Annotated in this window: 48 protein-coding genes, 2 tRNA genes, 2 pseudogenes and 1 other annotated feature (1 of these 53 only partly in view); of the genes and pseudogenes, 24 read left to right on the forward strand and 28 right to left on the reverse strand. The window is 37.9% G+C overall.

Going from position 1 to position 57,671, the window contains the following annotated elements; genetic code table 11:
• Nucleotides 1–70 precede the first annotated feature (70 nt).
• Entirely contained in the window at nt 71–463 is a 393-nt protein-coding gene (locus F960_RS03720; RefSeq protein WP_004858357.1) for a SirB2 family protein, read from the reverse strand.
• Nucleotides 464–475: 12 nt separating this feature from the next.
• The gene (locus F960_RS03725; protein WP_004858360.1) at nt 476–784 is read right to left on the reverse strand and encodes a BolA family protein; all 309 of its coding nucleotides are present in this window, start codon (nt 782–784) and stop codon (nt 476–478) included.
• A 232-nt stretch (nt 785–1,016) separates the two neighbouring features.
• Between F960_RS03725 and F960_RS03730 the strand changes: the two genes are divergently transcribed.
• Together F960_RS03730 and F960_RS03735 are read left to right on the forward strand one after the other, a co-directional pair.
• A tRNA-Gly gene (locus tag F960_RS03730) sits at nt 1,017–1,092 on the forward strand.
• A gap of 53 nt (nt 1,093–1,145) precedes the next feature.
• Nucleotides 1,146–1,221: transfer RNA gene (locus tag F960_RS03735), tRNA-Gly, on the forward strand.
• A gap of 327 nt (nt 1,222–1,548) precedes the next feature.
• Here the strand turns inward: F960_RS03735 and F960_RS03740 are convergent.
• Nucleotides 1,549–1,776, reverse strand: a complete 228-nt coding sequence (locus F960_RS03740; RefSeq protein WP_004858363.1) for a helix-turn-helix domain-containing protein — start codon at nt 1,774–1,776, stop codon at nt 1,549–1,551.
• A gap of 112 nt (nt 1,777–1,888) precedes the next feature.
• Here F960_RS03740 and F960_RS03745 point away from each other — a divergent pair, with 112 nt between their 5' ends.
• From F960_RS03745 to F960_RS03765, 5 genes are all read left to right on the forward strand, one after another.
• Nucleotides 1,889–2,098, forward strand: a complete 210-nt coding sequence (locus F960_RS03745; protein WP_004858367.1) for a hypothetical protein — start codon at nt 1,889–1,891, stop codon at nt 2,096–2,098.
• Between the two features lie 19 nt (nt 2,099–2,117).
• Complete coding sequence (locus F960_RS03750) at nt 2,118–3,299, forward strand: site-specific integrase (RefSeq protein WP_004858369.1); 1,182 nt, start codon at nt 2,118–2,120, stop codon at nt 3,297–3,299.
• Nucleotides 3,292–3,540 carry a hypothetical protein gene (locus F960_RS03755; protein WP_004858371.1) on the forward strand — a complete coding sequence of 83 codons (249 nt, stop codon included), beginning with the start codon at nt 3,292–3,294 and terminating at the stop codon, nt 3,538–3,540. Before F960_RS03750 ends, F960_RS03755 begins: the two co-directional genes overlap by 8 nt.
• 68 nt (nt 3,541–3,608) lie before the next feature.
• Nucleotides 3,609–4,139, forward strand: coding sequence for a DUF1376 domain-containing protein (locus tag F960_RS03760; RefSeq protein WP_004858374.1), 531 nt, complete (start codon nt 3,609–3,611; stop codon nt 4,137–4,139).
• 10 nt (nt 4,140–4,149) lie between these two features.
• Complete coding sequence (locus tag F960_RS03765; protein ID WP_004858377.1) at nt 4,150–4,896, forward strand: ATP-binding protein; 747 nt, start codon at nt 4,150–4,152, stop codon at nt 4,894–4,896.
• Nucleotides 4,897–5,423: 527 nt separating this feature from the next.
• Here F960_RS03765 and F960_RS23090 read toward each other — a convergent pair.
• The 11 genes and pseudogenes from F960_RS23090 to F960_RS03815 form a co-directional block, all read right to left on the reverse strand.
• On the reverse strand, nt 5,424–5,591 hold the full coding sequence (locus F960_RS23090; RefSeq protein ID WP_252149998.1) for a transposase: 168 nt from the start codon (nt 5,589–5,591) through the stop codon (nt 5,424–5,426).
• Between the two features lie 38 nt (nt 5,592–5,629).
• On the reverse strand, nt 5,630–5,911 hold the full coding sequence (locus F960_RS23095; RefSeq protein WP_004858381.1) for a transposase: 282 nt from the start codon (nt 5,909–5,911) through the stop codon (nt 5,630–5,632).
• Nucleotides 5,844–6,047: pseudogene (locus tag F960_RS22225) on the reverse strand (transposase family protein); the annotation flags it as partial. The pseudogene F960_RS22225 and the gene F960_RS23095, both read right to left, overlap by 68 nt.
• A 351-nt stretch (nt 6,048–6,398) precedes the next feature.
• Complete coding sequence (gene ppk1 / locus F960_RS03780; protein ID WP_004858386.1) at nt 6,399–8,477, reverse strand: polyphosphate kinase 1; 2,079 nt, start codon at nt 8,475–8,477, stop codon at nt 6,399–6,401.
• Nucleotides 8,478–8,589: 112 nt separating this feature from the next.
• Entirely contained in the window at nt 8,590–9,858 is a 1,269-nt protein-coding gene (locus F960_RS03785) for an MgtC/SapB family protein (protein WP_004858387.1), read from the reverse strand.
• Nucleotides 9,859–9,907: 49 nt separating this feature from the next.
• A complete protein-coding gene (locus F960_RS03790; RefSeq protein ID WP_004858390.1) occupies nt 9,908–11,500 on the reverse strand; it encodes a Na/Pi cotransporter family protein in 1,593 nt (530 codons plus the stop codon).
• A gap of 141 nt (nt 11,501–11,641) precedes the next feature.
• Entirely contained in the window at nt 11,642–12,766 is a 1,125-nt protein-coding gene (locus F960_RS03795) for an ABC transporter permease (protein WP_004858394.1), read from the reverse strand.
• A 1-nt stretch (nt 12,767) separates the two neighbouring features.
• Complete coding sequence (gene rbbA / locus F960_RS03800) at nt 12,768–15,524, reverse strand: ribosome-associated ATPase/putative transporter RbbA (protein WP_004858397.1); 2,757 nt, start codon at nt 15,522–15,524, stop codon at nt 12,768–12,770.
• Nucleotides 15,521–16,579 carry an HlyD family secretion protein gene (locus tag F960_RS03805; protein ID WP_004858400.1) on the reverse strand — a complete coding sequence of 353 codons (1,059 nt, stop codon included), beginning with the start codon at nt 16,577–16,579 and terminating at the stop codon, nt 15,521–15,523. Before F960_RS03805 ends, rbbA begins: the two co-directional genes overlap by 4 nt.
• A gap of 18 nt (nt 16,580–16,597) precedes the next feature.
• Entirely contained in the window at nt 16,598–17,995 is a 1,398-nt protein-coding gene (locus tag F960_RS03810) for an efflux transporter outer membrane subunit (protein ID WP_004858405.1), read from the reverse strand.
• Between the two features lie 4 nt (nt 17,996–17,999).
• Nucleotides 18,000–18,695: a TetR/AcrR family transcriptional regulator gene (locus F960_RS03815; protein ID WP_004858408.1), complete on the reverse strand. Its 696-nt coding sequence runs from the start codon at nt 18,693–18,695 to the stop codon at nt 18,000–18,002.
• Nucleotides 18,696–19,003: 308 nt separating this feature from the next.
• Between F960_RS03815 and F960_RS03820 the strand changes: the two genes are divergently transcribed.
• From F960_RS03820 to F960_RS03835, 4 genes are all read left to right on the forward strand, one after another.
• A complete protein-coding gene (locus F960_RS03820; protein ID WP_004858410.1) occupies nt 19,004–20,422 on the forward strand; it encodes a hypothetical protein in 1,419 nt (472 codons plus the stop codon).
• A 564-nt stretch (nt 20,423–20,986) separates the two neighbouring features.
• A complete protein-coding gene (locus F960_RS03825) occupies nt 20,987–21,655 on the forward strand; it encodes a hypothetical protein (RefSeq protein ID WP_004858414.1) in 669 nt (222 codons plus the stop codon).
• Nucleotides 21,655–23,982, forward strand: a complete 2,328-nt coding sequence (locus tag F960_RS03830; protein ID WP_004858417.1) for a hypothetical protein — start codon at nt 21,655–21,657, stop codon at nt 23,980–23,982. The genes F960_RS03825 and F960_RS03830 overlap by 1 nt, the downstream gene beginning before the upstream one ends.
• Nucleotides 23,966–27,181 (forward strand): tyrosine-type recombinase/integrase, encoded by a 3,216-nt coding sequence (locus F960_RS03835; protein WP_004858420.1) that lies wholly within the window; start codon nt 23,966–23,968, stop codon nt 27,179–27,181. Before F960_RS03830 ends, F960_RS03835 begins: the two co-directional genes overlap by 17 nt.
• Before the next feature lie 214 nt (nt 27,182–27,395).
• Here F960_RS03835 and F960_RS03840 read toward each other — a convergent pair.
• A protein-coding gene (locus tag F960_RS03840) for an IS3 family transposase (RefSeq protein ID WP_085945812.1) occupies nt 27,396–28,615 on the reverse strand; the annotation gives its coding sequence in 2 pieces (ribosomal slippage) (nt 27,396–28,339 and nt 28,339–28,615; 1,221 coding nt in all).
• Nucleotides 28,224–28,340: a sequence feature (AL1L pseudoknot), on the reverse strand. Its footprint overlaps the gene before it by 117 nt.
• A 328-nt stretch (nt 28,616–28,943) precedes the next feature.
• On the opposite strand from F960_RS03840, the gene F960_RS03850 reads away from it, so the two are divergent.
• From F960_RS03850 to F960_RS03865, 4 genes and pseudogenes are all read left to right on the forward strand, one after another.
• On the forward strand, nt 28,944–29,186 hold the full coding sequence (locus tag F960_RS03850; RefSeq protein WP_228134750.1) for a helix-turn-helix transcriptional regulator: 243 nt from the start codon (nt 28,944–28,946) through the stop codon (nt 29,184–29,186).
• Between the two features lie 177 nt (nt 29,187–29,363).
• Nucleotides 29,364–29,672, forward strand: coding sequence for a helix-turn-helix transcriptional regulator (locus tag F960_RS03855; RefSeq protein ID WP_004282130.1), 309 nt, complete (start codon nt 29,364–29,366; stop codon nt 29,670–29,672).
• Nucleotides 29,669–30,958, forward strand: coding sequence for a type II toxin-antitoxin system HipA family toxin (locus F960_RS03860; protein ID WP_004858425.1), 1,290 nt, complete (start codon nt 29,669–29,671; stop codon nt 30,956–30,958). Before F960_RS03855 ends, F960_RS03860 begins: the two co-directional genes overlap by 4 nt.
• 416 nt (nt 30,959–31,374) lie before the next feature.
• A pseudogene (locus tag F960_RS03865) lies at nt 31,375–31,605 on the forward strand (transposase domain-containing protein); the annotation flags it as partial.
• A 510-nt stretch (nt 31,606–32,115) separates the two neighbouring features.
• On the opposite strand, the gene F960_RS03870 reads toward F960_RS03865, so the two are convergent.
• From F960_RS03870 to F960_RS03900, 7 genes are all read right to left on the reverse strand, one after another.
• On the reverse strand, nt 32,116–33,447 hold the full coding sequence (locus F960_RS03870) for an MFS transporter (RefSeq protein WP_004858430.1): 1,332 nt from the start codon (nt 33,445–33,447) through the stop codon (nt 32,116–32,118).
• A 108-nt stretch (nt 33,448–33,555) separates the two neighbouring features.
• A complete protein-coding gene (locus tag F960_RS03875; RefSeq protein WP_004858432.1) occupies nt 33,556–34,581 on the reverse strand; it encodes an enoyl-CoA hydratase/isomerase family protein in 1,026 nt (341 codons plus the stop codon).
• A gap of 13 nt (nt 34,582–34,594) precedes the next feature.
• Complete coding sequence (locus tag F960_RS03880) at nt 34,595–35,368, reverse strand: enoyl-CoA hydratase (RefSeq protein ID WP_004858435.1); 774 nt, start codon at nt 35,366–35,368, stop codon at nt 34,595–34,597.
• 77 nt (nt 35,369–35,445) lie between these two features.
• Nucleotides 35,446–36,573 carry an acyl-CoA dehydrogenase family protein gene (locus F960_RS03885; RefSeq protein WP_004858439.1) on the reverse strand — a complete coding sequence of 376 codons (1,128 nt, stop codon included), beginning with the start codon at nt 36,571–36,573 and terminating at the stop codon, nt 35,446–35,448.
• A 20-nt stretch (nt 36,574–36,593) separates the two neighbouring features.
• Complete coding sequence (locus F960_RS03890; RefSeq protein WP_004858443.1) at nt 36,594–38,267, reverse strand: AMP-binding protein; 1,674 nt, start codon at nt 38,265–38,267, stop codon at nt 36,594–36,596.
• Nucleotides 38,268–38,358: 91 nt separating this feature from the next.
• On the reverse strand, nt 38,359–39,255 hold the full coding sequence (gene mmsB, locus F960_RS03895; RefSeq protein WP_004858447.1) for a 3-hydroxyisobutyrate dehydrogenase: 897 nt from the start codon (nt 39,253–39,255) through the stop codon (nt 38,359–38,361).
• Between the two features lie 14 nt (nt 39,256–39,269).
• Nucleotides 39,270–40,787 (reverse strand): CoA-acylating methylmalonate-semialdehyde dehydrogenase, encoded by a 1,518-nt coding sequence (locus F960_RS03900; RefSeq protein WP_004858448.1) that lies wholly within the window; start codon nt 40,785–40,787, stop codon nt 39,270–39,272.
• 128 nt (nt 40,788–40,915) lie between these two features.
• Here F960_RS03900 and F960_RS03905 point away from each other — a divergent pair, with 128 nt between their 5' ends.
• From F960_RS03905 to F960_RS03920, 4 genes are all read left to right on the forward strand, one after another.
• Entirely contained in the window at nt 40,916–41,797 is an 882-nt protein-coding gene (locus F960_RS03905) for a LysR family transcriptional regulator (RefSeq protein WP_004858451.1), read from the forward strand.
• Nucleotides 41,798–42,157: 360 nt separating this feature from the next.
• On the forward strand, nt 42,158–43,123 hold the full coding sequence (locus F960_RS03910) for an HlyD family secretion protein (protein ID WP_004858454.1): 966 nt from the start codon (nt 42,158–42,160) through the stop codon (nt 43,121–43,123).
• 9 nt (nt 43,124–43,132) lie between these two features.
• Nucleotides 43,133–44,059 carry an ABC transporter ATP-binding protein gene (locus tag F960_RS03915; RefSeq protein WP_004858457.1) on the forward strand — a complete coding sequence of 309 codons (927 nt, stop codon included), beginning with the start codon at nt 43,133–43,135 and terminating at the stop codon, nt 44,057–44,059.
• 9 nt (nt 44,060–44,068) lie between these two features.
• The gene (locus tag F960_RS03920) at nt 44,069–45,199 is read left to right on the forward strand and encodes an ABC transporter permease (RefSeq protein WP_004858459.1); all 1,131 of its coding nucleotides are present in this window, start codon (nt 44,069–44,071) and stop codon (nt 45,197–45,199) included.
• 42 nt (nt 45,200–45,241) lie between these two features.
• On the opposite strand, the gene F960_RS03925 is transcribed toward F960_RS03920, so the two are convergent.
• From F960_RS03925 to F960_RS03945, 5 genes are all read right to left on the reverse strand, one after another.
• Complete coding sequence (locus F960_RS03925; protein WP_004858463.1) at nt 45,242–46,435, reverse strand: OmpP1/FadL family transporter; 1,194 nt, start codon at nt 46,433–46,435, stop codon at nt 45,242–45,244.
• 252 nt (nt 46,436–46,687) lie between these two features.
• Nucleotides 46,688–47,689, reverse strand: coding sequence for a fimbrial protein (locus F960_RS03930; RefSeq protein ID WP_004858466.1), 1,002 nt, complete (start codon nt 47,687–47,689; stop codon nt 46,688–46,690).
• Nucleotides 47,686–50,199 carry a fimbria/pilus outer membrane usher protein gene (locus F960_RS03935; protein WP_004858468.1) on the reverse strand — a complete coding sequence of 838 codons (2,514 nt, stop codon included), beginning with the start codon at nt 50,197–50,199 and terminating at the stop codon, nt 47,686–47,688. The genes F960_RS03930 and F960_RS03935 overlap by 4 nt, the downstream gene beginning before the upstream one ends.
• A 13-nt stretch (nt 50,200–50,212) precedes the next feature.
• Complete coding sequence (locus F960_RS03940) at nt 50,213–50,941, reverse strand: fimbrial biogenesis chaperone (RefSeq protein WP_004858470.1); 729 nt, start codon at nt 50,939–50,941, stop codon at nt 50,213–50,215.
• 43 nt (nt 50,942–50,984) lie between these two features.
• Nucleotides 50,985–51,521 (reverse strand): fimbrial protein, encoded by a 537-nt coding sequence (locus F960_RS03945; protein WP_004858473.1) that lies wholly within the window; start codon nt 51,519–51,521, stop codon nt 50,985–50,987.
• 313 nt (nt 51,522–51,834) lie between these two features.
• On the opposite strand from F960_RS03945, the gene F960_RS03950 reads away from it, so the two are divergent.
• From F960_RS03950 to F960_RS03970, 5 genes are all read left to right on the forward strand, one after another.
• The gene (locus tag F960_RS03950; RefSeq protein ID WP_035373506.1) at nt 51,835–52,545 is read left to right on the forward strand and encodes a response regulator transcription factor; all 711 of its coding nucleotides are present in this window, start codon (nt 51,835–51,837) and stop codon (nt 52,543–52,545) included.
• Nucleotides 52,491–53,198: a hypothetical protein gene (locus tag F960_RS03955; RefSeq protein ID WP_004858479.1), complete on the forward strand. Its 708-nt coding sequence runs from the start codon at nt 52,491–52,493 to the stop codon at nt 53,196–53,198. Before F960_RS03950 ends, F960_RS03955 begins: the two co-directional genes overlap by 55 nt.
• A gap of 66 nt (nt 53,199–53,264) precedes the next feature.
• Nucleotides 53,265–54,011 (forward strand): IS5 family transposase, encoded by a 747-nt coding sequence (locus tag F960_RS03960; protein WP_004855273.1) that lies wholly within the window; start codon nt 53,265–53,267, stop codon nt 54,009–54,011.
• Nucleotides 54,012–54,030: 19 nt separating this feature from the next.
• Entirely contained in the window at nt 54,031–55,272 is a 1,242-nt protein-coding gene (locus tag F960_RS03965) for a sensor histidine kinase (protein ID WP_004858485.1), read from the forward strand.
• A 116-nt stretch (nt 55,273–55,388) separates the two neighbouring features.
• A complete protein-coding gene (locus tag F960_RS03970; RefSeq protein ID WP_004858489.1) occupies nt 55,389–56,759 on the forward strand; it encodes a phosphohexomutase domain-containing protein in 1,371 nt (456 codons plus the stop codon).
• Between the two features lie 220 nt (nt 56,760–56,979).
• On the opposite strand, the gene F960_RS03975 is transcribed toward F960_RS03970, so the two are convergent.
• On the reverse strand, nt 56,980–57,671 hold the 3' portion of the coding sequence (locus F960_RS03975; RefSeq protein ID WP_004858492.1) for a tetratricopeptide repeat protein. Its footprint extends 67 nt past the window's final position; only the last 692 of its 759 coding nucleotides appear in the window; the start codon falls outside the window, past its right edge — the gene reads right to left on this strand; the stop codon is at nt 56,980–56,982.

A 57,671-nucleotide genomic window follows, 5' to 3' on the forward strand; every position in this document is an offset into this window, starting at 1 on the left:
AAAATTACAGTTTTGGCTTGTAAGCAGTTTAACCTAGACTGCTTACAAAGAGGTGAATTATGTCTAACAATTAGCCAAAAACAGGCTTAATCTGCACCAATCCAATGATGGCAATATAAGCAATAAAGGCGAGCGTAAGCCCTGCACGGCGTTGCACCATTAAAATATTATTATCTTTTTTATAGGCTTTGATTAGCGATGAAAGCAATACGAGAAATAAAATGATCTTTGCATAAAACCAATTTTCAACTTTAAAGTGCTTCATATAAAGTAAAATCCCGCCAGTCACCACTAAAATGGTTAAAGCAGAATGCTGCACAGCCACATAAAGTTTTCGTTTATTTTGGTTAGGTTGATCATCTTCAATTCCTTTAAACAAAGTCATTGCTCTCAGAATTAAAACAATCAAAAGTAATAGCACTGCAAAAATATGCAATCCAATCAATAGCGCATGTTGGTCCATTCTGTATTTCCGTTAAGCTTTGGGTGCATGAGCACATTCTGGGCTTGCAGGTGCATCACCTTTCCATTCACTTGGAATATAGGCATGTATTGCGAGCGCATGTATTTTACCCGGACTGAGTAAATCGGCTGCTTCTGCATATACTTTTTGATGGCGCTGTACTAAACGTAATCCTGTAAAGATTTCACTCACAATAATCACTTTAAAATGTGATTCTTTTCCAGGGAAATATCCGCCATGACCTGCAGATTCATTAATCACTTCTAAATGTGTTGGCGTTAAGCTATTTAAACGCTCAATCAATTGTTGCTCTAAGGTCATAATTTCCGCCCTGAGTGTTGAAAAAAGTATCTTAACCATAGCTTTCTATTTTTGCTATGGCAAATAGCTTTGATTATTTGAATGATTTTTAATGAGTCTTTGCCTATTTGATCAACATTTTGGCTATTTTGAGCAGTTGGCCTATGCAATCTGTTTTTATTTTATTCAATCAATCACATTAGTTGTAAAAAATTGTTGACCCTGATTTTTGTTAATGTATTATAAGCGGCATGCGGGAATAGCTCAGTTGGTAGAGCATAACCTTGCCAAGGTTGGGGTCGGGAGTTCGAGTCTCCTTTCCCGCTCCAGATTATGGTTTGTTTTAAGTGTAAGTTTTAGCAAAAACTGCTCATGGTGTTTAGCGGGAATAGCTCAGTTGGTAGAGCATAACCTTGCCAAGGTTGGGGTCGGGAGTTCGAGTCTCCTTTCCCGCTCCAGATTCAAAAAGCCCTCATCGAAAGATGGGGGCTTTTTTATTGTTGATTTTATTATATTTTTTGAAAATTCCCCTGTCTTTGTTAGTCTATTCAATAAAAAAATATTCTTAAGATAATTTGTATTTTGTGACCAAGATGTGACCATAGCGTGCCCACGACAATAAAAATGGTCTCAATTGACCTTAAATGCCCTCAATCGATCACCACTTTCAGAGCCTTTTTTGAAGGCAAAAAAGCAACCTGTTCTCTTCCAAACAATGTACTTTTTACCAAATGATCAAGGATTTGTGACCATTTCACTTTTTGATGTGACCATTTGTGACCAAACTAGTCTTTATCATTTTGATTATTATCATTTTTTTTGAAAATCAATAAATCACCTACTTCCACATCTAATGCAATACAAATTTTATCAATTGTCTCAAAATCAATCCGTACAGATTCATCATTATAAAGTTTATGTAAAGTAGATTTATTAATTCCAGTACTTCTCACCAAATCAGCAACCTTAAGTTTCCTTTCTGCTAATAGAACTGCCAAGTTTGAAATAATCATAAAATTTCCCAGTTAAATCATAAAAAGTACTTGCAAAGACATAAAAATATGATAATTTATGTCTTAGGAATAATTTTTCCTAGTTACCTAGTAAAAAATATGAGGCTCTATTATGTCATATACCTATCTCACAGCCCAGCAACTGGCTGAAAAAATCCAGTACGACGCTCGTACTATTCGTAACCAAATGAAGGACAGCATCTTCATTGAAGGGGTTCACTACATCCGTCCTTTTGGTGGTCGCAAGATTCTTTTTGTTTGGGAACGCATTGAAACAGAAATGCTTAAATTCACTGGTTTAAGCATGGATGCTCTGCAATAAAGCTTGGGAGGTTTAATTGATGGCTACCATCCGGGAACGAAGTGGCAAACTGATTGCCGATTTTCGCTACATGGGCATCCGTTGCAGAGAAACAACCAATCTTGAAGACAATGCCTATAACCGTCGCATTTTAAAAAAACGTCTCGAACAGCTTGAGGCAGAAATCACACTGGGAACTTTTGAATACGAAAAGTACTTTCCCAAAAGTAAACGTGTCGATGAATTTAAGGAAAAAAGAAGTCAACAAATCGCTGTACAAACCAAGGTTCCTCTTTTTAAAGAGTTTACTGCGCTGTGGTTTAAGCAGAAACAGGTTGAATGGAGAACATCCTATCAACACAAGGTTTCAATTATTATTAAAAATTATTTGATTCCTGCTTTTGGTAATCAGGTTCTCTCAAAAATCAAGAAGTCAGACTTGCTGAACTTCCGTGCATCCCTCGCCAAAGTGACTCACGGAAAAGATCAGACAAGCCTGAAAGCATCGCGGATTAATCAAATCATGACGCCTTTACGTATGATACTCAATGATGCAGCTGAACGATACGACTTTGAATCGCCTTATAAAAATATTAACAATCTGAAGGAAAGCAAGATTGAAGTCACACCTTTTTCTCTGGAAGAGGTGCATAAAATTCTTAGCACGGTGCGTGAAGACTTCCGCCCCTATTACACCATTCGCTTTTTTACGGGTATGCGTACCAGTGAAATCGATGGTCTGCAATGGAAAAATATCGACTTACAGCGTCGTGAAATCCATATCAGAGAAGCGTTAGTGAATGGTGTTCTTGGTGGAACCAAAACTTATGGCTCTGACCGCACGATCCAGATGAATGACCGGGTTTACCAAGCTTTTCTGCAACAGAAAAGCTTAAATAATGGTAAATCAGAGTTTGTATTCTGTAATCGTGACGGTGGACCTCTCGATTATCGTCTGGTGAATAAACGTGTCTGGCATCCGATCTTGCGATTTCTAGGATTAAAGCCTAGAAGAGCCTATCAAACACGTCATACCGCAGCAACGCTCTGGCTGTCGGCAGGAGAAAATCCTGAATGGATCGCACGTCAATTGGGACATTCAACGACTGAAATGCTATTCCGGGTCTATAGCCGCTACATACCCAATGTTACCCGTCGTGATGGCAGTGCATTTGAAGCCATGTTGGAAAAACTAAATACAGAGGAGCTTGCACATGAATAGTAAAGCTTTCTTTGGTGGTGTGGTCGTCAGTCCTGAAGCAGATATGGTGGCTCGTGAATTAATCCATGAGCTACACATTCCCAAACTGCACAATCTGGCATTTCTACTCAAAGTTAACAAATGCTTCGATGATCATCAGGCGTTGAGACTTTGGCTACAGCGAATGCTGGATGATGGACAAGCCCATTACGATGATTTAGCCCAACAGGCCCGCATCCGGTTAATGAGCCTGGCTCCCTGATCTAATAAATATACAAGGTCATCTACTTGATGACCTTAGCCCCTCTATACCTATAAAAAGGTGAACACATGCATAAAGATATTTCAATTTGGATGCCACTATATATTGGCGACTTACAGGCGAAATTTGCACGAATGACAGCAGAACAAATTGGTGCGGCACTGCTGTTAATGATGGATTTCTGGAAAAATGGTGCTATTCCTCATGACCTGGCGACAGTATGTAGCATCACAAAATTATCGCAAAATACCAAGGCTAAAACCTTGTTGAATACGCTGTTGGCCCTGGAATTGTTTGAAATTGAATCTGAGCAGATTCATTCAAATTTTTTAACCAGTTTAAAAAGCCAGGCATTGCAAAATCAGCAAATGAAATCTGATAAAGCTAAAAATGCAGCTCAAGCACGTTGGGGAAAATCCGCAAGTAATGCTCAAGCATCAGCCAATCAACAAAAAGTAAATACTCAAGCAAATCATGAGCATAGCCCGAGTATTACTCAAGCCATGCTTGAACCATGCCCTTCATCTTCATCTTCATCTTCATCTTCAAATTTTGAAGAAAAAAATGAGGTTTTTTTAGAAAATTCCAAATGGATTTAGGAGAAGGATCATGAATACCATGCTTAAAACGCTCCAGTTGCGCGCAGAAACAACAGAAACACTTTGCCCTACCCATCATATACCCCTGATGGAAATTGCCGGTCACAGGCTCTGTAAATTGTGTGCGAAAGAAACCGTCCATCACTCACATGCAGCCTATGCAGATGAGCTGCAACAGCGATTGCTACAACAGAAAATCAAAAACTCAGGGCTCAATAAACGCTACCTGGATCGTGGCTTCAAGAATTATGTAGTTGCCTGTCCTGCACAAGACAATGCCATCAAACTATGTCAGGCCTTTGCACAGCAGATTATTTCTGACCACAACCCGAACATGTTGATGATTGGTACACCAGGTACAGGCAAAACCCATCTGAGTGCATCAATCATTCGCAACATTCTACATAACAGTACAAAATCTGCACGCTACTATACCAGTGCAGAAATTGCTCAAAAAATGATGGACACCTGGTCAGATGCTTCACGCTCTGAAAAGGAAGTTATCGAGCATTTCTCCAGTTTTGATTTATTGGTGATTGATGAATATGGCTTGCATGACCGGCATGAGAAACGTCTGGAGATGGTGCATAAAGTTCTGTATAGCCGTTATGACAATATGAAGTCCACACTGCTAATTTCCAATTTCACATTACAGAATATGCAGCGGGATTTAGGTGTCCGATTATGGTCACGCTTACACGAGAATAATTTAATTACGATACCATGCTATTGGGAAGACAACAGGCTTCTTCCTTAAAAGAAGCAATCATAATAAAAGTGTAAAACCATCCAATATGGTTTTACACTCTAAAATCTATTAAATCATCCATTGTAAAAATAATTATATTTAAAAAAAGTTGCTTTAAAGCCACTTTTTAAATCAACTAAAAATTAATATAATGTTTACCATATTTATAAAAATGCAATATACTTATAATATATAAAATATTAATTTCTAGGAAAAAAGATGAAATTTACTGCGAACAAATTCTTAATTCCATTAAGTCTAATTATATTACTAATAAGTTTTTTAATCATTTTATACCGACTTTCCATAAATTAGATAAAATAATTCAACATACTTAACCTGAATCTCGGATAAGGATTTTTCTTCAAAAATAAAAATAAAAATAAAAAGATAAACGTTATTTTAGGATTAACTTTTACAGATATTAGATTAAATTGCAGAGCTTTTTATGATCAAAATGATCGATCAGCTCAAAGATGAATGGTCTTAACTCCTTAAGCAGGATTCAGGTTACTTAATTAGATCTCTTTCATAAGTCATTTTTCACTCAATTCCATATGGTAAATTCCAGCGATTAAGTTGAATCTCAGACCGAGTCTCTTACCTCTATTTCGGTAACGGTCAGCTAGAATTTTAAAGGTCTTAAGTCGACCAAATACGTGCTCAATCCCGATTCTTCTTCTGTTAATCTCTTGGTTATACATTTTAAGCTGAGGATCTAACTTACAGTGCCGTTTGGCTTTTAACGGCAATAGGCTCTTAGTGTAAAAACAGCATAAATTCCTTGATAGCCTTTATCTGCAAGGATAAAAGCCCCTTCAGGAATTTGATTTAAATTGCGTTTGAGCAACTCGAAATCATGCACTGCACCGGGACTGCTACATAAACTAAGAATTTGCTGAGTTTTATAGTGAATCATGGCCTGTACTTTAAAGGTATGCGTCTTTTTCTTGCCGCTATAGCTTTTCTTCTGTTTTTTTAGGTCTTTGTATTGGAATTTCTGTGGCATCCACGATGACAACATTCCAGTCTATACCTTCACCTGCAGGTAAATTCTTCGGTAAATTGAACAGGTTTGACTGAATTAAGCAGTCTTCCACATGACGTACAATTCGCGAAGCTGTTGGCTCTGAAACACCATAGCTTGTTGCAATGTGAAATAAAGTTCGATACTAGCGCCAATAGCTCAGACACAGAAGAACCTGGTCTTCGAGACTTAGCTTGGATAGTCTACCTTTAGCAGGAACCTGCTTCTGTAATTGTTCCACCATTACATAAAAGGTTGACCATGAGATGCCTGTATATCGCTTAAACTGTGTTTCAGAAAGCTTCTTCGAATCGATGTGTTTCATCAGCAGATTATGCATTAATGCTAAAAAATCCGGGGTACAAATATTAATCAAAAAGATGATCGCTTTTTTGATTTATGAAAGAGATCTATTAACTTGAAATTTTTACGCATCTTAAATTGATAAAATCCGATTTAACCAATTTAAAACCGGATTTTTTTATCAAATAATATCACCTAATAACATCTGTTGTGCATTATGAGGCTTTTGATCTTCTGTCGAGATGTTACGACACCAACTACCATCACTTTGCAATAACCATGATTGCTGATTATCCATTAAATAATTTTCTAACCCTTGCTGATAAATTCTTTTTTTGAGTCCAGTATTTTCAATAGGAAAGCACACTTCAACACGTTTAAATAAATTACGCTCCATCCAGTCAGCACTAGAACAATACACACGTGTATCACCATTATTGTAAAAATAATAGACACGAGTATGTTCAAGGAAACGTCCCACAATCGAACGGACACGAATATTTTCTGACAGTCCTGCTAGACCTGGACGTAAACAACAAATAGAACGAATTATTAATTCTATTTTCACACCAGCTTGAGAAGCTTCGTATAATTTATTAATCAATTGAACTTCGGTTAGTGCATTGACCTTAATGATAATTTTTGCCGGTTTCCCTGCTTTCGCAAGCACAATCTCATTTTCAATAAAATTCATCAACTGACTATGCAAAGTAAATGGTGCATGTAGAAGTTTCTTTAACTTCACCATTTTGCCCATACCGGTTAATTCTTGAAAAATACGATGTACATCTTCACACAAATCTTGATTGGTCGTTAATAAACCGTAATCAGTGTAAATTTTGGCATTGCCAGCATGATAATTTCCTGTACCTAAATGTGCGTAGCGCACCAGTTTTTGATTTTCTCGGCGTACCACCAAAATCATTTTGGCATGAGTTTTATAGCCGACAATGCCATATACCACCACAGCACCCGCTTCCTGTAAAACATTGGCAACAGCGATATTGGACTCTTCATCAAACCGTGCCCGTAATTCAATCACTGCGGTGACTTCTTTACCATTTCGTGCCGCCTCAGCCAAAATTTGCACAATTTCTGAATTTGCACCGCTACGGTATAAGGTCTGTTTAATGGCCAAAACATGCGGATCTTGCGCGGCTTCACGTAATAATCGAATTACAGGGGAAAATGATTCAAAAGGATGATGCAATAAAATATCTTGTTTCTGCATCGCACTGAAAATATTTGCAGATTTTTTCAGTATTTTTGGAATCACAGGAGTATGTGGCTCATAGCGTAAATATGGGCGTTTAAAATCCGAGACCAATCGAGCCAAATTAACAGGCCCGTCGACACGATACAATTGATGCGTATCCAAATCGAATTCTTTGAGTAAGTATTCATAAATATGTGTTGGACAATTTTTATTGACCTCCAAACGTACTGCCCGACCAAAACGGCGTGAACTGAGTTCGTCTTTTAAGGCTTCCGCTAAGTCTTCAACATCTTCAGTTAACGTTAAATCTGCATTTCGGGTTACTCTAAATTGATAGCAACCCGTTGCCGTCATTCCCGGAAATAAATCAGACACATGAGTATGAATAATTGAAGAGAGCATCACATGATGCTCTTTGCCTTCGGTCAACTCATCTGGCAAACGCACCACACGTGGCAATGAACGTGGTGCAGGAACCACTGCCAAATCGATCTGACGGCCAAAGGCATCCTTACCTTCCAAAGTCACAATGAAATTAAGTGATTTGTTGACCAAGCGTGGAAAGGGATGCGCAGGATCTAAACTTATTGGTGTTAAGGCTGGTGCAACCTGTTCCTGAAAATATTTTTTGACCCAATTAGATTGTGCTTGAGTTAACTCTCCACGTCTTAAAAAGCTGATGCCTTCTTCTCTTAACTGCGGAAAAATTTGCTCATTTAAAATTTGATATTGGCGTTCAATCGCAGCATGTGCTGTCTCCGAAATTTGATGTAAAATTTCTTGTGGGGATAAACCATCAGCCGTTTGTATGTCTCGCTCTTGAACAAAATGTTCCAACATAGTTGCAACACGAATTTCAAAAAACTCATCTAAATTTCTAGAAAAAATTAATAAAAAATTCAATTTTTCTAAGAGTGGATTTAAAGGATCGACCGCTTGTTCTAAGACACGTAAATTAAAATCTAAAATTGACAACTCGCGATTAATATATCGCTCAACTTGACCATATACCGGGGGGGAGGCTTGTGTAACTACGGAATTCATATACTACCCATATTTCTTAAAAGCAATGCCATTTTTAGTTGGCTAAAAATAAATAGAATTACAAAACAAAAACTTAAATACCATTCTAAAATATTGAAAATAAATCCTAAATTTACTGAATAACCATCCAAAGTACCGCCATTAAAATCGCCATATGCAGCATTTGTGCGGGGGCAAAATATAGAAAATATTTCCCGCCACCAGTTAAAAATGCATTGATGCTTTTAGAAAATGCATGTGCAGCCAAACCAATCATCATAGCGTAGACCAACGTCATCTGCTGTGGTGTTCCTTGCATCACCACCGTTGCCATGGCGGCATGCACTTCAAATAAAGAAGCGAAGAATGCCCCAATAATCAAACCGCTATCACCCAACACTACATTCAAGCCATATACCGCTGCTTGAATCACTGTCAGTGTTACCACAATGATCAAGGCTTCCTTAATGCTGAACATACGACTGTCCATATGCGTAATATCATTTTGTGGTGTAGCCTGTTGACCCATCGTCGCTTTGGATGAATGAATTAACATCAAGGCAATGATCAAAAGCACTGCAATGCCAATACTGCAAGGCAACAATAAAACCTTAAACCAAGCAAAATTAATCCCTGCGACAATAATCAGCAGCTGTAACAGGGTCGCAATACAGGAAATTAAGCCTGCACCGGCATTAGATTTGGCTTCTGCTTTGCCTGAACGGACTTCCATGCCCAAACTGGCAATAGTTGCGGTGCTAGAAACAAAACCGGATGCCAAAGATGACAACATCAAGGCTTTATTGTTTGGCAAGAGACGTTTAGCAATATGTGCCAAGGACTGTACGCCTAAAATCATGATCAGCAGTTTTAGAATCACATATGGATTGAGTACTGTGCCCCACATTGCCTGATCCGGCATCAGTGGCAACGCAATTAAAATCAGTGCCAGTAAAAACAAACCGTCACGCAGTTCAAAATGCTGAATCCAATTGCCAGCAAAATAATGCAATGACTGCTTGCCCATTAAAATCAGACACAACACTACCGCTAACCCTGCAGCAAGCGGCACATTAAACACACATAATGCACCAATCAAATAGGTCATCAAAAATGCCAGTTCAGTGGTCGCACCAATATCCTGTTTTTGTTTAATCAGGCTATAAACACAAAAAGTCGTGACTGAAAATGCACCTAAGATACCTACTGCAAGATGTAGTAAAAAACATACTGCCCCAAGCAAGGCGCAAATGGTAAATGAACGCAGTCCGGCAAAACTGGGTTCACTTTCTTTACGATTATGCTTTTCTCGTTCTAAACCGATTAATAAACCGCAGCCTAATGCAGATACCATGACTCTCAATAATTCTTGAAAGGATAAATCTAGTAATACAGTATTCAATGTCTTAGCCTCAGCACAGCTGGATAAAAAATGCGATGAATCACATTCATCAAGACTCCTCTAAAAGACGCTCATACATCACATTAGAGAAACGATAGCTATGTGCAATTAAGCGATCCATCCAACGCTGTGCAGCTAATAATTCCACCCCTTTGGACGCGCTTAATTGATTTACTTCGGTATATTCCATGACTTTTTCGCGCATTTCGGCACGATGGCTACTGGTCCATTTTTTTAAGTGATTTAAATCGGCTCTAAGACTTTCAATGACTGACTGATCTGCTAACTGTTCTATATTTGAAAAGTAACTTTCTAAAATATTGCAATAATCTAGTGCTAACTGAAAAATTGCTGGTTGTGTTCGTAGCAATATCGCATTATCTAAACGCTCTAAATCATTATGTAAGACACGTACATAGACCATTACTCGCAGTAATGATAAGAATTTTTGTTTGAGCGCAGGATGCTCAGGAATCGCTATTTTTTCTAAATACTGCTCAATATGCTGAATAATCTCATTCAGCGTATTCAACTGTTGCTGTCTAGGTAATGTACCAGTCTGAAAAACCATTTGTAGAATTTTAAAAATCTCAAATATGCTGAAATATACCGCCTTTTCCGCGGCCTGTACTGCAATGGCAGGTACTTGCAAACTTCCATCATCCAGACTGTCTAAAATGGCAGGATTATTACTTGGCAACCATTGGATAATTTTCTGTTCTAAAAATTTCAGACTTGGCATAAACATACATGCCCCCAACACACTGAATGCTGTATGAAACATCGCGAGCATAATCACTTGATCAATGCTGCTGAAAAATGCACTGTGTTTAATCAACCAAAGAAAAAACGGTGCTAACAGGAAAAATGCAGCAATCGCACTCACGAGATTAAAAATCACGTTCACAGCAACTGTACGTTTGGCATTGATCGAAGCGCCAATCACCGAAATCACGGTAATGCTGACTGCACCAATATTTTGCCCAATCACCATATATAGCGCCTGCGGCAAGTCAATCGCACCACTGACTAAGGCAGCCATAGTCGCTGTAATAGATGCACTAGAGGACTGCAGCAGCATTGCCATAATGATGCCGATCAGCACCAAAACCAATTGTGACCACAAGCTGTCATAACCAAAAAAGGATAAATCTGAGTGTACAGCAAACCCCGCCATGGCTTTTTGCAAAACATCAATGCCAAAGAAAATCAGACCAAAGCCTGCAATCACAAGGCCCAATAAAGCCATTTGGCCTTTAGCGATGAGTTTAAGCAGAGCGCCTAAAGCAATCATCGGTAATGCCAACATGGAAATGGAAAATTTCATGCCCAAAAATGCCACAATCCAACCAGTACTGGTTGTGCCGATATTGGCACCAATCACTACACTCATGGCTTGCGTGAAACTGAGTACCCCTGCTCCGACAAAACCAATGGCGGCGACAATTGTTGCTGTAGATGAATGCACCAGCAATGTCATACCCAAACCTGACAGCATGGCTTTAAACGGCGTTGCCGTAAACCTTGTCAGTAACTCCTTCAAGGTCTGACCTGCAATTTCTTTAAGGCTATCAGTCAGTAACGTCATACCAATTAAAAATAGACCGACACCGCCACATAGTTCAGAGAGAATTTGAAGCACTACATTCCCCTATAAATTTCAAAAAAATTATGCTATTCAATGACATTTATTTAAATCTTGCACCATTGAATTATTATCAAAGAATAAAAAAAAAGCAGGCAGACTATTCAGGGAGTCATCTGCCTGCAAAAGGGAAACCCTTTACGCCATGGTATGAATCGTGTCTTTAAAGCGCTTCCAAGACACATAAAAAAACACTGACGCAATACCTAACAACCATACAAATGATGGCCACACCACATCGAATCCTGCATTACGGTATAAAATGGCCTGAGCCAAAGAGACGAAGTGTGTAGTTGGGGCAATCATCATGACCTGCTGCACTATTTCCGGCATGCTTTCACGTGGGGTTAACCCACCTGACAACATTTGCATTGGAATTAGTACCAACATCATTAGCAAGCCAAACTGCGGCATGGATTTCGAAACGGTTGCCATATAAATACCCATCGAAGTAGTTGCAAACAGTGTGAGTAAGGCGCCAAAGAAAAATAGCGGCAAACTGCCGTCAATCGGTACATGCAATACACCTTGAACCACGACTTTTAAGCCAACAAATGCAGCGATTAATACCACAAGACTCATTGACCAGACTTTGGACATCATGATTTCAAATACCGTTACTGGCATTACCATCAAATGTTCAATGGTGCCATGCTCACGTTCACGAATCAGCGCTGCACCAGTCAGAATAATTGAAAGCATTGCCACGTTATTAATAATCTGCATGACACTCATAAACCATTGCTTTTCAAGTGTTGGATTAAAACGCGAGCGTATCGCCAAATCTATAGGCAGATTAGTGACTTCACGGTTACGCAGCACATATTCATTCACTTCAGACTGAATCATCTGCTGAATATAGCCTGCACCCGACATAGCTTGAGTCATACGGGTTGCATCAACATTGACTTGAATCTCCGCACTTTCGCCAGACAACACATCTTGCTGAAAATTGGCTGGAATATTTACTGCAAAAGTAAACTCACCTGCATCCATACCCTCATCCATCGTGTTCAGCGTTGTCGTTTTACTGGTAAAATTTGGAGGATAAAATGCTGAAGAAATCCGTTCAGACAAAGTTGAATGATCCTCATCAACAATCGCAATCGGCGCCATATTCAATGTTTCTTTTACAGCAGTTGATGATGTGTAAACTGATACAGTAAAAGTGTAAATAATTAACACTAGCATGATTGGATCACGCCAGAGACTCCAAAGCTCTTTACAGCCGAGCTGATAGATATTCTGTAATTTTGTGAACATCTTATTGCTCCTGTTTCTTCAGCAAGGCAATAGCAGCAAACATTACTACCGGAACAGCCATGGCAATGATCCAAATGGCCTGTTTCAAATCATCAAAGCCCAAACCTTTATTAAAAATTCCACGACTGATATTGACCATATGCGTTGCCGGATAAATTTCCCCAAACCAGCGTCCAAACCCTTCCAAAGACGATACAGGATTGATAATTCCAGCAAACTGCATAACTGGTATCAAAGTCCCAATCATGACTAAAAACATTGAAGCAATCTGGCTTTTGGTAATAGTAGATGCCAATAGCCCCATACCTGTGGCAAAAATTACAAACAAAAAAGAAGTTAAGGTCAGAGCAAAGAAGCTACCTTTTACAGGTACATCAAATAAAGTAACCATGACCAAACACATAAGGAAATAGTTCAGCATTGCCAACAAAATATACGGAATCTGTTTACCAATTAAAAATTCTGTTCGCGTCACTGGTGTGACATACAAATTCACAATCGAACCTAATTCTTTTTCTCGCACCACAGATAAAGCAGTCAGCATGGCAGGAATCAACAGCAGTAATAAAGGCAGTACTGCGGGCGACATTGCTGGCAAACTTTTAATATCTGGGTTATAGCGGTAGCGGGTTTCAACACTCACAGCGCTAGATGTTTTATAACCACTTTGTTCTAATGCTTTTTGCATCAGCCAATACGTGTGAATCCCCTGCACATAACCTTGCACAGTTTCTGCACGCTGTGGCATCGCACCATCAATCCACGCAGCGACTTGCACCTGTTCACCACGAGCAACATCACGAGCAAAATTTGGCGGAATTTCTATCGCCAAGGAAATATCCCCACTACGCATACGCTGATCAATATCATCATAGCTTTGCAGCGATGGTTGTTCGATAAAATAGCGCGACCCTGCAATACTCATGCTGTAGTTTTGACTTAAGCTCGTTTGGTCACGATCCAGCACAGCGAATTTGAGGTCTTCAACATCCATGGTGATGCCGTAGCCCATGACCAGCAGTAAAATTAATGACCCCATTAAAGCCATGGTGGCGCGAATCGGATCACGCGCCAACTCCAAAGATTCACGCCAGGCAAAACTCAATAACCGGCGCAAACTGAATTTTTTTGGCTTGGCATTCAGTTCTTTACTGCCATTTGTTTCAGCAATACTTTCCGCCAAATCATTGGGCTGATCTTTAGTGCCTGCACCAGCATCAATCAAATAACCGATAAAAGCTTCTTCAAGTGTTTCAGCATGGCGGTTTTTAATCAGCTGTGCTGGTGACGCACTGTCAAGCACCCGTCCAGCGTGCATCATTGACATTCGGTCACAGCGCAAGGCTTCATTCATAAAATGCGTTGAAATAAAGATCGTGACCCCATCATTACGCGACAAATTGATTAAATAGCGCCAGAAATTATCACGCGCAATCGGGTCAACCCCAGATGTTGGTTCATCCAGAATTAAAATTTCAGGATTATGCACCAGTGCCACTGCGAGTGATAAACGCTGACGAACCCCCAAGGGCAAATCATCAGGCAGTTTTTCTTTCACATTCTCAAGATCAAAACGCTCGAGCATCAGTTGTACACGCGGCTCAATTTGCTCTTGTGGCACATGAAATAATTTGGCATGCAATACCAAATTCTGCACAATAGTCAGTTCGCTATACAGGGAAAAAGCCTGCGACATATAGCCCACACGACGCCGGGTTTCAATATTGCTGCCTTCAACGGGCTGACCAAACAGCCATGCCTGCCCTTCCGATGCTTCTAAGAGGCCCGTCAGCACTTTCATGGTGGTAGATTTACCGCAGCCATTTGAACCTAGAAAGCCAAAAATCTCACCACGTTTAATTTGAAAATTAACATGATCTACAGCAGTAAAATCTCCGAATTTTACTGTTAAATCTTTCGCTTCAAGTGCAAAGGTATCTGAACCATAATCCGGCAAGGGCGGGATCACGACAGGTTCATAACCGGCTTTTTTTTCTTCTGGCAGCAATTTAATAAATGCATCTTCTAAGCTGATGCTTTGGGTTTGACTGAGCAGCTCCTGCGGTGTGCCAGTTTTTAAAATTTCCCCATCATCCATCATGGCAAGCCAGTCGAAACCTTGTGCCTCATCCATATAAGCAGTAGCAACAATTACACTCATATGTGGACGAACTTTGCGAATACGGTTAATTAATTCCCAAAATTGCGCTCGCGCCAAAGGGTCAACCCCTGTTGTAGGCTCATCTAAAATCAGAAAATCCGGATCATGAATTAAAGAGCAGCATAGACTCAATTTCTGCTTCATCCCGCCAGAAAGTTTTCCTGCTGGGCGATCTAAAAAATTGTATAAACCTGTACTCTTGGTCAGTTCATCAATTCGTTTGCGGCGCTCGATGGCATCATGTCCAAATAACCGGGCCACAAATTGTAAATTTTCTTCAACAGTTAATGTTTTATAGAGGTTTTTTCCTAGACCCTGAGGCATATAGGCAATATATGGGCAGACCTGAATTCGATGATATTTATCTGCAATATCACCACCCAAGACTGTTACTTTCCCCTGCTGCACAATTTTAGCACCTGACAACAAAGCCAATAAGCTAGATTTACCTACCCCATCTGGACCGATCAAACCAATCATGCAACCTGCAGGTAACGTTAACGACACTTTATTAAGCGCGACTGTTTTTCCATATTTCAGGCTGACATTTTCAATTTCTGCAACAAACGATCCTTTTTCAGATTGTTGTGTCATCATTTAGCTTTTTTCTCTAAAAATGTCGGCCACACTGCCTGATCATCAATTTTAATATATGCCACACCCGGCAAACCTGTTTTGACTTGTTCAATATTATTGTTTAATAAAGTGGGATCAATTTTCGCTTTAACACGGAACATCAATTTTTGGCGTTCGCTTTCAGTTTCCACCGATTTTGGTGTGAACTGTGCAGTATCTGCAACAAATGACACTTTGGCAGGAATCACCACATTTTTCGCGGCATCCAACACAATGCGAACTTCTGTACCAATGGCGATATGCCCTGCGACAGTTTCCGGCAAAAAGAAGGTCATATACACATCAGACAGATCAATCAGATTTAAAACACGTCCACCTGCTGCCACCAATTCACCCGGCTGTGCAACACGGAACTGCACTCTTGCTTTTAATGGAGCACGTAATTGCGCATCATCCATATCAAATTTAATACGTTCAATCGATGCTTTGATTGCGTCAACTTGAGAGTGAGCCGCTGAAACTTGACTTTTAGAGGCCACGATCGCACCTTGCGCACTTTGCACTTGTGCTTTAGCTGCGCTTAATACCGCTGCTACTTGCTGTGCAGAGGCACGTTCATCATCGAGTTGCTGCTTTGATGAGGCTCCCTCTTTGGCTAAAACCTCAGTACGCGCCAAACGGTTTTTAGCGGCCATCAATTCGGTTTCACGCTGCTGTACCATTGCCTCAGCAGCAGATTTTTCACTAATGCGCATTGACACTTGTGCTTCAGCAGTGGCAATTGCATCCTGTGCTTGACGCTGCTGGGCTTCCAATTCACGCAATTGGGCCTCTAAAGTAGAAATTTTAACCCGCGCCAAGATTTGACCAGGCTCGACAAAGTCACCTTCTTTAACCAAAATTTCTTCTAACTGACCAGATAGCTTACTAGATACGTTAATTTCAGTGGCTTCAATACGTCCATTGCCACTGACTAAGGCATCAGTGTCTGGCTTATTCATATTTTTCCAGATCAGATAAGCGACCAACCCTAAAACAACGATGAACCCAGCAATGGTTATTTTCTTAAAATTCATGTTTAATTACCCAATATTTTAAATTTTTTTTGCAAATGCGGTGTCACCACCCAAGGCAAAATAAAGACTGACATAGGACTGCATTAAGCTACTTTGCGTTTCAATCAATTGCTGTTCTGCACTAAGTAAATTGCGCTGTGCATCCAAAACGTCTAAATATCCCACAGCACCGTTGTCATAACGCAGTTGTGCCAGCCGTGCAGTTTCCTGGAAAGCACTGAGTCCTTGTTTCTGAATCCGTAATTGTTGATCTAAATATTTCTGTTGAACCAGTGCATCAGAGACTTCACGGAATGCGTTCTGTACCGTCTTTTCATACTCTGCCACTGCAATCTCTTTACGCACTTCTGCTAAGGTCAAATTATTTTTTAGACGACCCGCAGTAAAAATCGGCACACTGATACTTGGAGCAAACGACCAAACACTGCTGCCAGATTTAAATAAATCGTCTAAATCTGCACTGGCTGTTCCAAAACTGCCCGTCAGTGCGATACGTGGAAAAAATGCTGCGCGTGCCGCATAGATATTGGCATGCTTAGATTTAAGCATTGCTTCCGCAGCATGAATATCAAAACGGTTCAACAATAAGTCTGAAGGCAAACCCGTTTGTAGCATACTTGTTTTAAAAGTCACTTGATCTAAATCTGTTTTAGGCAAAGAAATCGGCTGTCCCACCAATTGCACTAAATAGTTTGCAGTCAGTGCACGGGATTTCTGTAATTCAGCCACCAAAGCTTGACCATTACTGAGCATTGTTTTTGCTTGCATGTATTCCACTTTAGAGCCTGCACCCACCTCAAAACGGCGCTTAAAAATTCGTACTGATTTTTCATAATTCTGTACAGAACGCTGAGCAAAATGGATACGTTTATCCAGTTCAGACAGCGTTAAATAACTTTGAACAGTCTGCTGCATAATACTATTGCGTGCTGCATGCACATTGCTTTCAACTGCAAGAAATTGCTGCAAAGCCGCTTCATTCAAGCTGCGGATACGACCCCACAAATCCAGCTCCCATTGGTTCATGCCAAGACCCACAGAATACTGACTGGATGTCACTTCTCTACCGACATAAGATAAGTCGGCAGGCACATGACTGCGTTCCATGCTCGCAGTACCACCTATATTGGGAAAAAGTTCAGCACGTTGAATATTATAAGCCGCTTGTGCTTCATGCATACGTAATGAAGCAATCTTTAAATCCTGATTCGCCACTAGTGCCAGATCGACAATATTAATAAGTTGTTGATCTTTGACATAATCAATCCAAGAAAGTGCTTGGTAAGAGTGCTGAGTTTGAATCGGATAATTATGAGATAAAGAAATTTTAGGCTGTTGATAAGGATCTATTTGTTGACAACCAGTAATACTGAATATAATTAAAAAACTACTATATTTTAATTGGGTAAATTGCATAATATTATTCACCCCAAAAATTAATAGAATGATACAAATGAGAATTTGAAAACATATTTTTTAAATGAATACAAACTAACTGCTTCAATCTAATTTCAATATTAAAATTAGGATCTACCATCCAGTTATGAACTAAACCCATCAATGATGTTTTAATAAAATCATGTACCATTTCAATATCTACATTTCGTGATAATTCCTCTAGAGCTAATGCTTCTTTAAGCCATTTAATAGTGTTTTCCTCACGCATATTATGAGATTTTACCAGACATTCATTTAAAATTTTATTTTGTTCTAAACCATAAAATCTCAACCAAAAATATGCTCTATATTTTTCACGATACAAATAAAAATCATCTGAAATACTTAAAATTAATGAATTAATAGCATCTAAACCATATTTATTATTAGTTGCAATTTTAGATTTCTCATTTAACCAGTTTTCCAAATAATTTAAAACTCGAACAAGTAATTGATCCTTAGAACCATAGCGCCTAGAAACTAAACCGCGACTGTATCCAGCATTCACACCTACTGCCTCTAATGTAACTGCATTAACGCCACCTTCTGATAGAAGCTTAATAGTCTGATTCACCATCTTAAAATCAGATTCAATTGCTCTAACCTGTGTCTTTTTCTTAAAAAAAGCATTATTCAAGTTTTCTTTATGTTCTAAAACAGTTGAAATCTCAAGACTCATAACAGCCCCCTTCCAAAGACATATAAAAATATTGCTGTCGACAACTTTTTCTTATAAATAATATAAACTTAAAATAAAAAAAGGTCAAAAATTAATATTTTAATATTTTAAATATCAATAAAAACAATAACTTATATTAACCACACTAATAAAAATAATAATTAAAAAAATACCGATCTTTTTAGTCAGTTTTGTTTTACTGGCACAAAAAAAAGTTGTTGCAAAACAACTTTAATCATAAAACAATAACATTGACTACAACTGAATTTATAATTATTTTATTAAAAATTTTTTAAACGAGACTTAAAATGAATTATCAAGACCTCTCCATTAAATTAATTCAAGAACAATATAAACTCAAGAATTCTAAATCAAAGAGTATATTAGTAATAATTGGCGGAATTGAACTAACGCGAAAAAATGAATCAATCAAAAAGCTAAGTGAATTAATGGATCCTAGATATTTAAAAATTAAGGCTGAAACCCCAAATAGAGTCAAAGAAAATAAATTAATTTGGCAACCATACATAAATGACATTCCAAAAAATGGACAAATCATGTTTTTTTATGGAAATTGGTATACTGATTTACTAGCGTCAACTATATTAAATGATGAAAAAATACAAAATAATGCATTCAACGAACACTTAAAGCGTATATATGAATTTGAAAGTTACTTAAAAAATAATAATGTAGATATTATTAAAGTTTGGTTTGAAGTTTCATGGAGCAAAGTAAAAATTCGCACAAAAAATATTGATATTATTAATAAAATCCAAAGAGTTCCACGTTTTACATGGGATGATTTTCCACAAAAAAAATGGAAAACTAAAACCTTATACAATCAAATTAAAACTTTAAGAAATAGATTCACCCACGATTGGGTAATCATTAATAGTGAAAACAATATAGAAAGAAATACACAGTTTTCTCAATTAATACTTAAACATCTAAAACTACCACCTGTACAAATTAAGAATAAATTAAAATATCAGGCGGCACCTATTCCTTCAAGTTTAACTCAAATAAAAAAAAGTGAAATTAGCCACATAGAGTATAAAAAAACCATTAAACAACTAGAAAGGAAAGTCGCAGATGTTCTACGTTATTCATCACATAACGTTGTATTAGTTTTTGAAGGTATGGATGCCGCAGGTAAAGGCAGTTCAATTAAGCGCATCATTAAATTTCTAGGGCTACACGAATATAATATTCATAGTATTTCAGCACCAGAAAATTTTGAACGATTACGTCCTTATTTGTGGCGTTTTTGGAATAAGCATTCAACGAATGGGGCACTTAATATTTTTGATCGCAGCTGGTATGGACGTGTACTTGTAGAACGTGTAGAAGATTTAATTAACCCAATAGAATGGCAAAATGCTTATGAAGAAATAAATCAGTACGAAAAACAACTGTCTGATACGAATACAATTGTTATAAAATTTTGGCTAGCAATTTCAAAAGATGAACAATTACGTCGTTTTTACATGCGAAAAAATACACCTCAAAAAAACTTCAAATTAACAGAAGATGATTGGCGTAATAGAGAAAAGTGGGATGCCTACTTACAAGCAGCATCAGATATGTTCAAATACACGAGCACAGATATTTCTCCTTGGTACATCATTGCCAATGATAGTAAATATGCTGCACGAATTGAAATTTTGCAAACTATCCTTCATAGCGTACAAAATAAAAATTTAGGTCACTTAGAAAACTTATAAGATTATATAAAGATATTTTATAATCAAATCAGGTGCCATTAGCATCTCGAAAGAATGAGTCCAAAAGCATTTGAAACAGCTTCAAAATGAGGCTGTCTCATACTGGGATAACTAGAGCTGTCCCCTATGAACTCAAAATAATAGCCCTCTAGGTAAAGAGGTCCATTTTAATTTTGAGGCTGTATTAATTTAATATTCAACTTCTTTCAGTTCTTTAGCTAATAAAAATTTCCAAGCTCCGTTTTTATCAGGCTTGAAACTATACCTCTAATGTGTAAATAAGGCTGAAAACTCGAGTGGGAGATTGATTGCTTAGAATATTTGTAACAATTTCTACCTGTTTCAATTTTTTAATTTCCTAAGTAAGAACCTCTATATCTTTAAATATACAGCATGTTATAGATTGTTATTTAGTTCTTAAAATTATATAAAAATAACAACATATTGTATATTAATTGTTAATATACACAAGATATAGGGTGGATCAACCTTGTTTAATATTTCAAAAAACTATAAGAATATTCACTTGATTATTTTTTACACTTTTTGGGGACTCTCATTTCTATGGGAACAGCTTTTGATTTTGATGAAGAATTTGGCATACCAAAAAAATTGTTGTGCAAAAATTTTAATAAAGTCCAAATCAGTGTACATCCTTATTTTTCTGGAATTTATCTTTGCTATCAAGAGGCTTTTAAATCCTTAAAAACTGATTTGTCTACATTAAATCCAAGTATCGAACTTCACGTATGGAAAGATCCTAATATCTCTGGTTTTACCATTACAAATAATTTTCAGTGGTTTATATATTGGTCTCAGCACATACCAAAAAGTATTAACTTACTTGTTCATTCTTTCCCTCAAAATGAGGAGAAAGTTGAACTATTAAAAAAAGAGGCAAGTTCAGAATTCATAAAATTTCTGTTCTTTTATCATGAACTGGACCGACTTAACCCTAAAAAAATGCAATCGCTGATTAATGCCCATATTTCATCTGAAGTTATCCTGGCTTTAAACAAAGAAAATTCTTTCAAACCTCACCGTACTATGAGCTTAGACCTGCTAGCAAAACTACTCTCATACACACGAAATCAACTGAATTACCGCAATAAAGTTATAAACCGGAAAAGACAAAATGTGCTTGATCAACTACAACAAACCAGTGGGATTGTGCAACAGCTTTTAAACAATGTGGACTTCGTTCTCACGCCAGATCAGCTATGGAAAACATAATGTCAGAACCTAACCCAAGCCGTCAAAATGCTGCTGATATTCCGCGGGTATCATTAAAACAGACACTGGAAAAACTCTTTGATGATGAGCAACTCCAACGTACCGAACATATTCAATATGTTGCTGATTTACTGATTTCACACCCAACCGATCAATGTCTACAGGGTCTCAATCTCGATCTATTAGATTTTGATCTAGTAACCAATTCTGTTGTTGCTAGACCAGCTGCCTTGGTCTCATCTCGGAAACATACTGTTAGCGCAACACCAGTCACTTGGTATGTGAACTCAATTGCACAATTAGCAGAGTCAGAAGGAAATGCTTTAATCTGGAATATCCTGGTCTTAAAAGCAGCAATCTATTTAATTGCACTGCCAGACATTAAACCTGAACTTTTTGAAGAGGATCACACTGAACATTTCAATACTGTAAAACGTTTATTTCAGCGTTTCCGTACAGCCAATCGGGTTCTAAATTCTGAAAAAGAATATCAAAATACTCCTGAATACCTACTCCTTTGGGAGAAGCATCTTAAGAATCCTACTCGCTCCTTAGCGAAATTTGTTCAATATTTGAATAATGTCATTGATGAAGATAGTAATAAAAAGTCGTCAAATGATTTTATGCAAAACCTGCTAAAAGTTATCTGTATCAGCTTTAATTACGTTTTGAAAAATAGGGCAAAAATTGCCAAAGCGAGTATTGAAACTACACTACAACATGAATTTTTAGATGAAGATCAGCTGATTGAAGAAAGTTCAGAAGTTCAGAAGGGGAAAAAGTCAAAAGCGCTCAATATAGAAAAACAACTAGATGACCAAGATACACGTCAAATACTTGTAGACCCAACCATCGTTACCCCTCTTGCTGCATATTCAGAATCCAGCCAGAGCTATGTGCTGCCTCTGGTTGCCAAGCATATTCAACGAAAAGAACATTTGCTGCCATACAGCAGCCTCTTTCCTAATATCACAAATATAAGTGCTCTACTTACTGAACTATATAAAAATTACATTGTTGAAATTGAAGAGGACTCTAACGACAAGGATAAAGAAACCAAAAAAAAGAAGGCATCCTTGATCCTGATGCTGTCATTTCTGACCGGAAATAAAATCCAGGAGTGGCTACGTCTACAAAGTAAACGTGCTAAAAATTTAAATGCTCGCCAACAGATCAAGCAAAGCAATGGCCAATATTTTCTGAGAAGTAAATTTTCAATTTTTGAAAATAAGGATTTTGCTTATCCAGATGGTTTGCTCAACCAAACAGTCTATCTGGATATCCCAATTCCAAATTCATTTATTGCTTTGCTACGAGATGGTAACACCGTTACGGAAGAGGACCTTAAGCAACATTTGAAACAGCTGAGAGCCAAATTTTATATTCCAAAATTATCATTGATAAGAATTAGCTCTCTTTTACATCAGACTATTTTGCAACGCACTGGAAATAAACAGCTTGCTGACCTTCTCACCGGTATTGATGCAAACAAGTCTTCTTCTACTTCTTATTGTCATCAGAATATTCAGGCTTTACAGACCGAGTATGTCTCAATTTTAAAAGAGCTGTGTGAGTCGTTATCCGATGACTACCAGAATATCGAATATGTTGCAGAAAAAAACTTTGGTAGCCGCAAAGCACCTACTTCAAATGTGATTCAAAATATCTTTGCCACACTCAAATTCAGAATAATTTCACAAAAAGAAGACGACTGGATAGCAATTTTCAATCATTACAATCTGTGGATATGGCATTTTTTGTTGCTCTTTACTGCTGCACGACCAGTCGCTGAATTTCCAGGTTTTTTAAAAAGCTTTAACCTGAAAAGAAAAATATGCATGGTTTCTGATAAAGAGGTGGGTGGGCGTCAAGGCTATGGACGTTTAATTCCACTGGGTCATTTTGTTGTACAAGAACTCCAGAAATTCATAGATTTTTTACATTATTTTAAAATTCAAATTGCTCCTAGTCAGCCAGAAATTCCACAACATATTCAACAAATTTTAGAGAGCAAGCTCCCACTGTTGAATATCTTTCAGGATGGTCAATGGAAACCCTTAAAGCCATCGATTATAAAAAAATTTAATCCTGAGTTAGGTTTGCACCATGAAAACTGGCACCGGCATACTGCCCGTGCGTTTCTCAGCCATAAAATTAGCGAAATTGAAATTTTAGCTTTATTCGGTCATGAACCGATGCAGCAAGAAGCTGCTCATCCTTATTCCAGCTTATCTATTTCACAATATTCAAGCATTGCTCATATTCTTGAACAAATGAAAGATCATTTTAATATTACCGGTATTGAACTCGATGTCCTCACTCAATAAACGTACTAAGCAAATTCAACCACTATATGCAGAAGAACGTAGAAAACGAGACCGACTCGATCAGGAAAAACAGCTTAGAGCAGATGTAGAACAGGAACTAATTCAATATTTCCAAGAACAAGATTTGGAACAAAAAGAGCACCTTGAATCCTTCTATCCAGCAATTTATGAGTTTATTAAACGCAAAGCTTCAAGCTTGGCATGGAAAAAATATGCGCATGAATTTTTTCGGTCATATATCAAGCGAATCAATTTAAATCGTCGTGAGACTTTGCCCCTACCGAATCTGACATTTGAGATGCAGCGTGATCAGCCGGTTTTTACAATGGACTGGATCGAGAAGGGACATCAGGTTGATGAAGTTCTTGATAAGCTTTGGGACTACTGGATTCTAGCGAAAGATAGCCAGGCATTTTCTGATGATGAAATCATTGGGAATATTGTTATTTCTGCCCTGCTTTACTCAGGCTTAAATCAAAAATCCTCTTTAGAAGCTTTGCTTGAACATTTAAAAGATCCGGCAAAAATCAGAAAGATCGAAGATCTGAACATTATATTTTTAGAACCGCTCTCCCCCTCTTATGGAGATCTCTTTATTGATGAAAAAACCATCCGTAAATCGCGTAATTTTATTCCGGATCAAATTACACGCTTATGGTTAATTCATTTTAATAGCAGAAATATTCGTACAGTAAACCAGAAGGTAGAAGACTATCTACAGCTTATTTTTAATAAGATTAAGTTACCATTTAATCTCAAAACTTATAAATTGTTACGCGACTACGCCAACTTTAACTGGATGCAACTCCCGAAAGTTGACATTGATCCTGCACTTTCACAATGCCTCATTGAGAATACTGCAACCTGTGGCTTATCAGAAATAGAATTTGAAAGATTTCTTCATCCAAAATTTAAATATCAGCAGGACACTCGTACTGATTCAAATGTAGAAAAATCACCATCTACTGTGAGTCAATCCTACTCTAATGATGACATTCAGCAAGCCTTGGATGATGTTATAAAGATTCACAAAGACCTTTTACAACTGATTCGTACATCACAAACTGATCAAAGTATCGATGCATTAATCATTGAATATTGCATTGAAAATACTAATAAATTTAATGAGTACAGTAAACGTGTCGCCTTATGGCTCATCAGCCTTTATAAACCAGAATTAGAACAGATTCAGCCACTGGCTGAACGTTTTAATTTTTGCGTAAACCAATTTCAAAAATCGTTTCAGCAGAATAAGCGTTTAAAAGACGGTTCGATTTACACTTATTATTCGCGTATTGCCGAGCCATGGCTCACCCATTCTTTACAATATCTAGATAGCGAAGATGATCTGAATACGAACCTAGCGAAGATCTACCAACAAATCATCACGAATACCCGACTCGCAGATGAAGCAGGCCAACCTGAGTTTAAAAAATCCAGTGGTCAGACCGTCAGGATGTTGAAACGCTTCCATAGCTTTCAACAAACAGTTTTTGACGCTGAGTCTCTCGAATTAGAGTCAATTGCCATACAAAACAGACCGAGAGCACGTATCATTGGTCCCATGACTTATCAAGCTTTCATGAACAAGTTAGATACCTTATTTTCAGGGGCTAATAGTCAAGAAAATACTTATAAGACATTAAAAATCATCTATATCTTAGCTTACCGTACCGGTATGCGTATTAATGAAATTCTCGGCTTACGTGTGCGGGATATCGAGGGCTTGAGCTGTCTATCCGTATGGATTCAGCCCTACGGCTCAAAAAAGAAAGGAAACTTACATCAACTTAAAACAGATAGTGCTGAACGCAAAGTCCCTGTGTATTGCTTATTAAAAACCGATGAATATCAACTATTTCATAATCATGTAGTCGAGCAACGACTACTCAATCAGGAAAACTTATACCTATTCCGTAATTGGAATGAAAATAGCAAGCTGAACAAACATACGGTGACAACACCTTTTAGAATGATTATGAACGAGCTTTTTAAAACTCATGATTATTCTTTTCACTCATTTCGACACACGGCTGCCAATCACTTATCCGTTCTGCTCAACTGCGATTACGCTCCACTGGTCAAGAATCTGACGGATTATACTGAAGAACAATATCAGTCCATTCGGACAGAGTTACTCCGTCATACACATGGTCAAAATCATTGGTTTATGATTGCCCATTTACTGGGTCACATTGACCCTACAGAAACTTTTAAAAGTTATATTCATCTAAGCTACCTGATTGCTGGACATAAAATACTGCAATATCACCCAGACATCGATACTCAACTGGCAAAAAAGATGATGGGCTACCTACCTTCTTTCAAATTTTTAAACACAGCGAAAGATTCTGCTCCATTCAATTTCGAAAAACATTCTGTCCATTTAAGTCAGCAGTTACTCAACGATCAAACTGACTGGTTAAAAAGTAACGTAGAAGACATTCTAGATGAGGTTTCTTGTAACACTCCGCCTCATGACTTTTTTAAATATTTCGCGGGAACAAAAGAATCTAAAGTTTCATTTGCATGGTTTTTTAAATGCCTAAATTTACTAGAAATTCATCATGATCCAGATCGGGTATCACAAGAAATGAGTTTACCTGTCGAACTGGTTAACTATTGGTATGAAAATGCCAAACAACTGGGCCAACTCAAGTCTCAAAAAAACAACCCAAGGTTATTTGATCTCAACAATACAAATCATCTGGATAAACCGTTGAAACCTGCCATGATTGATACCATTGAAGAGCGCACAGCAAGGAACTATTTCTTTGAAAATATTCAAAATATCTTTGAAAAAAAACCAGATCAAATAAAAGTGGTGCTTGAGACATTTTTAAATCGTGTTACGGTTTCGCATACCGGCATTCATTATCGATGGAATAAAATCGATCAATTGGAATCATTTTATTTCAAGGTAATAGACCTGTTTCCCCATCAGTTTTGGCATTTGCTTGGACAAGACTTGGTACAATTGTTAGATAAAAAGAAACAACCTTTGTTACTAAAGCTGGCTAAATCGAGCACAACAGAGCATCCTACGACCCAAGAAGATTATGTTCGTCTCCAGCTTTACTCAACAAAAGACGCCAAAGCACTGGCAGCGTTTAAATTCTGTTTACATCTAGCCTGTATTGGTAGACCTCGATCTCTTGAACTCCAAGTTGCAGGACTAGAAATCACTATATGCTGTTAAAAATTTAACCGTTGTTTCCTTATCTAAAATTAAATTTAATATCTCGCAGATTCAAATACCAAGTGCGACATATTTGTAGTTAGTTGAAAAATTTAGGTATATTAAAATCATTAGACTTTTTTCAACTCGCAATTGGAAAGCACCCAATGAAGCAATACACCCAACTTTCTCAAGATGAACCGTACCGGGTTTGTCGGAGACTTTTTTATTTAAGTTAGGCCACCTGACCTAACGGGTTAATCTTATCATAGTACATTGCTTCAAACTCAAAAGGCGATACATAACCCAGTGCACTGTGTACACGCTTTTTATTGAACCAATCTACCCAGTTTAGTGTCGCAAGTTGTACATCTGCTAAACCTTGCCAATCTGCTTTTAAATATTCAATCACCTCTGTTTTGTATAAGCCATTCACCGTTTCAGCCAGAGCATTATCGTATGAATCACCAGTTGTACCGACTGATGCTCGTAAATTTGCAGCTTCTAAACGATTGGTATAGCGAATAGAAAGATATTGAACACCTCTATCGGAATGATGAATCACATTCTTTGGCATGCCTCGATCGTGCAATGCTTGCTCAAGTGCATCGAGCACCATATCTGTATTCATCCGTGTCGATACTTTCCATCCAACAATTGCTCGTGAGAACACATCAATAATAAAGGCGGTATAGACCCAGCCTGAATGAGTTTGAATATACGTAAAGTCACTCACCCACAGTTGGTCAGGATGATCAGCATTAAAATTACGTTTCACTAAATCATCTGCTCTTTTTTGATCATCTCGGCTACGGGTGGTTTGTTTATTCTTACCACGCCAAACACCTTGTATAGCTAGCTTCTGCATCAATCGAGCAACTGTACAACGTGCGATAACATAACCTTCACGTTTCAATTGTTGCCAGACCTTACGCACACCATATCGACCTGAACTTTCTTTCCAAATTCGTTTAATTTGTTCAGCATGATGCTCATCATGTAGATCTCGTTTCGCTCGATGTTCTGGATTGTCAGCGAGATCTAAAGTTCGGTAATAGGTTGAAGCTGCGATTGGTAAAATTCTACAAATCGCATCAACACCATATAAATCTTTATTGTTATGGATGAAATCCACCATTATTTGTGTGGGCGGTCGAGCTCCGCCTGGGCGAAAAAAGCGGCTGCTTTACGTAGAATTTCATTGGCACGCTTTAATTCTTTAATTTCACGTTCCATTTGTTTCATTTTTTCTTGATCAGATATCTGTTGTACTTTAATAGGATTTTGCTGATCTAAATGCTTTTGATGCCAGGCACGAAGTGTTTCAGGAGTACAACCAATCTTAGGCGCAATTGCTGTGATTGCAGCCCAATTCGATGGATAATCTTTTTCAGATTCAATCAATAATTGAACCGCTCTTTCTCTGATTTCAGGGGTATATTTTAATTTTGTCATCGGGATAGTCTCTCAGAATATTGACTCTCCGATAAACCCGGTACGGTTCAGTCCTCTCCAATAATTTAAATGCAAGGTATAAGAATCCCCCTTCTTCTCAAGCTGTATATGTCTGGCCTAATTCCGTCAGTTGATTGCAAACTGCTACTATATATTGGATTTTATTAACCTGATGAGAGGCAAAATCGAATCTTATAAATCAATAACTATTCAAGAACCAGTATACAAAGTTTGCTATATAGCGAACATTCATCATAATTAGCTAAAAGTTTGCTATATGGCTAACAAATTTCGGGAGAAAAAAATTGATATGGCTACAAGAGGCTAAATAGGTAAAGAAATACGTTTAGCAAGAAAAGGGTTAGGCTATACACAGAAAAGTCTTTCAGAAAAGACTAAAGTCAATAAAACAACAATTTCAGAGATAGAGAATGGCCGTTTTACAGGTTCATTTGACATATTTGAACGTGTGCTTGATGGCGTGGGTTTACAATTCGAAGTGAATAAAAAAAAGTTTAAATTGCCACAGTGGGATGAAATTGAAGAAATATTTGCAGAATATGATGAATGAGATTATTTACAGGCTCTTATCATTTGGTATTTACATCCAACAACATAGATATAACATCTGCATACATACAAGTAGGGCTATTTTACAGATCGAAATGATAAATTCATAAATTGCTTTTCAAAAAAAAAGAAACTAATATGTTTCTTATAGGACCTAAAAGCAATAAATGTATCTACAATGAATAAGTCTTTACTTCAGCAAATCAAAAAAAGACGAACCCAATTGGGCTTAAAGCAAGTTGATATGCAATCACGTACAGGCATTTCAAGACAGCAGTACCAAAAACTGGAAAGTCAGGGCAACCCTCGATTAGAGACCTTAGAAATTATAGCGGCAGGATTAAATGCTCAACTGATGCTCATCCCTGATGATAAGGTTCATTTGATCAGACAATTATTGAATGATGAAATTAAAGTCACTATTGAAGATCAGGATGACTTAATGACTAACCCATGGAAGGGTCTTCTCGGAGGAGAGGAACCATGAATACTGTTGCCGTCCTGGAATTAACATTACATCACGCTGTCATTGGATACTTGGCAGGATTTCAGAGCGGAAAAAATATTCTGGTTTTTACGGATTCTTTCCGATTTGATCAGCAACGCCCGACCTTGAGCTTGCTTACTTCCCCCTTGTATCCCCAAGCAGATAAGATTTTAGAAAAGACCTATGTTACACATCAGCGCTTACACCCCTTGCTATCAAACTTGCTACCAGAAGGTGCATTACGCGAACTAATTGCACAAAGCCTCAAAATCCATATAGACAATGAATTTCAGTTATTGGCAGCTTTAGGTCATGACTTACCTGGAGCACTCATTGCGACCCCATTAGATCCAGAAGAAATCCCAGATGAAATAAAATTCAAGCTTCAGATCTCGAATCCAGATCAGATCTTAAAACAAGAGATTCGAACAGATAATAAGTTTTCCTTGGCCGGCGTCCAAATGAAGTTTTCCATGAAAGCCAAAGACGGGCGTTTTACATTAGCGCAGGCAACGGAATCCAGTCTACTCGGGGATTGGATTATCAAAACTCCTTCTTCCAGACATGCTTTTGTTCCACTGAATGAATATTCTATGATGACCCTTGCCAAAATGGTCGGAATAGATGTCCCTGAGATTCGCTTGGTGGATATGGCACTCTTACAAGACCTTCCACCATTAAATTTACCCCAAGAGCAATATGCTTTTGCAATTAAGAGATTCGATAGACAGAGTACTGCTAACACTACAGAGCTTATTCATATTGAAGATTTTGCTCAGATCTTTGGTGCATATCCACATCAGAAATACAGTACCACAAATTATGAGCAGATAGGCAAGATCATTTACCAGTATTCAGATAACAAAATTTCTGATATTCAGCAATTTGCCAGCCGTTTACTCATCAATATTTTACTCGCCAATGGAGATGCACACTTAAAGAACTGGAGTATGATTTATCACGATAAAAGAACACCAAGATTATCTCCCGCATACGATATATTGATGACAAGTGTATATATTGAAAATGAGCGTCACTTCGCATTGAATCTTGCCAAAAATAAAGATTGGTATTTAGCTGAGATGAAACACTTTGAACAATGGGCAGAAAAAGTCGGTGTTCCATGGCGTGTAATTGAAAAACAACTTCACGAGATCATGGACAAAGCACGGTCAGTATGGCCAGCGCTATTACTAGATTTACCAATGGGTTCTGCCCATAAAGAAAAACTAAGAGAGCATTGGAAAAAATTGCATCCAGACTTTCAAATACTTGCAAATGATTAGAACCCGTAAATACGGTGAGTCTGATAACTGCTATGGTAGCTTATCGTTTTTGACTGGGAAAATCTTGATGGTAGTCATCTCAATTACGCCGCAACGATTGATTCATTGCAATAGATTCCATTAGATTGTAAATGTCTAATTAGATTTCTTTAATCTATTAGGATCTAATCAGCCAATAAAGCACCTTTTCACCGATCAACCGACACATTTTATAACTCCATTATTTTGTGGCTTAATAGCCATATCTAAACATAAGACACAATATTATGGATTTAAGATTCAGAAAACCTGACAAAGTTATTGCGTTATGATGTGCGAGACTTCGTAAAGAGCGACTGTTGAGTAGCCACCGATTTAATCCAACGCAGCCTAATCAACGGTGGGTTACTGATACAAGAAGCACTGCTTCGCAAGGGGTGGAGAACCAAATGCGCCCCTGGGCGTTGGGACGTAAGAACTGGCTGGTTGCTGGCTCACTGCGCATTGGTCAGCGAGCGGCGAACATCATGCCTTTAATCCAGTCAGTAAAACTGAATAGGCTAGATCCTTATGCCTATTTAAGTGATGTGCTGAAAAGGCTGCCGACACTGAAAGTGACCCAAATAGAAGAATTACTGCCACACCGATGGAAACCCAACTCAAATTAAAAAATAGCGATGGGGCTCAGCGGACGCTTACCAAGAATCTAGGTCAATTTGTTTGACTATTGCTGCTTACCAAATTCAGGACTCCTCAGCAGCTAAATAATTTTTATCAAATAGTAAAAAATAAAAATAATAAAAAATAGAAGCATATTTTATGTTGGTTATTATTGTTGAATTTTAATGCATATTAAAGTGACTAACTTCTTCTTACTCTACCCTACTTTAAATTACATCATTAAATATTAAGGAATTAAGTATTTGTTTTATATGTATTTAGTTTAATGTACTTTTAATATATTTAATGTAATTTATGTCGGTGAACCTTGCCAAGGTTGGGGTCGGGAGTTCGAGTCTCCTTTCCCGCTCCAGATACGAAAAAGCCCTTATCGAAAGATAAGGGCTTTTTTTTGTATATTAAAAATTGAAAAAAACAAATTGAATCCCGTTTAGCAACATGCAACCAGCCCTTTGTTATTTGACTACAAAAGGCTTGAAAAGCGTTAATAAAATATATTAAGAAATTGATTTTTGAATATATTTTTTATTTTCCTGCGTTTTAAAATCAGGCTTCATAAACGATACTGCTACAATCGCAATCAACGCCATACACAGCATATAGATGACAATCAATGAAGGATTTCCATGACCAATACTCAGAAGTTTTGTTGCAATTAATGGTGCAAGACCTCCTCCGATAATGCCAGCAAACTGCACTGAAATAGAAATACCACTATAACGAATTTCTGCAGGAAACTGCCGAGCAAACAATTGCGATTGAGGTGCGTACATAATTGGAAATACTACGCCTACGCCTACTACAATTGCAGTCCAAACTAGAATAGGATCTTTAGTATTTAACATGCTGAAAAATGGGTAACAATAGAGCGCCAATACAATCAAACCGAATCTAAACATATTGCGCTGACCAACTTTATCAGACAAATGTCCACACAAAGGTGTCATAAATAAAATGACGAAGGCACCACAAATCGTTGCAAATAAGATCTCCTGTCTTGCGATACCCAATTGCGTTGTTGTGTAAGCCAAAGCAAATGTTGAAGCAATATAAAACCACGCATTTTCCGCAGCACGAGCAAATATAATACTGAGCAATTGTTTTGGATGATGCTTAAATACTTGTAATGCTGGTACTTTTATTTCCTTACTTTGATCTTTCACTTTTTCAAAATCAGGCGACTCTGGCACTTTGACTCGAATATACCAACCTACACCAAGCAAAATGATACTGGCTAAGAATGGTAGTCTCCATCCCCAGCTAAACAATGCTGATTCAGGCAGTAAAGACACAAGGCCCAATGCGAGTGAGGCAAGCATCAACCCTCCACCAGTACTGGCTTGAGGTAAACTCCCCCAAAAGCCTTTTCTCCCTTCGGGTGCATGTTCCACAGCCATAAGTACAGCTCCGCCCCATTCACCGCCCATTGCCATCCCTTGGATAAAGCGCAAAATAATCAGGAAAAATGTTGCCCAATAACCAATACTTGCATAAGTAGGCAATAACCCGATCAATACAGTTGGAATCCCCATCATCATCAATGTCAGCAATAACATTGATTTACGTCCGATTTTATCACCGAAATGCCCAAAAATAATGCCACCTAATGGACGTCCAATGAAACCAACAGCATAAGTTGCAAATGCGGCCAGCACGCCAGTAAGCGGATCTAAATTTGGAAAAAACAATTTATTAAAAATTAAAGCGGCTGCAGCACCATAAATAAAAAAGTCATACCATTCGATAGTCGTCCCAACCATACTGGAGATACCAGCTAAACGATGTGATGATTTTTTCTGATTTACGTTATTTCCTTGTACTTGTGACATATTGATATCCATCCTTATCTTTTTTGTTTTTAAATGTCTATATTCCACCTTAAACATAGACATTGATCTTTCAGTTTTCTCCTTTAAAACGATATAAAAGCACTTGAATTACGCTAATTTTTCTAAAATTTGCTCCAATTCAGGATTGTTCTTTTGCCATTTTGGTGTTTTATCTTTATCAACAATCAAGGCACGTACACCCTCGATAAAGTCACCATGCTCAAACCAAATATCTTGTAGATCACGTTCTAACAGCATGCATTGTTGCAAAGACATTCCACGTCCCAAATGCTGTAGTTTCAAACTGGTTTGTTTGGCAATCAATGAACGTTGCTGCAAAAGCGACAAAATCTTCTCAGCCCATGCTTTGTATTGCTCATCCTTTTCATTTTCAAGGCTTTGCTCGATTTCATCGATATTTTCAAATGAGAAGTGTCGCGCAATCACATCACGTAAATCTTGCAATTGACTTGCGGCTGGATGAGTAATAAATCGAGAAATGATCTGTTCGATCTTTTCCTTGTTTAAGTTGTCAGATCCCGCTAGAGCATCTTGTAAAGCACCCAGTTGTTCACTCGGCACATGATAGTCAATCAAGTCCAAATACAAGGCATCACTACTACTAATTTGCTCACCAGTCGTTGCCATATAGACCCCGATATCATCGAGCCTTGATAAGAAATGGGTCGCACCAACATCAGGGAAAAAACCGATCGCTGTTTCAGGCATGGCAAAGCGTGATTTCTCACTACTGATAATGATATGGCAAGCCTCTGCCAAACCAAAACCACCACCAAGCACATAGCCATCAAGCATCACCACAACTGCTTTTTGATAGGCACGAATTGCATCAAGCATTTGATATTCAGCAATAAAATAGCCTTTATAATCAGGTGCACTATTTTTATAACAATCATATAAATAGCGAATGTCCCCACCCGCACAAAATGCTTTTGGACTATTGGACTTAATCAAAATTGCCTGTACCGAATCATCATTTTTCCAATGTTCGAGCTGTGCAATGATGTCCTCGATCATATTCAGTGAAAGTGCATTGAGGTGAGCAACTCGGTTGAGTGCAATGATCCCCAAAGCGCCTTGTTGTTCGATATCGAGTTGATTTTCAATATTCATCTAGCGCCTCTTTTTATTGATTTTTAAATATCGCTTGGCGTTTTTCAACAAAAGCCTGCATTCCTTCTTTTTGATCCAAAGTCGCAAAAATCGAGTGGAAGGTTCGTCGTTCAAAACGTAAACCTTCTGCAAGGCTCACCTCAAATGCACGATTGATTGACTCCTTGATCATCATGGTTGCCGTCAACGATTTTTCTGCGATTTTCTCAGCTGCTGCAAGCGTTTCTTCTAACAAAGTTGCTTTTGGAAATATACGTGCCACTAGACCACTTTGTTCAGCTTCTTCAGCAGCCATTTGACGTGCAGTTAAACACATTTCCATTGCTTTTGCTTTGCCAATCGCCAAAGTCAAACGTTGTGTCCCACCAATGCCTGGAATCACGCCCAATGTTACTTCTGGCAAACCAAATTTGGCATTATCCGCACAGTAAATAAAATCACACATCAATGCCAATTCACATCCACCACCCAGTGCATAACCGCTCACAGCTGCGATCAAAGGTTTACGGCGTTGAGCAATGCGATCTGCAAGATTGAAAAAATCATCATAATAAATATCTGGGAAATTGAGTTCAGCCATTTCCTTAATATCTGCTCCTGCAGCAAATGCTTTTTCTGAACCTGCCAAAACGATGCAACCAATTTCACGATCTTTTTCAAGTTCATCCAGTGCCAAGTTGATTTCACTAATCAATTGACTGTTTAAGGCATTCAATGCCTGTGGACGATTAAGCTGAATCAGTCCAACCCCATTTTGTTTTTGCAATATGATGCTTTGCCATTGCATGATTGATTCCCTATTCTTACTGAATTATTTAACTGTTTTTGCTTTAAATTTTGCGAACAATTTTCAATGAAAATGCACTATAAACTGCGTGCAATAACCAAGCGCTGTATATCACTGGTTCCTTCGTAAATCTGGCAAATACGTGCATCACGATAAATTCGCTCAATCGGGAAATCTTTGAGATAGCCATAGCCACCAAACACTTGTAATGCTGCTGAACAGACGCGCTCTGCCATTTCCGAAGAAAAAAGTTTTGCCATAGAAGCTTCATTTAAACAGGGTTGCCCTGCTTCTTTTAAACGTGCTGCATGGTGGACCAATTGTCTTGCTGCTTCGATTTCTGTTGCCATACTGGCAAGTCGAAATGCAATGGCTTGATGTTCAAATATAGGCTTACCAAAAGTGATGCGCTCTTTGGCATATTTGGTTGCTTCTTCTAGTGCTGCACGCGCCAAACCCACTGCCTGTGCTGCGATACCAATACGTCCACCTTCAAGATTTGCCAATGCTATTTTCAAGCCTTCACCCTCTTGACCGAGCATTAAGCTTTTGTGAATACGCACATCTGTCAATGCAATTTGACAGGTATCCGATGCATGTAGACCCAATTTTTCTTCGACTCGAATGACTTCATATCCCGGCGTTTCACGTGGAACTAGAAATGCACTGATGCCTTTTTTACCCGCACTTGGATCTGTGACCGCAAAGACGATAATTACCCCAGCATTGTCACCTGAAGTAATAAATTGCTTAGCCCCATTTAAAATATAGTCATCACCATCTTTGACCGCACGTGTCTTGATCGCAGCAGCATCAGAGCCTGTATGTGGCTCAGTCAATGCAAATGCACCGATCATTTCACCTTGTGCCAACGGAACTAAAAAGCGTTGTTTCTGTTCTTCTGTACCAAATTTTAAAATTGGAACACAGCCAACTGAGTTATGTACGCTCATGATAGTCGAGGTTGCACCATCAGCAGCTGCAATTTCCTCAAGCGCCATCACATAAGCCAAATTTCCAGTTTCAGAACCGCCCCATTGATCAGGGATTAACATACCTAAAAAACCCAGTTGTCCCATTTGTGCCAATGCATCTTTAGGGAAAATGCCATGCTTATCCCACTCGCTGGCATTAGGTTTGATTTGTTCTTGAGCAAAACTCCGAGCCATATCCTGTATGAGTAGTTGTTCTTCACTAAATTGCATATTGTCTTCCTTCCAAATCTTTAGCTGGCAGTCTTATTTTCACTATGTTGCTGTGCGGCTTGTTGTTTAGCAATCTCTTGATTACGCAATAAAAAGCGTTGAATTTTTCCACTTGGTGTTTTAGGCAATTCGCTGACAAATTCTACAAGACGCGGATAAGCATGTGCGGATAGGCGTTTTTTGACGTATTGCCCTAATTCCTCAGCCAATTGCTCTGTTGCAGTCGCATCTTTTGCCAAGATGACAAATGCTTTTACGATCTCAGTTTTCTCAGGATCAGGGACACCAACGACTGCAGCTTCAACCACTGCATCATGTTCAAGGAGCGCACTTTCTACATCAAATGGACCGATACGATAGCCTGATGTGGTAATCACATCATCACTACGTCCCACAAAACTCATACTGCCATCTTCATGCAATTCGGCAGTATCCCCAGTCAAATAATAATGCTTAATAAATGGTGATTTTTGACTTTGTTTATAACCGCCAAACCACATCATCGGTGATTGGCTAATATCAACTGCCAATATTCCTGGAGTATCAGGTGGCAATTCTTCACCCTGTTCGTCCACCACAGCAACACGATAACCCGGACTTGCAAATCCTGCTGCACCTGCACGAACAGGATGCTCTAGACCATGATGATTGCAGACCACCATACCCACTTCAGTTTGACCATAATGGTCAAAGATTGGTGCATCTAATACCTGTTTAAACCATCGGATCACTTCAGGATTGAGAGGTTCACCCGCACTGCTGACCACACGGAACTGCCCTTTCAATGTTTCCATCAATTGTGGATCAGCTGCCATCATCATACGGTAAGCTGTTGGCGCACCTGCAAGATTGGTAATTTGATAATCTCGTACGATTTGCAGCAGACTATCGACGCTAAATCCACCTTCATAGAACAATGTCGCATGTCCGATAAATAATGGACCCGTAATACCGTAGTACAAGCCATAAGCCCAACCCGGATCAGCAATATTCCAAAATGAATCTTCTTCTCGCAGACCCACAGCATCAATCATATAGCGACCAAAAGCCAGTAAAGCTTTCAATGGCACTTGTAATGGTTTTGCCAGCCCTGTTGTGCCCGATGTAAACATCAATAAAAAAGGCTCATTGATATCACACATCACACATTCACATTGATCCGATTGGGCATTTAACACATCCCAAAAATTCAGATCACCTGCCTGCACGCCCTGACCTTGCAGATCTGCAACCGTTACGATTTGAGGACATTTTTCTACTTCATCAAGTTTGCTACGATTACCAACATCCGTTACTACCAGTTTGCTTTGTGCCAATTGCACTCGGTGTTCAATCGCTTTAGGACCAAAGGCCGTAAAGAGTGGTTGATAAACCGCACCAATTCTCCAAGCAGCTAAAATCGTAATCAATAACTCAGGGGTACGTGGCAACAAACCAGAAACTCGATCGCCTTTTTCTACACCTTGTGATTTTAAAAAGTTAGCGTATTGACTCGACCATGCTTTCAATTGCTTAAATGTGTATTGTTCTTTACGACCGTCTTTACCCTGCCAATACAAGGCAATTTTGTCGCCATCCGCATAACGATCACAACACTCATAACAAGCATTCAATGCATCTTTTGAACCTGACAACATATTTTGTGCAACATTCTCAAGATCAAAAGCTTGTGTTGCGTCTTGGTAATTTGACATCCTTTTATACCTCGGTCTAGATTTGTTGTTCTTCACGACGGGTTTCATAGATTATTTTAAAAATAGGCCTTCCTATGGCGATATTTTTTAACTATTCGTTATTTTCAGGCGCGAGATATTGCTGAATAATGCTGGAGAAATCCAGCCCAGCATGACCCTGTAAACAGCGTTGTTGATACATCTGTTCAGCGAGTCCGCCCATTAAAATCGGTTGTTTAACTTGAGCCGCAGCCTCAATCGCCAAGCCCATATCTTTGAGCATCAATCCTGTTGCGAAGCCATCTGTATAGCCTCGACCTGCAGGTGCATTTTCAGAAATTCCCGGCCAAGGGTTACAAACTTCTGAGCTCCAGCAACGACCGCTGGATGTATTGATCACGCCTGCCAATGCTTTGGTATCAATCCCGAGTTTTGCACCCAAGGCCATACCTTCTGCCACAGCAATCATCGAAATACCCAAGATCATATTGTTGCAAATCTTGGCAATTTGACCTGCACCAACCTCACCACAGTGCACTAGATTTTTGCCCATATGGCTTAAAATCGGTTGAGCATCCTGAAAAGTTTGCGCTGCAGCCCCGACCATAAAGGTCAGAGTGCCTGCGCCTGCACCAATGGTTCCGCCAGAAACAGGTGCATCACAAATTTTAATGCCTTTCGCTTCGGCAACAGCTGCCAAATCTTTGATGGTCTGTGGATCAATAGTACTGCTATCAATGCAGAGACTGCCTGCTTTTAAGACCTCAAATACACCATTTTCGCCCAAATACACATCTTTGACATGTTTTGCAGCAGGTAACATGGTGATGACCACATCGGCATTTTTTGCAGCCGCCTGAGGGCTTTCACAAACCACACCACCAGCTTTGGCAAAGTGTTCAATGGCTATTTCACTGAGGTCAAAACCTGAGACATTCAAACCCGCTTTTAGGAGATTATGCGCCATTTTCCCGCCCATATTCCCCAAACCAATAAATGCAATATTCATCCTTGAACTCCTGCTTAACGTAGGCTAATCGTGGTATTCACTTCGCCAGCTTCATGGCTATCTTCAAACCAACGACTCGTGATGGTTTTGGTTTGCGTATAGAACTGTACCGCTTGCTTGCCATAAGGACCGAGATCACCAAGTTTTGAACCACGAGATCCAGTGAAACTAAAGAATGGAACAGGTACAGGGATTGGGATATTGATGCCCACTTGACCGATATCGATTTGATTTTGGAAATTACGTGCGACTGCACCACTTTGAGTAAATAAACCAACACCATTACCAAATGGATTGGCATTGACCAATGCAACCGCTTCTTCAAATGTATCGACTGAAATAATGGCAAGTACTGGTCCAAAAATTTCTTCTTTATAAATGCGCATATCAGTCGTGACATGATTGAAAATGGTCGCACCAACAAAATTGCCTTCCTCATATCCTTTGACAACGACATCACGACCATCAAGTAACAATGTTGCGCCTTGTTCTACGCCACTATTGATCAAATCAGTTACACGCGCTTTGGCACGTGGTGAAATCACTGGTCCAATATCGGTATTCGGTTCATGACCAGCATTTACATTGAGTTTTTTTGCCTTTTCTACTAGATCATTGACCCAGTTTTGGCTCTCACCGACCATCACAGCGACAGACAATGCCATACAACGCTGTCCTGCCGCACCAAAAGCTGCGCCGACTAAAGCATTTAAAGTCTGTTCTTTGTTGGCATCTGGCATAACTACAACATGGTTTTTAGCACCCATCATGGACTGTACACGTTTGCCATGTTGACCTGCCAAATTGTAAACATGCGTACCTACAGCCGTCGAACCAACAAATGAAATCGCTTTAATATGTTGATGCGTACATAAACGATCCACGACATCTTTACCACCATGCACAACGTTCAAGACACCTGCAGGAATACCTGCTTCAATCGCAAGTTCAACCAACATCATGGTCGATAATGGATCTTGCTCAGATGGTTTGAGTACAAAAGTATTGCCACAAACGATCGCCATTGGGAACATCCAAAGCGGAATCATCGCAGGGAAATTGAAAGGTGTAATGCCAGCACAAACACCCAAAGGTTGTTGCAGTGTATAGGTATCTACCCCACGTGCTACACCCTCAACATATTCACCCATTTGCAATGTCCCGATCGAACATGCATGCTCAACAACTTCCAAACCACGTTGAATATCACCCTCAGCATCCGCCAAAGTTTTACCTTGTTCAGCAGTCAAAACGCGCGCAATGTCTTTCATATTTGCACGAATCAAATCTTGCAACTTCAACATGATTCGCATACGAGCTTGAATTGGTGTATGACGCCAAGTCGCAAAAGCTGCTTGTGCAGAAGCGATCGCAGCATCCACTTCATCCATCGTTGCAAATGGCACACGGCCAATTACTTCTTGGTTTGCTGGATTGACAATGTCTTGCCACTCAGATGTTTTAGATTCGACAAATTGTCCATTGATCAGTAACTTAGCTGTGCTTGATTGAATATTTGACATGGTGTTCATGACCTCTCCTTAGGCAATATTTTTATTGTTCCGATTCATTTATAACCAAACTAGCAAAGAAAACTTTGACCGCCAACGTAAATTCATGCACGATTGTTGTGCAAATTTGCACAGGATAAATAACAAAAATGAAAGTGGATTGGGATCATTTACAATTTTTTTTAGTTTTGGCACGTGCTAAAACATTGACCAATGCTGCCCGAATCATTGGCGTTGAACACAGCACCGTCGCTAGACGAATACAGGCTTTGGAGCTTGCTTTAGGGACACCTTTGTTTAAAAGAGAAGCTTCTGGTTACGAATTAACTTTGGAAGGGTTGGCACTTGTTCCTAGAGTTGAACAAATGGAGCAAGCTTTTTTACAAATAGAAAAACCACATCAACCTTTACAAGGTCGTGTGCGAATTGGCACACCCGAAGGCTTTGGCACAGCATTTTTAGCAAATTTATTGGCAGAATTTTCCAAACAATACCCTTTACTCACCATCGACCTGATCCCCGTACCCAAGATGATTAAGCTCTCACATCGAGAAGCTGACATCGTAATTTCGATCGATCGCCCAAAATCAGGACCATATATCATCACCCGATTGTCCGATTATTGTCTTAAAATTTATGGCAGTAAAAAATACTTAGCAGAAAATCCACCGATAGAAAAACTCGCAGATTTAACCCAGCACCGCTTTGTCAATTATATTGATGACCTGATTTATAGTCCTGAATTATATTGTTTGGAACGCATTCCGCTGCAACTCAATGCCAACTTTCGAAGTAGCAGTATTTTGGCACAACAAATCGCGGTAAGTGCGGGTGCAGGTCTGGCTATTTTGCCCAAATTTTTAGCAGATGATAAAAGTGAATTGGAACAAGTTTTAGCAAATGAAGTTCGATTTACACATACATTTTGGATGCTGACCTTAGTTGATTTACAACATGAACCACGCATTAAACTGGTTTGGGATTATTTGCGAAGTCAAGCAGATAAACAACAAGGTTTATTGATGGATTAAATAAAAATTCATAAATATAAGTCGTCATTGGCATTTATAATTGTTTTTTGGTTGAGTATTAAATTCAGTATTTAAATACATAATTATCAGCACAAAAACTTTACAGCTTTTATGATTTACGCTATGTTAAAAACCAAACATAGTATTTTATTTTTGATCATAAAATTTTAAATATTCAAAAATAATACATATTTTTAAACTTTTGCAATATTTTATTTTTGGGGATCATAATGCTCAATTTTATTTTTTATAAGCACCAATATTTCAAAATTTTTATTTTAAAATAATTCCAATAAAATCATAATTTTTTGATTTTTATTATTTTAAACCTTATAGAATATTTAAAATAAAGAGAATAGCATGATAAATAAAAATATTTTACAGCTTAAATATCTCTATCCATTATTATTTATTTACTTATCTGCATGTGATCATCAAGAAAATTCAAATATATGGAATGGATATGTGGAAGGTGATTATATTTATATTTCATCACCTGTTTCAGGCTATTTAAATCAAATTAATATCCAACGCGGTCAACAAATAAAAAAAGGAACTGAACTCTATCGCTTGGATGATGCTCCTTTACAATATCAAGTTGCACAGTCCACAGCAGAACTAGAAGCACAACAAGCAGCTTCTCGCAATTTAAAACAAGGCAAAAGAACGCAGGAAGTTTCGATATTAAAAGCACAACTCGAACAAGCAAAAATTCAGGCGCAACAAGCAAAATTAGACTTTAACCGTCAGCAAAAATTGATTACAAGTCACGCAATTTCCAAACAAGAATATGATCAAGCTGCGAGTAAATTTGCATCATCAAAAGCACATGTAGCGGAACTTCAATCCCAAATTGATGTCGCTAAACTACCTGCTCGAAGCAATGAAATTGATCAATCAGAAGCCTTAATTGATGCCAATCAAGCAGCACTCGGTCATGCAAAATGGCAGTTAAATCAATCTAAAATCTTCGCACAACATGATGCTTTAGTTGAAGATATTTTCTATCGTCAAGGTGAATGGATCAATGCAGGTAAACCTATTCTTTCTTTGCTGCCACCAGAAAATATTAAAATTCGTTTCTATGTACCAGCGCACATTTTTAGCCAACTTAAACTCGGGCAAAAGGTCAAAATATCATGTGATACTTGTACAAAGCCCATCACAGCAAATATTCAATATCTAGCAAAACAAGCTGAATATACCCCTCCCGTGATTTATTCACGTGAAAATAGTCACGATTTAGTCTTTATGGTTGAGGCAAAACCAGACAAAGAATCTCTGAAAAAACTACATGTGGGCTTGCCCATCTCTGTGACATTTTAAGGAGAATTCATGTCAAAATTTGCGATCGAAGTGCAAGGATTAACCAAGTCATTCAACGGCAAACTCGCAGTTGATCAACTTGATTTATCTATACCTGAGGGCATCATTTGTGGATTTTTAGGTCCAAATGGTAGTGGTAAAACCACAACTATTCGCATGATTTGTGGACTTTTAAAAGCCGATGCAGGACAAGGAACTTGTCTAGGTTTTGATTTGTTTAAAGAAACTAGAAATATCCGAAAAAATATTGGATATATGACACAAAAATTTTCTGGTTATCATGACCTTACTGTACGTGAAAATTTATCTTTTATTTCACGTTTATTTTCCATTCAAAATCGTGAAGAAACCATTGATCAAACTTTAGAAAAATTTGCATTAACAACACGCCAAAATCAACTTGCAGGATATTTATCTGGAGGGCTAAAACAACGATTGGCTCTGGCGTGTTGTTTGATACATCAACCTAAATTAGTTCTTCTTGATGAGCCTACAGCAAGTGTTGATCCCTCGGCACGACGTGATTTTTGGGAAATTTTGTATCAAACGGCAGCTCAAGGTGTAACGATATTAGTTTCCACACATTACATGGATGAAGCCAATCGTTGCCAAGAACTGATTTATCTATCCAATGGTCGGGTTTTAGCACAGGGATCGCAACAGCAGATACTGCATTCATCCAATATTTTTATTTGGAATATTTATAGCCAACAAATTGATTATGCTTATAAAATTTTAAAAAAAATTCCACTTATTCAAAATATTTCGATATTTGATCAAACATTACAAATCAGCTCAAAGCATCCTAAAGCAGGTGATTTAACTCAAATGATTTTGCACAAAGAAGGGATTTTTGCCACAGTCACTTCGCATCCTTTCAATTTAGAAGATGCATATGTGCATCTCATTGCTCAACCCAAAAAAATATATTTGTAGGTTGAATTTATGCACATCAATTTACAACGAATTTACGCTGTTTTTATTAAAGAAATTCAGCAAATGTTACGTGATCGTTTAACGATTTTAATGCTGATTTTTGTACCACTTTTACAGCTTATAGTGTTTGGCTATGCCATCAATACCAATCCCAAATTTTTACCTACAGCCATTGTCTATAGCGAAACAGGTCCATTGACCCGAAGTATCATCTCCGATATTGAAAATACTCGTTATTTTAAAATCCAAAGCTACCATCAAGATCCTAAGATTGCCGATCAGATGCTACAGTCTGGAAAAGTACAATTTATCATCACTTTTCCACCCCGTTTCGAATCTAAAATGGTTCGAGGTGAGCATCCAGAAATTTTACTACTTGCAGATGCAACAGATAGTTTAGCCACCATCAATGCAGTATCTGCACTAAAAACATTATCAAACAATCAGTTAAATCGTTATACACACGGCGTTTTAAGTGATTTACAAAGCCCACCTACTCCATTTTCTATCAATTCACATCTTCGTTATAACCCTGAAAATGAAACTCGTTTCAATATCGTACCAGGTTTGGTCGGCATCATTTTAACCATGACCATGGTGATCTTGACGTCATTATCGATCACCAAAGAACGTGAGTCTGGCACGATGGAAAACTTACTATCGACTGCACTCACTCCCATAGAGTTGATGCTAGCTAAAATTTTACCTTATATCATCATGGGTTATATCCAATGCAGCATCATCTTAATTGCCGCTAAACTGTTATTTGATATTCCCATCCAAGGTAATTTCGGCCTATTACTGGTCTTGATGACCTTGTTTATTTTTGTCAATCTCAGTGTCGGTTTTACCCTAAGTACCCTTGCGAAAAATCAACTACAAGCTATGCAGATGGCATTTTTCTTTTTATTACCGTCGATTTTACTGTCAGGGTTTATGTTCCCATTTAAAGGTATGCCTGAATGGGCTCAAGCACTTGGCCAAATACTCCCTTTAACTCACTTTATGGCAATTATTCGCGGTATTTTATTGAAAGGAAATGGTTTTTTTGATTTATTTATACATATTCAAGCACTGATTATATTTCTAATTTGTTCGAGTGTTTTGAGTATTCTATGTTTTAAAAAACGAATTAATTAAAATAGTTTACATATTTATTATTTTAAAATACAAATATGTTATTTAAAATCGATAACCCATTCGTAATAGATAAGCCATCGCATAGTTACCATGATAATCCGTCGATGTGTGGATTGTTGAATCCAAAAGATCAACATCTATTTTATTTGAATCTTTATAATTTATATATGCCACACTACCACCTATAAAATAATTTTTAGCTGGATTGTATTGTGCAGCAAGCCCCATAAAATGATTATATTTTGCAGTATTTTCATCTGCGATGGTACCACCATAATCAATACCTGTATAAATCATGCCAGACCATTTTGGATTGAATTGTTTAGCAAGACCAATCATGCTACTCCACTGATCTTTTTTAAATGTATATAAATTATTATCTACATTTGCACTTGGAACCAGAGCATGTACATTTTCTAAAGTTGATTTATATAATTCAGGTTTGATTTTAAATTGTGTCCAATCAACCCATCGAACATTAAATAAAAATAATGTTTTATAAAAAAAGCCTGTTTGCAGATTAAAATTGACAGACTGTGGCATTTTAAATGAAGTTCGCCCATTGACTTGCCAAGGTACTGAAAAAAATATTGGAAAATCAAAAGCTTCTTTGGTATCTAAATGATGCGAAACACTTGAGCGATAGGTTAAATCCGTTTGAAAAGCGATATCGGGATTTTTATACATGACTCCCGCAAGCCAACCAAATGAACTATCCTCTTTTAAATTAGCACTATAATTCATGGGCAATCCATAAATACCACCCGAAAAGTCAAAATTGGATTGCGCTGTTTGGTAGACAGGACCAGCATAAATTTTGCTATTTTCTGTCGGCTTATAGCCCAATAGCAAAGATAGTTCCTGCGTATCTATATCGATCTCATAATGATTTGGAGTATATTTTTGGGTATCTACATAAACAGCATCCACCCCAAATGGTTTGTCATAAATTATACCAAATGACCATTTTGGATCTAAATCAACTTTTATTGCAAAGTTATAATTCAGGAAGTTTCCTTTAATATTATTTGAATATTCATATAATACTTGTTGATTTTGAGTCTCTACAACTTTGCCTTTAATGTCAGTATCTAAAACCAAGAGCGTTGCTTCTGCATAGTTACCTTCTTGTAAAAATGCCGCCACAGACTGACCTGACATATCCAATGCAGCACTATTACCGTATGGTGAGGTAAAAATAATACTAGAATATATAAACCAATTTTTAATATTCATGAGACTTTATAGCTGATCATTTATTCAGCATTATAAGCATGAGAATTTTTAAATTGAATGAGTTTCAAGCAAATTAGTTATTTTATTTTTCTTTTAAAAGAGATATTTATCACGTTATTTTAATAATACAAAGCACAACATACACTTTTAAATTTTACAGTAAAAGGAAACTAAGTCTCGATTTCAAGCAAATCGAGTCAAATCAGCATTTTTTCACCAGATAATGTCGATGAAAAAATGCTGGTTGACATTCTATTCATAGCTAATCGTTACTGTTGCCGAGGTAAAAACTTTACCGGGATTAACTTGAGCTGCTGTCTGATAGTATTGAGCCTTAAGTTTTAACTCTGGATTGCTTGCGGTATTTTTATTAACAGTACTCACATTAATTTTGTCGCCATTTTTAACCTTGGTCGCTCCATCTTCTCTTAAAATTTGGATTCCGACACCTGTCGCGTAACCAGAACCGACCGTATTTTTCATGACTCCATTCGTTCCTGCACTTGGATCAGCAGTATATGCAAAGCTTAAATTTAATTTTTGGTCTTTGGTATTGCCACCATTACATGAGAGTTTGATCCAAAAATCTTTTTGTTTTGCCACCGAACCAACACCAGTCAATTCTTTTGCAGAAACTTTATCAAGCTCAACCGTTTGCCCATCCGTCCCATCACGATAAACACACGTTGGATTGGTGATTACAATACCATTAGCATTTAATGTCGAAGTCAATACGGGCTTTGTTTGACCATCACCATTAAAATAATATGTTGAATACAGTCCAGATGAGAGTGCACCTGTCCCAGTAGTCATTGCAGTTTTTACAATATCAACTTTAAACTTACCACCAACCAATCTAATTTCATTTGTATTATCAAATTTGATCTCATGGGGATAATAAGATTGAATTTCACCAGAATCTCGATATAAGCGAACACCAATACCAGTAATATTGGTTGAATATACATTTCCTAATGTCGTCTGTACGGGTGATCCGATCAAAATTTTACCAATAGAAGACCCTCCACCATTACTACAACTTGCAACATTTGCTCTTTCGTTGATGGTAAAACTACCTGTGTAAAGTATCTCTCCAACTAAAGAATCTGGACTGATGGTTACCGAACCTATGTCCATCACTACATTTTGTGCGACAAAGTTATTATTTTTTAACTTACATGCTGCAAAGCTAGAGTTTGACCATAAGAACAATGCAAATACACTACTTGCTGAGACAATTAATTTATTCTTCATTTGCATTGCTCCTCTATAATTTTATAACCCGTGTCTGGCAAAGTTTTTGTAGTCAAATCATAGCTGACTTGACACTGTTGAGCTTCGTTATCACCCCATTTCACGATGACATTGTCTTGAACTTTGTCAGTACGGATAAAGAGCTGGCTACCTTGTGAAACTACGCCGATTACATCGCCTTGACTGTTATAGACATTCGAAGCAAATGGTAAACCTTCACCAGTATTTGTACGTGCTTTGATTAAAAGCGGGAAACCTGCTTTGGTTTTAAACTCAACTTTACTAATCGCACCTGAATATGGTGCAAGCTGTACACTATTGGTCAAAAGCTCGACTTTATCGGATACCCCTTTTGGATCGAGGGTAATTTCGTTGATACGATATGGTGTTACATAAGGGATAACGGCATAGCCTCGTGAATCTACCTTTAAACCCACTGTATTATTGACTGATGCACCTTTCGCTTTGTCTGCATGTACTAACACCATGGTATCTACATTATTTGGACTAAAACTTAGACCATTTGCATGTCCAACAACTGCACCTGATAGATTCAAGCCAAATTGGTGATAATCTCTACCCGTACTCGCTGATACGTTTGCCGTAGTAAATGGGCTAATATATTGTAAATTGGCACTACCAGAAGTTCTGTTATAGCCAATATCGTTGACAGATACACCGTAATTTAGCGTGCGATTTTCATCAATTGCACCACTAATCGAAGTGCTATTGCCATTATCCGAGACCATTTGCGTCAGTGAAACACTACGCTTTTTAAAATCAAATGGCATCGTCAAGGTTAGATAATAATGGTCATCTTCTCGACCAAAAACATCCGTTGTGCGCTGTGCTGAAATGTTATAATTCAATAACTTATAATTATTACTATAACCAACTTGATAATCTGTTCTATGACCTGTGTTATTCCAATACTCATTCCAAGAACCGGTCAGGTAAATTGTGCCCCAATTTTGACCTAAGTTTTGGTTTAAAGACAATTGGAACTGACTTTTTGGTCGACTTACCGATGCGCCAGTAAAGCCACGACGGATATAGTCCTGCGCTAAGTTTGCATCCTGAAAGGTATAATAACCAGCAGTCGAGTAACGGTATGCTGCTAAAGTAAAGTTGGTATTGGTCGGTATCCAAAATTTACTATAGCTTAGTTTATAACTCTGACCCTGCTGTGATTTTTTATCCCCACCGAGTATATCGGTCGTAGAATGTGTCATATCTAAAGCAAGTGCGCCAATAGGTGTTCCTACTGCCGAACCCAATTGATATGCTTGATAATTTTGGCTTAATATCGTTCCCACATATCCTGTAAGATGATTATTAATACCGCGCTGATAGGTAGCTTGAGCAAAATTGTCTTCTTTTAATAATCGCTTATTTCGTACTTGACCCGCTGTGATCGAGTAACGATCATGACCTGGACGAAGCATTTGCGTCAAAGATGCATACGGCACTGCAAAGCGCTGAATCTGACCATTGGCTTCACGCACAGTCACATCCATATTACCGCCAAATCCTGTCGGAAATAGGTCATCAATGACGAACTCACCCGGCGCAACAGATGTTTGATAAATTAATTGATCTCTTTGGCGGACTTCAACAATAGCATTGGTTTGCGCTACACCACGAATGACTGGAGCATAACCTGTTTGAGTCTCGGGTAACATTCGATCATCACTACGAAGTTGCACACCCGTATAGTTAAATGTGTCGAAAAGCTCACCAGAAGTATAACTTTGCCCCAAAGTTAAAATGGAACGAATACTCGGAAATGCTCGCTGTGCGTAGGTATTAATATTGGTGTATTCATTACCTTGCCCTTCATACCAAGTAGAAATACCGTTGTGTCGGAATTGCCAACCCAGTAAATTCAATCCTGTATTTAGAGACAAATAGGTATTATTTGAAGTATCGTGATTGGCTGTGGATTCTTGCGTATTAAAATTATAGCTAATGAATCCTGCATTGATACCACGATCCCACATTTCTGGTGGTACATAACCGCGTGCCTGACGCTTCATAAATGCTTGTGGAACTGATATATCGTAACGCAAATTACTTGGATTCATACGGCTAAAAGCATCAGGAATCCATTTTTGAATCGATGAACATTGTTTTTTGTCTACGACCGTTACTTTTGATAAATCCACACCAATAAAAGCTAACTGTTCTAGATTAAAACAATGCTCAGCAACGTCACTATCGTTATTCTTTTTAAATTCGTAATCTTGTTTACCGACCCAGACGCCATTTACAAATAAATCTAAGTTGTATACGCCTGGTAATACAGGATTACCTTTGCTATATAGCGTTAGGTCCATATTTTTTGCACCACCGACCAATGTTGAATGATCAAATTCAGCATAGTCTGGTACCGAGATTTGAGTTTCATCAGCATAGATAAAAAATGCACTAGAACCCGTGTAGACAAAACTTGAAAGTAGACAGCATTTTGTCAGTACTTTTAGTTTGAATTTTTTTTCCCTATTTTTCATAACCTTTCCCCTATCAATGCTTTAACTCAACGTCCAGGTTATTTGTGCCACCATAATCATTGATACTCGTAATGCTCAATTTTTTTACTGTTGTGCCATTGAGCTCAATATTTTGAGATTGAAACGGAGCGATCATTAATCCCTTTGGAATCAATTCATTTTTGCTGCCCGTACTGGTTTCAGCTTTGATATTCGCAAAACTTACATAATAAGGCGTTGGATTTGTTACATTTATTTGATTGGCTTGAAGCTTCCATTGCAAAGCTTTAGGTGCCTCTATCGGCAGTCCTTTTAAATTTTCAGGACGATAAAATAATTTGATGCGGCTTCGAATAGAGATCTGTAAATAATTATTTGGCGAAGCTGTATCTCCTGATTTTGGTTTTGATGGAATATCCAATACATTAATCCAAAATACAGATTCTCGATCTTGTGGAAGATTCGCATTTATATATGAAATACTAATTGTTTGACCTTGTTTAGGGTCAACACGACTCACTGGTGGAGTAATTACAAAAGGAACCGTGCTTTTATCAGGTGTGATGCTTGCATCACCATCGTCCATCCAGACTTGCATCAATGAAGGTTTAGTTCCATCATTTTTTACCTGAACAGTCACGTCCTTTTTATTGGCTGGGTAAATAACCCGTGTTCCATTAACGATAATTGCAGCATGAGCAGCAGAACAAACCATGACTACGGCGCAAGCAATAGAACTATAACTCAATGATTTTGCAAGCATAATACACCCTCTAAAAACTTAATGAATAATGACTAATGAATAATCATGGATATTCAATATTGATAGATGCTTGTGATACAACTTGACCTGCTTTTGAAGCGCCTGTTGCATAGTATTTAGCTGTATAATTAAATGTATAGGTGCTAGCACCATCTGTAATTTTTTGAGCACCAGTGTTGGTTTGGCTAACTAAATTGATAGCTTCATTAACTGCGCCAAGTTTTTTAAATAATTGAATGTTGACATTTTGAGCAGCGCCAGCACCTGCTGTGTTTTTCAATGTTCCTGCATTATTTTGGTCAGCATTGTCTTGCCCCCAAACGATGTCAACGTTGTCATTGGTTGTACAACCACTTAATTTAATTGAGAAGTCTGTACCACCTGCCGTATCACCAACTTTTAGTAAATCACCTTGGCTAGCTGATGCCATTGTTACCTGATGGAAATCTCCACCTGATAAGTCTTTAAATTGGCAAGTTTGTGATGTAACTTCACCTGAAAAGTTTACGACAGCTGCGTGAGTGGTACCTGCGACTAACATTGCTGATACCAGTGCTAATGAAGTTGTTAATTTATTCATTTTTAAAATCCTACTTTTAGTGTTGATTCCAATTTCAAATGATTCGTTATGTGCGAAATAGAAATCTTTGAAATAGATGAAGGAGGTTTTCCATCCCCTCTTTTTTCAACGCAAAAAGGGTTGGAACATATATCCACCGGATATGAGAGGTATTAAAAAGTGTTTCACTTAGTTAAAACATCACTGTAATTTGGTATTTTTTTGTAATTTGTTTTTTGTAATTTTTTCAACCGTTATTTGCTACACTAATAATTTATTTTTCGATATACCCAAAATTGGGGATGCTATTTTTTTATACACTTGGTATAACTATATGCATGAATTTCAAGGAGCAATACTGTTGGAACAGAATGATATCGTTTTGCCAGTTCCCGTTATTGTGGTGGAGGACGATCCTCTAATCCAGAATCGTTTGCATGAAATATTACATAATATCGGTTACACAACTGATAAACTTTTGTTTGCTCAAAATCTTGCTCAGGCAAAGAAACTACTGCAAACAAATTCAGCGTCTCTCGCTCTGGTTGACCTAGGTTTGCCAGATGGGAGCGGTATTGATTTTATAAAAATTTTAAAAAAGTATGATCCAACCATTTCCATTCTCGTCATTTCTGCTTGGAGCACGGAAGATGCTATTATGGAAGCACTTAGCGCAGGTGCGACTGGTTATGTACTCAAAGAACGTGATGATTTTGAGATTATGTTATCCATTCGAAGCGTTTTAAGAGGTGGTGCACCGATAGATCCATTTATTGCCAATAAGATTTTGAAGCAATTGATTAACGATCAGGAAGAACACCCAAAGAAAAATGGAGCATCAAACGAAAACTCAATTTTATCTAAACGTGAATATGAAATTTTAGTTTTGGTTGCCCAAGGCCTCAGCAATAAAGAAATTGCAAATCAACTCAACCTTTCCCGTTATACCGTCGAATCTCATATCAAACATATTTATCGGAAACTCGAAGTATGTACCAGAACCAAAGCCGTGGGAGCAGCAAGATCACTGGGCATTTTGGATTAAAGCAAACTTCGGTTTACTTATTGTTATTCTATGCCTTGTTCATCACACAATGGGCAAAGGCTGAAATAAGTCTTCATTCAACAAATTCTGTTCATCAATGTGATTATAAAATTCACAATATTGAAAAAGTAAAAGACCCACAAAATCAGTCGACACCTCCACAATCTGGGTGGACTAAAACGACTATACCCAATATTTGGACCAACGATCCAGGATGGGAACAGTATAGTGGTGCAGTATGGTATAGAATTATTTGGGATCGCCATTGTATCAATCAAGCTTCACACAATCTGCCAACATTATTGAGCATTGCGCGTATTAGCCTCGCAGGTAATATTTACAATAATGGAGAGCTTATTTGGTACGATCAGTCTTTACAGGAACCTTATTCTCGTAGTTTTAATATTCCTCGTTATATCACTTTTCCAGCAAGTACCATTAAAGATGAGCATAATGTTACGTTAATCAAAGTTGTAGGGCTGTATGCCACCCGACCTGGAATTGGACGCGTCAATATCGGGCTAAAAGATGATATTTATCCTTATCATCAGAAATTACTGTGGAATAACCGTACTGTTTATGAGATTAATTTTGTTATTTCTTTAGCTTTTAGCGTTTTATTCTATCTGATTTGGTTATTTAGGGTCTGTTGACATTTGTTGCCTAAAAAAATAGCGAGATAGTAAAATTAAATCGCCAAACCCAATTTTACCCCCGCTATGCCTCGTACAATGCTGAATGATCAACACTGGTCTAAGTTACTTTCTATTTTCCGTCACTTTAATATTTATCTCAAACTAAATTTAAGAAATTTTATCGAAGCTATTCTATTTCGTATCAGAACAGGTTGTCCTTGGAGAGATTTACCTCAAGAATTTGGTAAGCCAAACTCTATCTTTAAGAAATACAATCGTTGGTCTAAAAATGATAAGTTTATGAATATTTTTAAATTATTTAGTAAACATGCTGATAAAGAATGGATATTTATTGATGGTAGCCACGTACGGGCACACCAGCATTCTTCAGGTATTAATAATCAAGATATTTCCAAAAGTATCGGTGGTAATAGTTCAAAAATACATTTAGCAGTTGATTCTAATGGTAATCCCATTGAGTTTATTATTTCAGATGGAACTTCCCATGATATTAAGATAGCCCCTGATCTGGTATCAAAATTAGATTTAACTGAATCAGAAATATTATGTGCTGATAAAGGTTATGACTCAGACAACTTCAGGACTCAAATTGAGCAAACAAAAACTAAGTCAAATATTCCTAGAAAATCAAACACTAAGTCTAACAATGATCATATGGATTGGCATATCTATAAAATCAGGCACTTAGTTGAGAATTCATTCTGTAGGTTAAAACAATTTAGAGGAATTTCAACTCGATATGACAAGCTAAAGCGTAATTATCAAAGTGCTGTCGCTCTTGCTTGTATATTTATTTGGTTACCATTGTAGGTTAAGTTCCATACTGCAAATGTCAACACACCCTAATTTTAAAGAAACATCTTTTGGTTGGTTTGCTTCCGCTTCATTATGTTGGGTCGGTTTTTTATATAATTTGTTGGCTACTTCACCTTTTCCATTTACGGATTCGGTAACGCCAAATCGAGTAAATTCGATTGCTTTGCTCTTACATGGTTATTGTTTTACATTATTTACTTGGCGTTTTGTAAGTAAACATTATAAAAAAACTGAACGATGTTATTTAATTCTCGTTTTAGCATTATCCATATATATTCTCTTGGTTCCTGAGCCTTATCTTTATGGTAGCCAAGTCATCATTTTCTTTATCTACATTAGTTTATTTATCTTAAATTGTATTTTTATTCAATATCTTGCTTACGCTATTGCAAGTTTTGAAATCCGCATCTTGGCCTTAGTCTTGCTCACGTTCATTCTGATTGCGGTCAATGATATTTATCTCGCTTTCTATGAACATTCTGAAAACTTTTTGGCCCCCTATTCTTCGCCAATTATCACCATTGCGTTGTCATTGATTTTCGCTTGGCGTATTTTTTTAAATATGCGTCAAATCAGGAAATTTACAGATACTTTAAAAATCACTATCGAACAAGTTACTGATGATTTAAAAATTTCCTTAGAAAAAAAATACAATCTCGAAGTTGAAAATATGCGCTTGCAGGAACGTCTAAATTTATCACATGAATTGCACGATGGTTTAGGTGGCTCTTTGGTTCGTTCAATGATCATGGTGGATAAAAATACCGATTTGGATCGAAATCATTTTCTTTCAATTTTAAAATTATTGCGAAGTGATTTGCGCCAAATCATTGATGCTGGTGCAAATGTCAGCATGGAATTGCCTAAAACACCGATCCTTTGGGGTGCGCCATTACGACATCGTTTTACGCAAATTTTTGAAGAAATTGATATTGATTCAACATGGAATTTTTCTGAAAAATGGAGCAAAACCCCAACGCCGCAGCAGTGTTTAACGCTCTCTCGGGTCACTGAAGAAGCTTTGACCAATGTCATTAAACATAGTAAGGCGACAAAGGTTAGTATTTCCTTGTCCGATCAAGCAGGAAAACTTATCTTAGAAATTTGTGATAATGGGATTGGTTTTGATCCAAGTACTGTGCCTGAAAGCTTACATGTCGGTTTACAAAGTATGCAGACACGGGTCAATCGGATCGGTGGCGAATTTGTCATGCGTTCCCAAAAAGGCGAAACGATTGTGCAAGTGATTTTATAATCTAAGCCATTTTTTCAACTTGATAAGCTACGTAAATACAGCTAAAAATTCACTTAGATCACATCAAAAGCCGTTATAATTGTGCACATTTTTAAACACACAAGAAATTTAGGAATATGACAAAACTTACTTGTTTTAAAGCCTATGATATTCGAGGCAAACTCGGTACTGAACTTAATGAAGAAATCGCCTATAACATTGGTCGTGCTTATGGGCAAATTTATCAGCCCAAAACAGTTGTTGTTGGTTGTGATGTTCGTTTAAGCAGTGAAGATTTAAAACAAGCGACCATTAAAGGTCTCAATGATGCAGGCGTAAATGTGCTGGATTTGGGCTTAACTGGGACAGAAGAAGTTTATTTCGGAGCATTTCACCTTGATGTTCAAGGTGGTATTGAAGTTACAGCCAGCCACAATCCTATGGACTACAATGGGATGAAATTGGTTCGTGAAAACTCACGTCCAATCAGTGCTGATACAGGTTTAAAAGAAATTCAAGCTTTGGCTGAATCAGGTGATTTCACAGCCGTCGCAGCAAAAGGCACAACTGAAAAATACAATATCTTGCCTGAATTTATACAACATCTCATGGGCTATATAGATCCGCAAAAAATTCGCCCGCTTAAACTGGTGATGAATGCTGGAAACGGTGCTGCAGGACATGTGGTCGATGCACTCGAAGCCAAATTTAAAGAACTCAACATTCCTGTAGAGTTGATCAAAATCCACAATGATCCAGATGGTACTTTCCCAAATGGTATCCCTAACCCGATCTTGATTGAAAACCGCGACAGTACACGCGATGCTGTATTGGCACATCAAGCAGATATGGGCATTGCTTGGGATGGCGACTTTGACCGTTGTTTCTTATTTGATGAAAAAGGTCAATTTATCGAGGGATATTACATCGTTGGTCTATTGGCTCAAGCTTTCTTATTGAAACAAAAAGGTGAGAAAGTTGTACATGATCCACGTTTAGTTTGGAATACTTTGGATATTTTAGAACAATATCAAGGTATTGCCGTTCAATCTAAATCTGGTCATGCCTTTATCAAAGATGTGATGCGTGAAAATAATGCGGTCTATGGTGGCGAAATGAGCGCACATCATTATTTCCGTGATTTTGCTTATTGTGATAGCGGTATGATTCCTTGGTTGTTGGCAATTGCCGTGGTTTCAGAAACACAGCAATCACTTTCAAGTTTGGTCGAAGATATGATCGCTAAGTTTCCATGTAGCGGTGAAATCAACTTTAAAGTCCAAGATACCAAAACAACGATTGATAAAATTTTCAATCATTATGCAGATCAAAAACCTGCAATTGATCAAACAGATGGCGTGAGTTTGGACTTTGGCGCATGGCGTTTAAATGTCCGTGCATCCAATACTGAGCCATTATTACGTTTAAATATTGAAAGTCGCGCTGATCGAAATCCACGTCCTATGCAGGATTATGTGGATGAATTGACTGCATTGATTGAAGGATAAAGCTTCGCCCTTCCTGTCCCTCTTAAAAAAGGGGCTATCTGTAAATAAAAATATTTTATTTGCAGAGGTTCCCTCCTTGATCAAAGGAGGGACAGGGCGGATTCAAAATATCCTGATCGATAAAAGTTGTAATTTTCGATATAAAATAATGAAATATAAAAATATTTAGTCAACTATTCCATCATTCAAAATGTATAGCAACGCTACTTTTAACCTGCTCTCAAGGCGATAAAGCAGGATGCTTTAATGAATGCCCAATTTCCATCATTTGCTGTTGATAAGCCGTTTGATTTGCTTCAATAGCTTGATTTCCATATTGATAAATATGTGCAAGCTCTTGTATCGCTTCAGGTAATTCTAAGTCAGCTGCTTTTTGATACCAAAGATAAGCTTGCTGTAAATTAACCTGTTTACCATCCCCATACTGATAGGCATTGCCGAGCATAAACATGGCATTAGCAATCTGATGATCTGCCGCAAATTGAAAATATTGATTGGCTTTCACAATATCTGCTTTTAGACCATATCCATTTTTATAAATTAATCCTAAATAATATGCAGCACTCGGATCTTGCTGTGCATAAGCTTGATTAAAATATTTCAATGCCAATTCTGGATTTTTAGCAAGTCGGTCATCACCTTGAAAATAGATTTTACCCAAAGTCGTTGCTGCTTCAACATTGCCATGCTGAGCAGCACTATCCAAATAAACAATCGCTAAGGGATACTGTTGCTTAAACAAATAGCTTTTCCCCACTGCCATTTTTGCCTCAATCTGCCCACGATCAGCAGCTTTTTTAAGCCTTAAAAGCGAGGCTTCATCTTGACCAAAAGTAGATTGCATTTCTAGTTGATCGATTTCCGCATTGGATAATTTATGATGAAATACAATGCTATACCCTGTAAAAACAG

Origin of the sequence: Acinetobacter gerneri DSM 14967 = CIP 107464 = MTCC 9824, from assembly GCF_000368565.1 — a bacterium.
Lineage (GTDB): Bacteria > Pseudomonadota > Gammaproteobacteria > Pseudomonadales > Moraxellaceae > Acinetobacter > Acinetobacter gerneri.

Coding starts and splice junctions, on each gene's coding strand:
- F960_RS03855 (WP_004282130.1), top strand. CDS start 29,364: ATGAATAAGTCTTTACTTCAGCAAATCAAAAAAAGACGAACCCAATTG.
- F960_RS03955 (WP_004858479.1), top strand. CDS start 52,491: ATGTACCAGAACCAAAGCCGTGGGAGCAGCAAGATCACTGGGCATTTT.
- F960_RS03945 (WP_004858473.1), bottom strand. CDS start 51,521: ATGAATAAATTAACAACTTCATTAGCACTGGTATCAGCAATGTTAGTC.
- F960_RS03745 (WP_004858367.1), top strand. CDS start 1,889: ATGTCATATACCTATCTCACAGCCCAGCAACTGGCTGAAAAAATCCAG.
- F960_RS23095 (WP_004858381.1), bottom strand. CDS start 5,911: ATGTTGTCATCGTGGATGCCACAGAAATTCCAATACAAAGACCTAAAA.
- F960_RS03820 (WP_004858410.1), top strand. CDS start 19,004: ATGAATTATCAAGACCTCTCCATTAAATTAATTCAAGAACAATATAAA.
- F960_RS03755 (WP_004858371.1), top strand. CDS start 3,292: ATGAATAGTAAAGCTTTCTTTGGTGGTGTGGTCGTCAGTCCTGAAGCA.
- F960_RS03765 (WP_004858377.1), top strand. CDS start 4,150: ATGAATACCATGCTTAAAACGCTCCAGTTGCGCGCAGAAACAACAGAA.
- F960_RS03835 (WP_004858420.1), top strand. CDS start 23,966: ATGTCCTCACTCAATAAACGTACTAAGCAAATTCAACCACTATATGCA.
- F960_RS03720 (WP_004858357.1), bottom strand. CDS start 463: ATGGACCAACATGCGCTATTGATTGGATTGCATATTTTTGCAGTGCTA.
- F960_RS03950 (WP_035373506.1), top strand. CDS start 51,835: ATGCATGAATTTCAAGGAGCAATACTGTTGGAACAGAATGATATCGTT.
- F960_RS03930 (WP_004858466.1), bottom strand. CDS start 47,689: ATGAAGAATAAATTAATTGTCTCAGCAAGTAGTGTATTTGCATTGTTC.
- F960_RS03880 (WP_004858435.1), bottom strand. CDS start 35,368: ATGCAATGGCAAAGCATCATATTGCAAAAACAAAATGGGGTTGGACTG.
- rbbA (WP_004858397.1), bottom strand. CDS start 15,524: ATGATGACACAACAATCTGAAAAAGGATCGTTTGTTGCAGAAATTGAA.
- F960_RS03935 (WP_004858468.1), bottom strand. CDS start 50,199: ATGAAAAATAGGGAAAAAAAATTCAAACTAAAAGTACTGACAAAATGC.
- F960_RS03825 (WP_004858414.1), top strand. CDS start 20,987: ATGGGAACAGCTTTTGATTTTGATGAAGAATTTGGCATACCAAAAAAA.
- F960_RS03725 (WP_004858360.1), bottom strand. CDS start 784: ATGACCTTAGAGCAACAATTGATTGAGCGTTTAAATAGCTTAACGCCA.
- F960_RS03795 (WP_004858394.1), bottom strand. CDS start 12,766: ATGTTCACAAAATTACAGAATATCTATCAGCTCGGCTGTAAAGAGCTT.
- F960_RS03815 (WP_004858408.1), bottom strand. CDS start 18,695: ATGAGTCTTGAGATTTCAACTGTTTTAGAACATAAAGAAAACTTGAAT.
- F960_RS03885 (WP_004858439.1), bottom strand. CDS start 36,573: ATGCAATTTAGTGAAGAACAACTACTCATACAGGATATGGCTCGGAGT.
- F960_RS03870 (WP_004858430.1), bottom strand. CDS start 33,447: ATGTCACAAGTACAAGGAAATAACGTAAATCAGAAAAAATCATCACAT.
- F960_RS03750 (WP_004858369.1), top strand. CDS start 2,118: ATGGCTACCATCCGGGAACGAAGTGGCAAACTGATTGCCGATTTTCGC.
- F960_RS03910 (WP_004858454.1), top strand. CDS start 42,158: ATGATAAATAAAAATATTTTACAGCTTAAATATCTCTATCCATTATTA.
- F960_RS03940 (WP_004858470.1), bottom strand. CDS start 50,941: ATGCTTGCAAAATCATTGAGTTATAGTTCTATTGCTTGCGCCGTAGTC.
- F960_RS03805 (WP_004858400.1), bottom strand. CDS start 16,579: ATGAATTTTAAGAAAATAACCATTGCTGGGTTCATCGTTGTTTTAGGG.
- F960_RS03925 (WP_004858463.1), bottom strand. CDS start 46,435: ATGAATATTAAAAATTGGTTTATATATTCTAGTATTATTTTTACCTCA.
- F960_RS03875 (WP_004858432.1), bottom strand. CDS start 34,581: ATGAATATTGAAAATCAACTCGATATCGAACAACAAGGCGCTTTGGGG.
- ppk1 (WP_004858386.1), bottom strand. CDS start 8,477: ATGAATTCCGTAGTTACACAAGCCTCCCCCCCGGTATATGGTCAAGTT.
- F960_RS03915 (WP_004858457.1), top strand. CDS start 43,133: ATGTCAAAATTTGCGATCGAAGTGCAAGGATTAACCAAGTCATTCAAC.
- F960_RS23090 (WP_252149998.1), bottom strand. CDS start 5,591: ATGTATAACCAAGAGATTAACAGAAGAAGAATCGGGATTGAGCACGTA.
- F960_RS03970 (WP_004858489.1), top strand. CDS start 55,389: ATGACAAAACTTACTTGTTTTAAAGCCTATGATATTCGAGGCAAACTC.
- F960_RS03905 (WP_004858451.1), top strand. CDS start 40,916: ATGAAAGTGGATTGGGATCATTTACAATTTTTTTTAGTTTTGGCACGT.
- F960_RS03890 (WP_004858443.1), bottom strand. CDS start 38,267: ATGTCAAATTACCAAGACGCAACACAAGCTTTTGATCTTGAGAATGTT.
- F960_RS03920 (WP_004858459.1), top strand. CDS start 44,069: ATGCACATCAATTTACAACGAATTTACGCTGTTTTTATTAAAGAAATT.
- F960_RS03830 (WP_004858417.1), top strand. CDS start 21,655: ATGTCAGAACCTAACCCAAGCCGTCAAAATGCTGCTGATATTCCGCGG.
- F960_RS03965 (WP_004858485.1), top strand. CDS start 54,031: ATGTCAACACACCCTAATTTTAAAGAAACATCTTTTGGTTGGTTTGCT.
- F960_RS03740 (WP_004858363.1), bottom strand. CDS start 1,776: ATGATTATTTCAAACTTGGCAGTTCTATTAGCAGAAAGGAAACTTAAG.
- F960_RS03810 (WP_004858405.1), bottom strand. CDS start 17,995: ATGCAATTTACCCAATTAAAATATAGTAGTTTTTTAATTATATTCAGT.
- F960_RS03760 (WP_004858374.1), top strand. CDS start 3,609: ATGCATAAAGATATTTCAATTTGGATGCCACTATATATTGGCGACTTA.
- F960_RS03900 (WP_004858448.1), bottom strand. CDS start 40,787: ATGAACACCATGTCAAATATTCAATCAAGCACAGCTAAGTTACTGATC.
- mmsB (WP_004858447.1), bottom strand. CDS start 39,255: ATGAATATTGCATTTATTGGTTTGGGGAATATGGGCGGGAAAATGGCG.
- F960_RS03860 (WP_004858425.1), top strand. CDS start 29,669: ATGAATACTGTTGCCGTCCTGGAATTAACATTACATCACGCTGTCATT.
- F960_RS03960 (WP_004855273.1), top strand. CDS start 53,265: ATGCCTCGTACAATGCTGAATGATCAACACTGGTCTAAGTTACTTTCT.